The organism is Pseudonocardia sp. EC080619-01 (assembly GCF_001420995.1).
In the GTDB taxonomy this organism is placed as follows: domain Bacteria; phylum Actinomycetota; class Actinomycetes; order Mycobacteriales; family Pseudonocardiaceae; genus Pseudonocardia.
This window is the reverse complement of sequence record NZ_CP012184.1, coordinates 1,725,971-1,782,680: the sequence shown is the minus strand read 5'-3', so window position 1 is coordinate 1,782,680 and position 56,710 is coordinate 1,725,971. Positions and strand designations below refer to the sequence as shown.

Here is a 56,710-nt window from a genome sequence, read left to right as displayed (position 1 = left end):
TGCCCGCCTCGGTGAGGATCCGGTCGACCCCGACCGAGTGCACGCCTTCGGCGTAGAAGATCCGGCTCGCGGTGCCGAGCAGCCGCGAGCGGGGCTCGGACGGTCGGTCGCTGCTGCCGCGTGCCATACGACGGAGGCTAGCAGAAAGAACGTTCGGTCTTGCTTTCGCGGCGGGAGCCTGACACGACTACGTCGTAGAGAGACAGAACGTTCTCCCTTGTGGAGGCGAGGCCTCCGCACCCAGACCTCCGAGGAGCCGCCGTGAGCACCGCCGTCACCACACCCGCCGTCACCGGATCCGCTCCGGCACTACGGCGCCTCTACCTCGTCCGGTTCGCGTTCGCGATCGTCTGGGCGGTCCTGCTGGTCGTGACCGGGCCGGACCTCGGGCCGGTCGTGGCCGTCCTGGTCGTGCTGTACCCGCTGTTCGACGTGGCCTGCGCCGTCGTCGACGCCCGGGCCTCGCGCCCGGCGCCGGCACCCCGGGGGCTGTACCTGAACGTCGCGGTCAGCCTGCTCGCCGCGATCGGGCTGGGCGTCGCCGCGGCGTCGGGCGTTCCCGACGTCCTGCGGGTCTGGGGTGTGTGGGCCGTCGTCGCCGGACTGGTCCAGCTGGTCGTCGGGATCGGCAGGCGTGCGCTCGGCGGGCAGTGGCCGATGGTCCTCAGCGGCGGCATCTCGGTGTTCGCCGGCACCGGGTTCCTGCTCATGGCGGGGGCGGCGGACCCGACGCTCGTGAACGTGGCCGGCTACGCCACGCTCGGCGGCGTCTTCTTCCTCGTGTCGGCGCTGCGGCTCGGCCGCGGCGCGGGGGACCGCTGAGGGGGAGGCGGGGACCGTCAGAGATCGAGCACGAGCCGCGCGGAGCACGCCCGCGAGCAGCAGACCATCATGACCTCGTTCGACGCCCTCTCCTCCGGGGTGAGGAACGAGTCGCGGTGGTCCGGTTCCCCCTCCAGCACGACGGTCTCGCAGGTCCCGCACGTGCCCTCCCGGCACGAGGTGGGGACGTCGACCCCGGCGGCCTCGATCGCCTCGGCGACGGTCTGGTCCGGCGTCACGGTGATGCTGATGTCGGAGAAGTCGAGGACGACCTCGAACGCGGAGTTCTCGCCGTCCAGCGCGCCCTCCTTGGGGCGGAAGCGCTCGAGGTGGAGGGTGCCGGCCTGCCAGGTCGCACACTGCTGTTCGACGGCGTCGAGAAGGACACCGGGGCCGCAGCAGTAGACGTGCGTCCCGGGAGCGGGGGTGCCGAGCAGGCCGTCCAGATCGATGAGGCCCTTCGCGTCCTGCGGCCAGATCGTGACCCGGTCGCCGTGGGCCGCGAGCTCGGACCGGAAGGCCATCGACTCCTCGGCCCGGCCACCGTAGACGAGTCGCCACGGCTTCCCGGCGGCCTCGCAGGCGGAGATCATCGGCAGGATGGGGGTGATCCCGATGCCGCCGGCGATGAACAGGTAGTCGTCGGCGTCGTCGAGGGTGAAGTTGTTGCGCGGGCCCCGGCACAGCACCTCGTCGCCGACGACCAGCTTCTCGTGGACGTGCGCGGAGCCGCCGCGGCTCTCCGGCTCGCGCAGCACGCCGATCCGCCAGCTGCGCAGGTCGGTCGGGTCCCCGCACAGCGAGTACTGCCGCTCCAGGTCCGGCCCGAGCACGAGGTCGATGTGGGCGCCCGGGTCCCAGGCGGGCAGCTTGTCGCCGACGGCGGGCTCCAGGCGGACGGAGACGACGCCGGTGGCCTCGAGCTGGATCTCGGCGACGAGCACGCGCACCTCGGCGGGAGCGCTGCGGGGAGTGTTCGGCATCAGGATCATCCGTTTCGCGGGACGAGCCGACAGCGCGGGCGGGTGCCGGACGGCGCTGTACGGAGCGGGCGGACCAGGGGAGTGCGGGACGGGCCGCCGCCGGGCCGGCGGGTCGCGCCGGCCCGGCGGGCTGGGACCGGGCCGGTCAGGCCCGGCCGGTCGTGGCCTGCGCGCGGGGCCCGCGTGCGGGCCGGCGCCGGCTGGTGTCGACGACGACCATGTCGCCGTCGATCGACACCTCGTACCCCTCCATCACGTAGGGGCCCTTCTGCACACCGCCCTCGGGGTCGACGGTGTCCTCCGGGGACCCGGCGACGACCTCGACGGTGTACTTGCGGACTCGCGCGTTGCGCGGGTCGAAGAACGACTCACCGGTGCGGATGTCGTACTCCCACGCGTGCCACGGGCACCGGATGGACCGGTTGCGCTCGTAGGTGATCGGCGTGTCGGGGGCCTCGGACTCGGAGACCCCGAAGACGGTGCCGAAGCTGCACAGCGCGGCGCCCGCGTGCGGGCACTGGTCGAGCAGGGCGTAGTACTCGCCGTCGACGTTGAACACGCCGACCTTGCGGCTCTCGATCTCGACGATCTTGCGCTCGCCCGGCGCGATGTCGGCGACGTTGGCGACTGCGTACTTGGTCATGGTGTGCTCACCCGTCCAGGCCGAAGAACTTCAGCCCGTTGTCGCGCATGATCTTCTGCTTCATCTCCTCGGGGAAGGAGGCCGGGAAGACCGTCTCCGGGGAGTCGAAGTCGAAGTGGGGGTAGTCGGAGGCGAACACCACGTTGTCCGGGCAGAACTCCTCGATCATCTCGGCGAGGTGGCGCGGGTTCTCCGGCTCGTCGATCGGCTGGGTGGAGGCCCAGATGTGGTCGCGGATGTACTCCGAGGGCTTGCGCTGCAGGTCGGCGACCTCGCTGCGCAGGTTGCTCCAGTGGTAGTCGAGCCGCTCGGCCAGCGGCGCGAAGTGCAGCACGTTGCCTTCGACGAACATGACCTTCAGGTCCGGGAAGCGGTCGAACGTCCCGGTGAGGATCAGGCTGAGCATCTGGGACTGCAGGCTCTGGGTGTGCCCGACGTGGTACTCGGTGTGGTACGAGGTCCAGCCGGTCCCGGTGTTGGCGTGCCCGCCGCCCTGCGAGAGGTGGAACTGGATCGGCAGGCCGTGCGCGACGGCGGCCTCGTAGATCGGCCAGTACCGGCGGCTGCCCAGCGGCTCCAGGGTCTTGCTCAGGCCCAGCAGCGACACGACGCCCGGGTTCGACCCGACCCGCTCGATCTCCTCGACGGCCAGGTCGGCGGCCTCGAAGGCGACCGGCGCGGAGGCCCGCAGCCGCGGCTCGGGGTACACGATGTGCTCGAGCTGCCAGTCGTTGATGGCCTGGGTCAGCACGTGCGCGAGCCGCGGGTCGAGCGCCTGGCTCGCCGGGTTCAGGGTCTGGCCGCCGGGGGCCAGGCACTGGAGCACACCGATGGTGATGTCGTACGGGTCGAGCAGCTGGGACCGGATCAGGTCGAGCGACGAACCGGGGTAGGTCCCGTCGTCGGGCCACGAGTCGTTGCGCATGGCCCCGCCGTACATCTGCGGGTACTCCGTGACCGTGGACAGGCCGTTCGTGGTGCGCACGCCGTACTCGGCGATGTGGCGCCGCCACCGCTCCGGCAGGTAGCCGGCGATGAGGCCTTCCTTGGGGACCGGGTGGATGTCGACGTCGAAGATGCCCGTACCGAGGACGGGCGTGCTCACCGGCGCGGTGGCGGGAGCGTGGTCGATGACCGTCATGGTGATGTCGCCTTTCACTCGTCGGCCGGGACGCTGAGGTTGTAGAGGTCCCAGGCGTTGTGCCGGTAGATGCGCTCGATGAGCTCGGGGTCGGTCGTGCCGTTCGCGATCGCGTGCGGGCCGGTCGTGTGGTGGTGCGGGTAGTCGCTGGAGAACACGAGCATCCGGTCGCTGCCCATGCGCTCGACCGCGGTGTCCAGGCCGCCGGCCTGCTCGGCGCCGTCGGACGGGGCGGTGGTGAACCGGAAGTGGTCGCGGATCAACTCGGACGGCGCGCGGTCCAGCCACGGCATGTCGGGCCGGTAGCTCTTCCAGAGCTTGTCGAACTTCCAGACGAAGGGCGGGAGCCACTTGAACCCGACCTCGCTGACGACGACCTTGGTGTCCGGGTACTTCTGCAGCACGCCCTCGGAGACGATCGAGTTGATCTGGGCCTCCAGGTTGGACTGCTGGCCGACGTACCACTCGAGGTACGAGGTGGGCCAGCCGACCGACGTCGGGGCCTGGCGGAACACGCCTCCGATGTGGATGGTGACCGGCAGCCCGTTGCGGTGCGCGGCCTCCCAGATCGGCCAGTTGATCTGACGGCCGTAGAGCAGCTCGGACTGGCCGAGCAGCAGTACCTGCACGAACCGGTCGTCGCCTGCCCTGTGGTCGATCTCCTCGGCGGCCAGCTCCGGGGTGCCCTGCGGCACGACGATCGAGGCCCGCAGGCGCGAGTCCTGCGCCAGCCACTCGTGGGCGACCCAGTCGTTCAGCGCCCTGGCGTGCGCGGCCTCGCGGCGCGGCTGGTGCATCTGCTGGACGGCGTAGAGGCAGTTGAGGATCGCGTAGTCGGTGCGCCCGTCGGCGAAGACGTCGGCGACGAAGTCCTCGACCCGGGTGGACGCCCGGCCGTTGTCGTCGGTGCGCGCATCCGGCAGCTGCGCGATGTTCGACCCCCGCGGGTGGTAGCTGGGGTCGTAGTACGGCGCGAGTGCGCCGATCAGCTGGTCACCCCAGTACTCGTCGAGGTAGGGGAGGAGATCGCGGGCCGACGGCAGGATCGGGTGGGTGTCGCAGTCGACCACGGCGGCGCGCGTGCCGGCCGCGGGTTCCGCGAGCTTCTGCCTCGGGGTAACGACGGTGTCAACCATGTTCGGGAACGGACCTTTCGGTTCTCGTGCGGACCGTGGCTGGGCCACGAGAGGCTCAGTAGCGTGGATCCAGGATCAAGGATAACCATGGATCCTCAGGTGACTCAAGACACGAGCGCGAACTTCTGATCCTGTCTCCTGGATCCAGGAGCCGATACGGAGTACGTTCGTCCCCGGCCCCGCAGCACCGGGGCCGCACGACCGTCCGACAAGGAGTGAATCGATGACCGCCACCGTCCACTACGACGCCGACGCCGACCTGGGGCTGCTCCAGGGCCGGAAGGTCGCCGTCATCGGGTACGGCAGCCAGGGCCACGCCCACGCGCTCTGCCTGCGGGACTCCGGCGTCGACGTCCGCGTCGGCCTGCCCGAGGGGTCGAGGTCGCGGGCCAAGGCCGAGGAGGAGGGCCTGCGGGTCGTCACCCCGGCCGCGGCCGCCGCCGAGGCCGACGTGGTCTCGATCCAGGCGCCGGACACCGTCCAGCGCACGCTGTACGCGGACGAGATCGCCCCGAACCTCGCGCCCGGCAACATGCTGATCTTCAGCCACGGGTTCAACGTCCGGTACGGCTACATCGCCGCCCCCGAGGGCGTCGACGTCGCGCTGGTCGCGCCGAAGGGGCCCGGCCACCTGGTCCGGCGCCAGTTCGCCGACGGGCACGGGGTCCCCGCGCTGGTCGCGGTCGAGCAGGACGGCAGCGGCTCCGCGAAGCAGCTCGCGCTCGCCTACGCGAAGGCGCTCGGCGCCACCCGGGCCGGGGTCATCGAGACGACCGTCGCCGAGGAGACCGAGACCGACCTGTTCGGTGAGCAGGCCGTGCTGTGCGGCGGCGCCTCGGCGCTGATCCAGGCCGGGTTCGACACCCTCGTCGAGGCCGGCTACCAGCCCGAGATCGCCTACTTCGAGGTCCTGCACGAGATGAAGCTGATCGTCGACCTCGTCTACGAGGGCGGCATCGCGCGTCAGCGCTACTCCTGCAGCGACACCGCCGAGTACGGCGACCTGACCCGCGGCCCGCGGATCGTGAACGACGACACCCGTCGCGAGATGCGCCGGATCCTCACCGAGATCCAGGACGGCACCTTCGCGAAGGAGTGGATCGCGGAGGACGACAACGGCCGCCCGAACTTCCTGCGCCTGCGCGCCGAGGGCAAGGAGCACGGCATCGAGCAGGTCGGTGCCCGGCTGCGCGACATGATGCCGTGGGTCGACCGGAAGATCACCGAGACCGCCTGATCCGCACCCGCCGTCTCCGCCGGTCCGATCGGCCGGCGACGTGGCCTCCCGCCCCCGTCCGGCCACGAGCCGGGACGGGGGCGGCCGCGTGTCCGGGCCGATGTGGCTCGGGGATCCAGGAACCTCGCTGCTGCTAGATTGGCCGCGAAGACGACGAAAGGTGCGTGCGTCCATGGCGAGCACAACCGACGATGCCGACCCGGCCGGGAACCCGCCGTCGCGGGGGTCGGCGCTGGAGCAGCTGCCACCACGCGACACGACGACGCTCGTGCGGACGGTGCGGGACCGGCTCCGGCTGGCGATCGCGCTCGCCGAGATCCCCGAGGGGAAGCTGAACCAGGTCCAGGTCGCCCGCCAGCTCGGCGTGAGCCGGATGCCCATCCGCGCGGCGATCCCCGACCTCGTCGCCGAGGGCCTGCTCGAGTCGCTGCCCGGCGGGGGAGTGGCGGTCCGCCCGCTGACCGAGACCGACGTGCGGCAGGTGTACGAGGTACGCCTCGCGCTGGAGTCGCGCGCGGTCCGCAACGCCGCCGAGCACGGCTCGGACCGGGACCTGCGCCGGATCCGGACGATCGTGGACACCCACGGCGAGGCGTTCGCGTCCTACGACGCGGAGAAGCTGCTCGCCGCCGACCGCGAGTTCCACATGGCGATCCTGTCCGCGTCCCGGAACGAGCACTACCAGCGGGCGATCGTGCCGGTGTGGTCGATCGTGGAGCGGGCGATGGTGAGTGTCCTGCACACCACGACCGTGTTCGACAGCGCGTGGCAGGAGCACGCCGAGATCGCCCGTGCCCTGCAGGCCCGCGACGCCGACGCCGCTGAGGCCGCGGTCCGGCAGCACCTCGGGAACGCGGCCGAGAAGCTGGTGACCTCGCTCGCCGGCACCATCGAGGCGTGAGCTCCGACGACGGCGGGCCCGGGACGGTGTCCCGGGCCCGCCGTCGTCGTGGTCAGCTCCCGCTGCGCCGCCACTGCGCCGCGTGTCCGCCGACGACCATGAGGTCGATCTCGTCGGCCGAGTAGCCGGCCGCGGTGAGGACCTCCTCGGTGTGCTCGCCGAGCATCGGGGCCGGCCTGCGCAGCCAGTCCGGATCGGCGGCGCCCACGTTCACCGACTGCCCGAGGACCCGCATCGCGCCCAGCGCCGAGTGGTCGACGTCGGCCACCATGTCGAGGCCCGCGGTGATCGGGTGCTCGAGCGCCTCGGGGATGGTGAGGACCGGGCCGCACGGGACCCCGGCCGCCCCGACCGAGTCGAGCCACTCCTCGGTGGTCTTCGCCGAGAGGACCTCCTCGATCAGCGTGCGCAGCTCGGCCCGGTTCGCCATCCGGTCGGCGTTGCTGGCGAAGCGGGGATCCTGCTCCCACTCCTGCTTCCCGAGTGCGGAGCAGAGCCGCTGCCACATCTTCTCGTTCCCGCAGGCCAGCGTCATCGCCGAGTCACCGGTCCTGAAAGTGCCCTGCGGGAACATGATCGGGTGGTCGTTGCCGTCCTGGCCGGGGGTGACGCCGAGGCTCAGGTACTTCTGGGCCTGGTAGGACAGCAGCGTCAGCATCGACTGCATGAGCGATCCCTCGACCACGGTGCCCTGCCCGGTGCGTTCGCGCTCGTAGAGCGCGGACAGCACGCCGACCGCGCCGAACACGCCGGTCGCGGAGTCGGCCACCGCGATTCCGACCCGCAGCGGGCCGGTCTCCGGGGTGCCGGTCACGCTCATGAGCCCCGACATGGCCTGCGCGGTCTGGTCGAAACCGGCCAGCTCGGACCCGGGCGGGCGCTGCCCGAACCCGCTGAGCGAGACGTAGACCAGACGCGGGTTCAGTTCCCGCATCGCCGCCGCCCCGACGCCCATCTTCTCCACGGTGCCCGGCTTGAAGTTCTCCACGAACACGTCGGCCTCGGCGATGAGCCTGCGCAGCGCCTCGGCGCCCGCCTCGCTGCGCAGGTCGAGGGCGACGCTGCGCTTGTTGCGGTTCGAGGCCATGTAGTAGACGCTCTCGCCGCCGGTGAACGGTCCCGACTGGCGGGCGGCGTCCCCGTTCGGCAGCGTCTCGACCTTCACGACGTCCGCGCCGAGGTCGGCGAGGAGCATCGTCAGCGTCGGTCCCGACAGGTACCGGGTGAGGTCGACGACGCGGACCCCGTCCAGTGCTCCCATGTCAGTCCTCTCCCTTCCGGCCGAACACCGGTGCCCGGCGCTCGCCGAAGGCCGCGACCCCCTCGCGGAGGTCCGGCCCGTCGTAGGCCTCGACGTGCAGCCGCGACAGCAGGTCGGCGTCGGCGTCGGTGAGCGGACGCCCCGCCATGTCCGTCACGAGCTTGGCGGCGCTGATCGTGACCGGGGCCTGGGTCCGGATCCGTCCGACCAGGCCGGTGACGGTGTCGACCAGCTCGCCCGGCTCGACGAGCCGCTGCACGAGCCCGATCCGGTGGGCGTCGGCCGCACCGACGATGTCCCCGCTGAACAGCAGGTACTTCAGCTCGGCCGGGCCGATCACCCGGGCCACCGCGGAGGTCTCGGTGTAGCCGAGGGTGACCCCCAGCTTGCCGATGGGGATGCCGAACCGGGCCGCCGTCGAGGCGATCCGGACGTCGCACGCGGCGGCGAGCTCGCAGCCGCCGCCGACCGCGAGCCCGTGGATGGACGCGATCACCGGCACCGGCACCGCGGACACCGCCCGCAGCGCCCGGGCGATCGACTCGTTGTAGCCGGTCGCCGCGGCCGCACCGAGGCGGGTCTGCGGGAACTCCTTGATGTCGGCGCCGGCCGCGAGTGCGTCCGGGCCGGCCCCGCGGACGACCACGGCCCGCAGGCCGTCCCGCCCGCCGAGCTCGGTGAACACGGTGCGCAGCCGCTGCCAGGCGGCGAGCGACAGTGCGTTGCGGGCCTCGGGCTTCGACAGCGTCACCACGGCGACGTCGTCGACGTCCTGCACGGCGACCCGGTCGACGACGAGCTCGGCGGGCGGGTCCTCACGCAGGACCCGGCCGAGCTCGCCGGTGAAGGTCTCGTCGGTCATGGCGCGCCTCAGTGGGAGGTGTCGACGGAGACGTGCTTGCGCTCGGTGAAGCTCTCCAGCATGCCCTCGAGCGAGAACTCGCGGCCGATGCCGCTCTGCTTGTAGCCACCGTAGGACTGCCCGAGCACCTGGCCGCCGCCCTGGTTGACCTGCACCCAGCCGGCGTCGATCGCGTGCGCGGTGCGCAGCGCCTTCCCGAGGTCGTGGGTCCAGACGAACGCGGACAGCCCGTAGTGGGTGTCGTTGGCCATGCGGACGACCTCCTCCTCGTCGTCCCACGGGATCACGCACAGCACCGGCCCGAAGATCTCCTCCTGGGCGATCCGCCAGTCGTTCTCGATCCCGACGAACACGGTGGGCTCGATGTAGTAGCCCTCCGACAGCGGGCCCTCCGACGGCGGACGCCCGCCGATCGCGACCCGGGCCTCCCCGCGCTGCAGGCCCTCGTCGATGAAGCTGCAGACCCGGTCGTACTGCTTCTGGTTCACCACGGCGCCCATGTCGGTCGCCTCGTCGAGCGGGTCGCCGACCTTCAGCTTCGACAGGTGCGCGGTGACCTTCTCGACGAACGAGTCGACGATCGAGCGGTGCACGAACAGCCGCGATCCGGCGGTGCAGGACTGCCCCTGGCGCACGAAGCGCATGCCGGTGACGACGCCCTGGACGACCCAGTCCTCGTCGGCGTCCGGGAAGACGATCTGCGGGTTCTTGCCGCCGAGCTCGAGCGAGACGGGAACGATCCGCTCGGCGGCGGCCGCCATGACCCGCTTGCCGACGGCGGTGGACCCGGTGAAGGACAGCTTCCGCACGGCCGGGTGGGTGATCAGGGCCTCGCCGGCCTCGGTGCCGTAGCCGACGACGCAGTTCAGCACGCCTGCCGGGAGGAAGTCGGCGCAGATCTTCACGATCTCCAGGACGGCGAGCGGGGCGTCCTCGGCGGCCTTGAGGACCAGCGAGTTGCCGGCGGCGAGCGCCGCGGCGATCTTCATCGAGGCCAGCTGGACCGGCGCGTTCCACGGGACGATCGCGCCGACGACGCCGATCGGCTCACGGCGGGAGTAGTCGAGGACGTGCGCGTTGAGCGGGATCGTCTCGCCCTTGGTCTCGCTCGCGACCGAGCCGAAGTAGCGGAAGACGTCGACGGCGTACTGGACCTCGCCGCGGGCCTGGGTGCGCAGCGCGTTGCCGTTCTCGTCGGCGATCTGGCGGCCGATCCGCTCGATGTGCGGCTCGATCGCGTCGGCGATCTGCTGCAGCAGCCGGCCGCGCGCCCGCGGCGCGGTGTCGCGCCAGCCCGGGAACGCCCGGCCCGCGGCCTCGACGGCGTCGGCGACGTCCTTCTCGCCGCCGCGCGGCACGCGGGCGATCACCTGGCGGTTGCGCGGGCTGACGACGTCGATCCACTCGTCGTTGCGGGCGGCGACCCAGCCGCCGTCGATGAAGTTGCGGAACTCGGGGGTGGTGCTCATGGGGTGTGCCTTTCCGTGTGCGTGCGGGCTGCTCAGGACCGGACCTCGACGGCCCGGATCACCGCGGAGGAGTCCAGGCCGCCGTCGGTCTCGGCGAACTTCCCGACCTGGTCGAGCGCCCCGCGCCCGACGACGAGCTCGACGCCGGTGTCCGCGGCGGCCGCGGCGGCGAGGCCGAGGTCCTTGGCCAGCAGCCCGGCGGCGAACTTCGGGGCGTAGCCGTTGTCGGCGGCCGAGCCCTCGACCAGGCCGGGGCGCGGGGTGAAGTTGTGCAGCGCCCAGCAGTTGCCCGAGGAGGTGCTGAGGACGTCGAACAGGTTCTGGTTGGAGACGCCGAGCTGCTCGGCGAGCACGAACGCCTCGGCGACGGCGACGAGGCTGGCGCCGACGACCATCTGGTTGCAGGCCTTGACCGCCTGCCCGGCGCCGGCGTCGCCGACGTGGAAGAACTTCGAGCCCATCGCGTCGAGGACCGGGCCCGCCGCGGCGAGCGCGTCGGCGGAGCCGCCGATCATGAAGGTGAGCGTGCCGCCGGTGGCGCCCGCGACGCCGCCGGAGACCGGGGCGTCCAGGACCTGCAGGCCCAGCTCGGTGGCCGCGGCGTGCACGTCGCGGCTGGTGGCGACGTCGATCGAGGACGCGTCGATCACGAGTCCGCCGGGCTTGAGCCGGGTCAGCGGCCCGCCGTCGCCCAGCAGGACGCTGCGGACGTGGTCGCCCTTCGGCAGCATCGTCACCAGCGTGTCGGCGCCCTCGGCGGCCTCGTCGGCCGAGGAGACGACGGTCACGCCGGCGCGGGCGGCCGCGGCCTTCGCCTCCTCGCCGAGGTCGAATCCCTGCACGTCGTACCCGGCCTTGACCAGGTTCGCCGCCATGGGGCCACCCATGTTGCCCAGGCCGACGAATCCGATGACGCTCATTGTCACGCTCCGTTCGTGTCGAGTTCGGGCTCACTATGACCAGGCACAGATGCACACTCAAGACGAACCTGAGCACGATGGCTGTGCAAGAATGCACACGTGAACCTCGACGACCTCCGCTACTTCCTGGAGCTGACCCGGTACGGCCGGCTCACCGTCGCGGCGGAGCGGATGGGGGTCGAGCACACGACGATCCGGCGTCGCATCTCCGCACTGGAGCGGGCGCTCGGCCAGCGCCTGTTCGACAAGACCCCGCGCGGGTGGACGCCCACCGCCGCGGGCCGCCGGCTCCTGCCGTACGCGCAGCGGATCGAGGCCGAGGCCGACGCCGCCCGGGGAGCGGTGACCGACGACGGGCACAGCCCCCGCGGCACCGTGCGGATCGTCGCGACCGACGGCTTCGGTGGTGCGGTGATCGCGCCGGGGCTCAGCCGGCTCCGCCGCGCCCATCCCGGGATCCAGGTCGAGCTGGTCACGAAGAGTCATCTGCTCGACTACGGGGTCGGCGAGTTCGATCTCGCCGTCACGATCCACCGGCCGGAACGGCCGGGTTTCCGGATCGAGCATCTCTGCGACTACGACCTGCGTCTGTACGGCAGTCCGGCCTACCTCGCCGCGCGATCGCGGATCCGGCAACCGCGGGACCTCGCCGACCACGACCTCGTCTGGTTCGTCGCGTCCCTCCTCGACCTCCCCGAGCTCCAGAGCGCGGAGGACATCGCCGCCCAGGCGAACGTGGTCTTCCGTACGACCAACCTGTTCGCGCAGGTCGAGGCCGCGGCGGGAGGCGTCGGGCTGGGGCTCGTGCCCTGCTTCCTCGCCCACGGTGACGATCGGTTGCGGCCCGTCCTGCACGACCAGGTGTCGGCGCGGCGGACGTTCTGGGTGATCACGCCCAACCGGCTGCTGAACACCGAACGGATCGCGATCGTCGCCGAGCACATCGCGGAGACCGCGCGGCTCGCGGGGGACCGGCTGATCCCGCCCGCGACCTCGGGGGACGCAGCGGGCTGAGCCCGCCCGGAGGCCTGCCCGCCGGTAGCTGCCGGGGCCACGCTGTGTTGACAGCCCCGGGGGCCGTGGTTACCGTCCTCACATCCTGGATCCAGGCTTCTGGATCATCACCGAGTCGACGCGACCGCGTGGCCGGCGGCGCTCCCGCCCCGCCGCGTACCGCGTGGTGAAGGAGTTGTGACTAGTGGGGCGCGGAGCCCCGGTGCCCCGCGGAGTCGCGACCGCCCGCACCGGGTGACCGCGCCGACGGACCACCGGCGGACCTCCCGCCGACCGCCGAGTGCATCGAACCGTGGCGCGCCGGCCCTGCCGATCCGGTCGGCAGGGCTCCGGAGGCGTGCCCGCTCGACCTGCCCCGGCCGGAGGGCGGACGCACCGCCGTCGTCATCGTCGTCAACCGTAGGCACTGAGAGGCTTCATCGTGGAAGACCTGGGACTGCTGAGTGTTCTCGCACTGGCCCCTGTCGTCATCGTCGCCATTTTCCTGGTCGGCCTGCGTTGGCCGGCGAAGTACGCGATGCCGCTCGGCTTCGTGGCCGCCGCGCTGATCGGCTCCCTCGTATGGGGAATGGGTCTGCCGGTGGTCGCGGCGTCGGCGGTCGAGGGGATCGTCATCGCCCTCGGCGCGCTGTTCATCGTGTTCGGCGCACTGCTCCTGCTGCAGACGCTCTCCCAGAGCGGCGCCCTGGCCACGATCCGGGCCGGGTTCACCAGCATCAGCCCGGACCGCCGGGTCCAGGCGATCATCATCGGCTGGTTGTTCGGATCCTTCATCGAGGGTGCGTCGGGTTTCGGCACACCCGCCGCGATCGTGGCGCCGCTCCTGCTCGCCCTCGGGTTCCCGGCGCTCGGCGCGGTCCTGGTCGGCATGACCATCCAGTCGACGCCGGTCAGCTTCGGCGCGGTCGGGCTGCCGATCCTCACCGGGGTCAACCAGGGCCTCGCCGGTGATCCGGCGGTCGCGGGCCGCGCCGCCGGGTTCGGCGTCGACCACCTCGGCTACCTGTCCGACATCGGGATCCAGATCGCACTGATCCACGCCGTCGCGGGCACCCTCATCCCGCTGTTCATGGTCTGCCTGCTCACCCGGTTCTTCGGGGCGAACCGCAGCATGGCCGAGGGCCTCGCGATCGCGCCGTTCGCGTTGTACGCGGCCGTCGCCATGATCGTCCCCTACCTGTTGCTGGCGGTCCTGCTCGGACCCGAGTTCCCGTCCCTGCTGGGCGGGCTGATCGGTCTCGCGATCGTCATGTTCACCTCGAGCCGCGGCTTCCTCATGCCGAAGCAGACCTGGGACTTCCCCCCGCGGGCCGGCTGGCTCGACCGCTGGATGGGCGACATCGAGCCCGACACCTCCGTCGCCGCCGGCCGGATCGGCATCTGGACGGCCTGGTCGCCGTACGCGATCGTCGCCGTGCTGCTGGTGCTGAGCCGGACGGTGACGCCGCTCAAGGAGGCGATCCAGTCCGTCGAGATCGGGCTGTCCGACATCTTCGGGACCGGGATCTCGGAGTCCGTCGAGATCCTCTACTCGCCGGGTGCCGTGTTCCTGGTCGCCTGCCTGATCACCTACGGGCTGCACCGGATGAACCGCAGGCAGATCGGGCAGGCGTGGGCCGTCGCCGGACGCCAGCTGGCGGGCACCGCCGCGGCGCTGCTGTTCGCGGTGCCCATGGTCCGGATCCTGATCAACTCCGGTCCGGACCTGAACTCGACCGGCCTGGCCAGCATGCCGATGACCCTCGCCGAGGGCGCGGCCGCCGTCGCGGGCGGCTCGTGGCCCGTCCTCGCGCCGTGGATCGGAGCACTGGGCGCCTTCGTCGCCGGCTCGAACACGATCTCGAACATGACGTTCTCGCTGTTCCAGTTCGCCACCGCGACCAACATCGGCGTCACGCCGGAGACGATCGTCGCGGCCCAGGCCGTCGGCGGCGCGGCCGGCAACATGATCACTGTCCACAACGTCGTCGCCGCGTCGGCGACCGTGGGGCTGCTCGGCCGCGAGGGCGACGTCATCCGGATGACGATCATCCCGATGACCTACTACTGCCTGGTCGGTGGCGGCCTCGCCTTCGTGATCGTCTACGGGGTCGGGCTGAACCTCGGCACGATCGTCCTGGCCGCGGTGGTCGCGGCGCTGGCCGGGCTGGTGATCCGCGCCCGGCGCCGGGCGCCCGAACCCTTCCTGACCTGAGCCGTATCGCCGGCCCGTCGCGCGCGGGTGGACCCACGAGGAGACAGATGTTCCGCAAGGTACTGGTGGCCAACCGGGGCGAGATCGCCATCCGGGCGTTCCGGGCCGCGTTCGAGCTGGGCGTGTCGACGGTGGCGGTGTTCCCCCACGAGGACCGCAACTCGCTGCACCGGGCCAAGGCGGACGAGTCCTACCGGATCGGCGAGCCCGGTCATCCGGTGCGCGCGTACCTGTCGGTGGACGAGGTCGTGCGCGCCGCGACGAAGGCCGGCGCGGACGCCGTGTACCCCGGCTACGGCTTCATGTCCGAGAACCCGGACCTGGCCCGCGCCTGCCGCGAGGAGGGGATCACCTTCGTCGGGCCGCCGACCGAGGTGCTGCACCTGACCGGCAACAAGTCCCGGGCGGTGGCGGCGGCGAAGGCCGCCGGGGTGCCGGTGCTGGCCTCCTCGGAGCCGACGACCGATGTGGACGCCCTCGTCGCCGCCGCGGAGGTGATGGAGTTCCCGGTGTTCGTCAAGGCCGTCGCCGGTGGCGGCGGGCGCGGGATGCGCCAGGTCGCCGAGCCCGGCGCGCTGCGCGAGGCGATCGAGGCGGCGAGCCGCGAGGCCGAGTCGGCGTTCGGTGACGGCACGGTGTTCCTGGAGCAGGCGGTGGTGGACCCGCGGCACATCGAGGTGCAGATCCTCGCCGACGCCGAGGGCAACGTGGTGCACCTGTTCGAGCGGGACTGCTCGGTGCAGCGGCGTCACCAGAAGGTCGTCGAGATCGCCCCGGCGCCGAACCTCGCCCCGCGGGTCCGGGACGCGATCTGCGCGGACGCGGTGCGCTTCGCCCGGGAGATCGGCTACGTGAACGCGGGCACGGTGGAGTTCCTGCTCGACGAGCACGGGCGGCACCACTTCATCGAGATGAACCCGCGGATCCAGGTCGAGCACACGGTGACCGAGCAGGTCACCGACCGGGACCTGGTGATCGCCCAGCTGCGCATCGCCGCCGGCGCGACGCTGCCGGAGCTGAACCTGACCCAGGACCGGGTGACGCTGACCGGTGCCGCCCTGCAGTGCCGGATCACCACCGAGGACCCGGCGAACGGGTTCCGGCCCGACGTCGGCACGATCAGCGCCTACCGCACGCCCGGCGGTCCCGGGGTCCGGCTCGACGGCGGCACCGTCCACACCGGAGCCGAGGTGTCGGCGCACTTCGACTCCATGCTGGTCAAGCTCAGCTGCCACGGTCAGGACTTCGACAGCGCCGTGCGGCGCGCCCGGCGGGCGATCGCCGAGTTCCGGATCCGCGGGGTGTCCACCAACCTCGGCTTCCTCGCCGCCGTGCTCGACGACCCGGACTTCGCCGCCGGAGCGGTGACGACCTCGTTCATCACCGAACGGCCGCAGCTGCTGCGCGCACGACCGTCGGCGGACCGGGGATCGCGGGTGCTGTCCTACCTGGCCGAGACGGCGGTGAACCGGCCGCACGGGCCCCGGCCGCAGGTGGTGGAGCCGGTCGACAAGCTCCCGATCGGGGTCGACCTCGACGCGCCGGTGGCGGACGGGTCGGCGCAGCTGTTGCGGGAGCTGGGTCCGGAGGGGTTCGCGGCCCGGCTGCGGGGGCAGTCCGCGGTGGCGGTCACCGACACCACGTTCCGGGACGCACACCAGTCGCTGCTGGCCACCCGGGTGCGTACCCGCGACCTCGTCGCGGTCGCGCCGTACGTCGCCCGCACGATGCCCGAGCTGCTCTCCCTCGAGTGCTGGGGTGGAGCGACGTACGACGTGGCACTGCGGTTCCTGGCCGAGGACCCGTGGGAGCGGCTCGCCGCGATCAAGGCGGCGGCGCCGAACATCTGCACACAGATGCTGCTGCGGGGGCGGAACACCGTCGGGTACACGCCGTACCCGGTGGAGGTGACCGACGCCTTCGTCGCCGAGGCCGCGGCGACCGGGATGGACATCTTCCGGATCTTCGATGCGCTCAACGACGTCTCCCGGATGCGTCCGGCCATCGACGCCGTCCGCAACACCGGCACCGCGCTGGCCGAGGTCGCGCTCTGCTACACCGCGGATCTGTCCGATCCCGGCGAGAAGCTCTACACCCTCGACTACTACCTGCGCCTCGCCGAGCAGATCGTCGACGCCGGTGCGCACGTGCTGGCGATCAAGGACATGGCCGGGCTGCTGCGCCCGCCCGCAGCGCGGACCCTGGTCGGCGCGCTGCGGGACCGCTTCGATCTGCCGGTGCACCTGCACACCCACGACACCGCGGGCGGCCAGCTCGCGACGCTGGTCGCGGCGATCGACGCCGGCGTGGACGCCGTCGACGGGGCGGTCGCCTCGATGGCCGGCACGACGAGCCAGCCGTCGCTGTCGGCACTGGTCGCCGCCACCGACCACACCGGGCGAGCTACCGGGCTGTCGCTGGCCGCCGTCGGTGACATGGAGCCCTACTGGGAGGCGGTCCGCAAGGTCTACGCGCCGTTCGAGTCCGGGCTCGCGTCACCCACGGGCCGCGTCTACCACCACGAGATCCCCGGCGGGCAGTTGTCGAACCTGCGCCAGCAGGCCATCGCGCTCGGCCTGGGGGACCGGTTCGAGCTGATCGAGGACTGTTACGCGGCGGCGGACCGGATGCTGGGGCGGCTGGTGAAGGTGACGCCGTCGTCGAAGGTCGTGGGCGACCTCGCCCTGCACCTCGTCGGCGCCGGCGTCGACCCCGCCGACTTCGAGGCCGACCCCGCCCGCTTCGACGTCCCCGACTCCGTCGTCGGCCTGCTCCGCGGCGAGCTCGGCACCCCGCCCGCCGGATGGCCCGAGCCGCTGCGCACCCGCGCCCTCGACGGGCGGCGCCCCGGTCACGGCCGCGTCGACCTCACCGAGGGCGACCGCAAGGACCTCGCCATCGACCCCCGGCGCACCCTGAACCGGCTGCTGTTCCCCGGTCCGACCCGCGAGTTCGGCACCCACCGCGAGCAGTACGGCGACACCTCCGTGCTGTCCACGAAGGACTACCTCTACGGGCTCGAACCAGGTCTGGAGCACACCGTCGAGCTGGAGCCCGGCGTCACCCTGCTGATCGAGCTCGGGGCGGTGTCCGAACCGGACGAGCGCGGCTTCCGGACGCTGCTCACGACGCTGAACGGGCAGCTGCGGCCGGTGTCGGTCCGCGACGCGTCGGTCGCGACCGAGGTCAAGGCCGCGGAGAAGGCCGACAAGGGCGACGACGGCCACGTCGCCGCCCCGTTCGCCGGCGTCGTCACCCTGCAGGTCGCCGAGGGCGACACCGTCGACGCCGGCCAGACCGTGGCCACGATCGAGGCGATGAAGATGGAGGCCTCGATCACCACCCAGCGCGCCGGAACCGTGTTCCGGCTCGCGATCGGCGCCGTGGCGCAGGTCGAGGGCGGCGACCTGCTCGTCGCACTGCGATGACCCCGCCCGACCGGGAGGCGGCCGCGCTCTCCGACGTACTCGTCCTGCTCGACGCCTGCACCGTCAGCGTCGCCGCGGTCGTCGCGGTGCTGCTGCTCCGGGGGCGCACCGAGGACCAGCTGGTCACCGCCGCCGCGGGGGTGTTCCTCGCGGCGGTGTCGACGTTCCTCGTGCGGTCCGTCCTCGGGCTCGACGACTCGGTGTTCCGGCAGGGCCTGCCGGTCCTGGCGGTCGTCCTGCTCGCCGCGGGGTTCCGGCTCCGCGGAGCCGGCCGGCGGCGGTCGGATCAGCCGCGGGACAGGCGCGCGTAGCGGGCCCGGTGCTGGTCGGCGGAGCCGAACTCGTACTCGATCGCGGTGAGCCGCTTGAAGTAGTGCCCGACCGCGAGCTCCTGGGTCATCCCCATACCGCCGTGCAGCTGCACCGCGCTCTGCCCCACGAACCGGGCCGCGCGGCCCACCGTCACCTTGGCGGCGGACACGGCCCGCGCCCGCTCGGCCGGCTCCGAACCCAGCCGCAGCGTCGCCAGGTAGGTGGCCGAGACCGCCTGCTCCACCTCCATGTGCATGTCGACCATCCGGTGCTGCAGCGCCTGGAACGACCCGATCGGCTGCCCGAACTGCCGGCGCTCCCGCGCATAGGCGACGGTGTCGGCGAGCACCGTCCGCAGGCATCCGACCGCCTCGGCGCACACCGCGGCGACCGCCTCGTCGAGGGCGGGCGCGAGCAGGTCCCAGCCCCGGTCCTCCGCACCGAGCAGTGCGGTGGCGGGCAGCCGGACGTCGTCGAACACGAGGTCCGCGGCGTGCCGGTCGTCGACGGTCCGGAACGGGTCGATCCGCAGCCCGGCCGGCGGGTCGTCGACGTCGACCGGCACGGCGAACAGCGAGATCCCGTCGAGCCCGCGCCGCCCGCCCGAGGTGCGGGCGCTGACGAGCAGGTGGGTGGCCTGCGGCACCCCGGGTGCGACGACCTTCGTGCCGCTCAGCACCCAGTCCCCGCCCGAGCGGCGGGCCGTGAGCGACACGTCGTGCGCGGTGTGCCCCGATCCCGGCTCGGCCAGCGCCGGTGCGATGCGGACCGAGCCGGCGGCGACACCCTTCAGCACGTCGCTCGCGCCCGCGCGGCCGAACACGCCGCCACCGAGCACGACCGTGTCCACATAGGGCTCGACGACGAGCGCGCGGCCGAGCTGCTCCGCGACGACCATGACCTCGACCGGGCCGCCGCCCGAGCCGCCGGCGTCCTCCGGCAGTGCTGCGCCGAGGATCCCCAGGTCGTCGGCGAACGCCTGCCAGATCGCGGGCTGCCACCCGGCGTCCGACCCGGCGATCTCGCGGCTGCGCGCGAGGTCGTAACGGGCCGCGAGGAACCCGGCGAGCGTGTCGCGGAGCTGCTCCTGCTCCGAGGTCAACTGGAAGTCCATCTAGAGCCCCAAAGCCGCCTTCGCGATGATGTTGCGCTGGATCTCGTTGCTGCCCGCGTAGATCGTCCCGGCCCGGTCGTTGAGGTAGCGCAGCGGCGCGACGGCCTGCCACTCCTCGCCGCTGAGGTAGCCGTCCGCCGGTGGGACGAAGCCCGCGACCGGGCCGCCGGGCCGGGTCGCGTGCGGCTGGTAGGCGCGCCCGCGCGGGCCGGCGGCCTCCAGCAGCAGCTCGGTCAGGGTCTGGCTGAGCTCGGTGCCGAGGATCTTCAGCATCGACGACGCCGTCCCCGGGTTGCCGCCCTCGGCCGCCGTCGAGAGGACCCGGAACTCCAGGATCTCGAAGACGTCGATACGGATGCGGGCGTCGGCCAGCTTCGCCGCGAAGTCCGGTGAGTCGATCAGCGGGCGCCCGTCCGGGCCCGGCTGACCGCTCGCGGCGCGCGCCACCTCCCCGGCCGTCACCTGCAGCCCGGGCGCGACCGCCGCGCCGCCCCGCTCGAACTCGAGCAGGTACTTCGCGACGGTCCAGCCGTCGTCGACCGAGCCGATCACGTTCGACAGCGGCACCCGCACCCCGTCGAAGAACTCCTAGTTCTGGATCTGCTCCCCGGAGGTCATGACCAGCGGCCGGACCTCGATGCCCGGCGAGGTCATGTCGATCAGGAGGAACGTGATGCCCTGCTGCTTCTTCCCGGTCCGGCTCGTCCGGACCAGGCAGAACATCCAGTTCGCCTCGTGGGCGTGGGTGGTCCAGATCTTGCTGCCGGTGCAGACGAGATCGTCGCCGTCGACGACGGCGGACATCGACAGCGAGGCGAGGTCGGAGCCCGCCTCCGGCTCGGAGTACCCCTGGCAGAAGAAGATCTCGCCGCTCAGGATCCGGGGGAGGAAGTACGCCTGCTGCTCGGGCGTCCCGAACTCGACGATCACGTGGGCGACCTGCGAGATCCCCATCGGCGACAACGGCGGCGCTCCGGCGAGGACCGACTCGCGGGAGAAGATGTAGTGCTGGGTCAGGGACCAGTCGCAGCCGCCGTGCTCCACCGGCCATGCCGGGGCGGCCCAGCCGCGCTCGTGGAGGACCGCCTGCCACCGCATGCTCGCCTCGTGGTCGGCGTACACGCTCGTCATCAGCCGGCCGGCCCGGCGCAGGTCCGGGGTGAGTTTCTCGTCGAGGAACGCGCGGACCTCGTCCCGGAAGGCGAGATCGGCCGCTGACCACTGGAGATCCATCTCTGCTGCGCCACTCCCTCGCTCGCCGGTGCCGCCGCAACCTAACATGTATAGGTTGGCCCGCGGGAACGGTGGACAAACGGGTCGCCCCGAGGCGATGCTCCGGCTGTGGAGGTCCGACATCTCCGGTACTTCGTGGCCGTGGCCGAGGAGGCGAGCTTCTCCCGTGCGGCCGAGCGGCTCGGCATGGCCACCTCCCCGCTCAGCAGGCGGGTGCGGGACCTGGAGGGCGAGCTCGGTGTGCGGCTGTTCGTCCGCGACTACCACCGCGTCACGCTGACCGACGCCGGCCGGGCGCTCGTCGACGAGGCGCGCGGGATCGTCGAGCGCCTGGACGCCCTCCCCGGGCTGCTCCCCCCGGTGGCGTCGCGGGGGACGGTCGTCACCGTCGGGACGGCGCCCGAGGTGTCGGCGGACCTCCGCTCCCGGTTCCTCGCCCTGGTCCGCGCCGAGCGCCCGGGGCTCGTCGTGCGGCAGCGGCCCGCCAGCACCGCCCCGCTCGTGCGGGCGGTGCTCAAGGGCGAGGTGGACCTGGCCTTCGTCCACGGCCGCGTCGACGATCCGCGGCTGTCGTCGGCCGTCGTGGAGTCCCAGCCGGTCCGGGTCGTCGTGGCGCAGGGGATCGGCTTCGACGGGCGGGACTCGCTGCGGCTCGCCGAGCTCGCGCACCTGCCCTACACCTCCCTGAAGGCGTCGTCGGCCCCGTTCGTCGCGCACGCGGCGGACACCCTGCTCGCCCGGCACGGTGTCGCGGGCCGGCTGCCGGTGCAGGCCACGCACGCCGAGCTGGTGCCGATGGTCTCGGCGGGCGAGGCCTTCACGATGTGCGGTGCCCGGTTCGGGGCGACCCGCAACGTGTTCCTCCAGGAGCCGGTGCTCCTGCTCCCCTTCGAGGACGACCGCGAGCGGCTGGAGACCCACGCCGTCTGGCGGGCCGACCGGGGCGGTCTCCTGCACGGGCTCCCCGCGCTGTCGCGTCGCCTCCGCACGTGACCGGATCGGTCATCCGCAGGTCGCCGACGTGGTCGTGGACACGCTTCACCTAACGCCAATAGGCTTCGCGCACTCGCGGTGACGGGGCCGGGGGTGTGGTCCCGCTGTGGCCCCGGCCGTTCGATCGAAGGGGTGCCGTCCATGGGCAGGCTCGAGGGCAAGGTCGCTTTCATCACCGGGGCCGCGCGGGGGCAGGGGCGCGCACACGCCGTCCGGCTCGCCGAGGAGGGCGCCGCCATCGTCGCGGTGGACATCTGCGAGCAGATACCCACCGTCTTCTACCCGATGGCGACCAAGGAGGACCTCGACGAGACCGTCGCGCTCGTCGAGGCCGCGGGCGGACGGATCGTGGCCCGGGTCGCCGACGTGCGCGACCGGGCCGCGCTGGAGGCCGCCCACGAGGCGGGCGTCCGGGAGTTCGGACACGTCGACACCGTGCTGCCGAACGCCGGGATCATGCCGGTGATCAACGAGGGCGAGCAGCGACAGGCCTGGTTCGACGGCATCGACACGCTGCTCACCGGGGTCTGGCAGACCATGGAGGTCTGCCTCCCGTCGATGATCGAACGCGACCGTGGCGGGTCGATCCTGATCACCAGCTCCGCGGCGGGCCTGTCCAGCATCGGGCTGAACACCCTGCCCGGGCAGGCGGCCTACTCGGCGGCCAAGCACGGCGTCGTCGGCCTGATGCGGCTCTACGCCTCGCAGCTGGCGAAGCACTCCATCCGGGTCAACACGGTGCATCCCACGGGTGTGGACACGCCGATGGTCGCCAACGCGGCCTACGGCGAGTTCGTCGAGCGGTTCCCCGAGATCGCAGGCAGCCCCAACTACCAGAACCCGATGCCGGTCCCGCTCATCGAGCCCGTCGACGTCAGCAACGCGCTGGTCTACCTGGCCTCCGACGAGGCCCGCTACGTCACCGGCGTGACCTTCCCGGTCGACGCCGGCTACCTCAACCGCTGAAAGGAAGACGTCATGAACGTCCGTGACGAACTGCTGATCGACGGCGAGTGGCGCAAGCCGGCGTCGTCGGTACGGATCCCCGTCGTGTCGCCCTCCTCCGACGAGGTGATCGGCGAGGCCCCCGACGCGAACGCCGACGACGTCGACGCCGCCGTGCGGGCGGCCCGCCGCTCGTTCGACGAGGGCGTGTGGCGGCTGCGGCCGGTCGCCGAGCGGGCCGAGGTGCTCGAGCGCGCGCTCGGCCTGATCGAGCCGAAGCTCGACGAGATCGGCAGGCTGGTGACCGCGGAGATGGGGCTCCCCACCGCCTTCGCCGGGATGCAGATCCCGGGCGCACTGGCCGTCGGGAAGTACTTCCTCGACGTGGCACGCGACAGCCCGCTCTCCGAGGTCCGGCAGACCATGTACGGGCCGGCGGCCGTGGTGAAGGAACCGGTCGGTGTCGTCGCCTCGATCGCGCCGTGGAACGGCCCGTTCAACATGGCCGTCTCGAAGATCTGGCCGGCGCTGGTCAGCGGGTGCAGCGTGGTCTACAAGCCCGCGCCCGAGACCCCGCTCGACGCGTACTACATCGCCGAGGCGCTGGTCGAGGCCGGTGTCCCGGCCGGGGTGTTCAACTACGTCACCGGCGACCGCGACGCCGGGCGTGCCCTCGTCGCGCACCCCGGTGTGGACAAGGTCAGCTTCACCGGGTCGACGGCGGCCGGCCGCCAGATCGGGCAGGAGTGCGGCGGGAGCTTCAAGCGCCTGCAGCTGGAACTCGGCGGGAAGTCCGCGGCGATCGTGCTCGACGACGCCGACCTCACCACGACCATGACCGGCCTCGCGACCGGCTCGTTCTTCAACACCGGCCAGGTCTGCGCCGCCTACAGCCGGGTGCTGGTGCCGAGCGGCCGCTACGACGAGGTCGTCGGCGCCCTCGTGGCCACCGCCGAGTCGTTCGTGGTCGGCGACCCCTTCGACCCGGCGACGACCATGGGCCCGCTGGTGTCGAAGCGCCAGCAGGAGCGGGTGCTCGGCTACGTCGAGGCGGGCAAGGCCGAGGGCGCCTCGGTCGCCACCGGCGGCGGGGTGCCGGCCGGGCTGGAGAAGGGCGCCTTCATCCAGCCCACCGTCTTCACCGGCGTCGAGAACGGGATGCGGATCGCGCAGGAGGAGATCTTCGGCCCGGTCGCGTCGGTCATCCGCTACGAGACCGTCGACGAGGCGATCGCGATCGCGAACGACTCCGAGTACGGGCTGCACGGCGCCGTGTTCACCGCCGACCCGCAGCGGGCGGCCGACGTCGCCCGCCGGGTCCGGACGGGCACCTTCAGCGTCAACTCCTTCACCTACAACACCGAGGCGCCGTTCGGCGGGGTGAAGTGCTCGGGCGTCGGCCGGGACACCGGTGCGGAGGCCGTCGAGTCGTACTACGAGCTGAAGACCGTGAACCTCACCGAGGACATGACCCCGCTGTTCTCCTGACACTCCCCGGGGCGCCGGTCCGCCGGCGCCCCGGACCCGTCCGTCCCACCACGCCCTGGAGGATCCCGTGAGCGGCACCGTCGTCGACGCCCTGACCTGGTGGGTGCGCACGGTCCCGGACCATCCCGCCGTCGACCTCGACGGCGACGTCCTGACCTACGCCGAGCTCGACACCTGGGCCGACGGCGTCGCCGCCGTCCTGCGCGGGCACGGCGTGGCGCGGGGCGACCGGGTCGGGATCGTGGGCACCAACAGCCTCGAGTGGTGTGTCGCGGCGGTCGCCGCCTGGAAGATCGGGGCCGTGGTCTGCGGGTTCAACCAGCGTTTCCTCGCCGCCGAGCTCGGGGCACTGGTGTCGCTGTGCGAGCCCGCGGTCGTGTTCGGCGACGCCGCCCACCTGCCGGTGCTGGAGGAGGTGCGGCGTTCCGGGCCGGAGTTCATCGTCCTCGGGCTCGACGACGCCGTCACGGGCGCCCGCGGTGGGGAGCACGACCCGGCCCCGGCGTTCGGGGCCGAGCCCGACGACCCGACCTCGATCGTCTTCACCAGCGGCACGACGGGCACGCCGAAGGGCGTCGTGTTCACCCACCGCACGATCGCCGGGATCATGCACGAGTGGTCCCTGGGCGAGCGGGTCGGGCCCAACGACCTGCGCGTCCTGCTCGTCCTGCCGATGTTCACCGCGGCGGGCGTCGTGTGGGGGCTCTCCCGGAGCCTCGTGCAGGGCGGGACGATGTACCTGCAGCCGGGCTTCGACCCGCCCCGGGCGCTGGAGGTGCTGCAGGAGGCCCGGATCACCACCTTCACCGGCCCGCCGATCCTCTTCGAGCAGATCTCCCGGGTGCCCGGGTTCGAGCGGGCACGGCTGGACCACCTCACGACCGCGTGGGTCGGCGGTGCGCGGGTCCCGGTGCCGCTGCTGGAGAAGTGGCGCCCGCGCGGGGTCGCGCTCCGCCAGCTCTACGGGCAGACCGAGATCGGCGGCACCGCCACCGCGATGTCCGCGGAGGGGGCGCTGCGGCATCCCGACAAGTGCGGCTGGGGCGGGCCCTTCACCCGCATCCGGGTCCTCGACCCCGACGGGCGGGACTGCGCCGTGGGCGAGGTCGGGGAGATCGTCATGCGCGGGCCGGGCATGTTCCCCGGCTACTGGCGCAACGAGGAGGCCACGAAGCAGGCGCTGCGGGGTGGCTGGCTGCACACCGGCGACCTCGGGACGCTCGACGCCGGGGGCCTGCTCACCTACGTCGACCGGATGGGCGAGATGATCAACTCCGGCGGCCTGAAGATCTCGCCGGCCGAGCTGGAGACGGTGATCGCCCAGGTCCCCGGGGTGATCGAGGTGGCCGTCGTCCCGGTGCCCGACGCGAAGTTCGGCGAGACGTCGGCCGCGGTCGTCCACGTCGACGGGGACCTCGCCCCGGCCGACCTGGTCGCGTACTGCAACGAGCGCCTCGCGGACTACAAGGTGCCCCGCTACGTGATCACCCACGACGGGCCGCTGCCGCGGATGGCGAGCGGGAAGATCGCCAAGCGCGAACTGCGTGCGGTCTACGCCGACGCGCCCGAGCGCTTCCCGAAGGTCCGCTGAGGGCTCACGACCCGGTGCCGTGCTCGTGGGCGGACAGCCACGCCCGGTGCTCCGGCGATGGCGAGGCACGCTCCCGGACGGCGAGGTGCCCGCTGCCCAGCCGCCCGCCGCAGCGCCAGGTCCCGTAGGTCTCGGTGGCGAAGTGCCCACCGTCGTGGGTGGACACCCCCGAGAGGTCCGTCTCGCCGGTGAACTCGTAGCCGTGCCCGGAGCCGGTCCACACCTGCAGCCGGGCGGAGAGCGGGGTGTGCCCGTCCTCCGCGGTCGTGATCCGGTTGGCCACCCGGACGACGCCGTGCCGCACCCCGCCGTCGACGACGTAGCCGTAGTCCCCGCGGCCGCGCCGGTCGCTGGTCATGGCGTAGACGACGGCGAACAGGTCCTCCCCGAAGGTCAGGTGCCCCCAGCGGTAGGTCGCGGCGAGGTCGCCGTAGTCGCGCGGGCCCCAGGAGTGGTCGTGGAAGGCGAACGCGGTGGCGGTGCCGCCGTCCGGGAACGTCGCGGCGACCCGGCCGAAGACCTCGTAGTGCCCGGTGCCCGGCGAGCGGTAGTCCGAGATCGTGTTCCCGCGGGGCGCCAGCGGCTCGGTGAACCCGGTGAAGGCCAGCTCCACCTGCGGCAGGCGGGTCGTGTACTCGCGCAGCGGGACCGTGGTGCTCACGTCCAGCGGGCCGGCCCGGAACTCCGCGGGGTCGTAGTCGTCCATCGGGACGTTGAGCGACTGGTAGCGCTCCAGCACCTCGCCGCCGCGGGCGACCCAGCTCTGCACACACGCACGCCCGCGCGCGGGCTGGAAGTCGACGTGGTGGTACCCGCCGGAGCGGGTGAGCGGGTCGTACCAGGAGGTCAGCCAGGACTCCTGCCAGCCCGGCACATCACTGTCGGGGTGGTGCCGGTGGTGGTCCTCGGGGGTGTAGCTCACGCGGGGTCCTCCAGACGCGAGTCGATCCGGTCCAGCAGCCTGCGGACGCTGCGGGGGTCGTCGTCGCCGGGGACCGGCAGCTCGGCGCGGGCGCGGTCGGCGAACGCCCCGGCCCGCAGCAGCGCGAGCTGGAACAGGGCGAACACCTCGTGCCAGCGCAGGTCCACGACCGGCAGGCCGGTGCCTGCCCGCCAGCGGTCGAGCGTCTCGTCGCGCGTCCCGAGCCCGGGCAGGCGGTCGACGCCGGCGTCGGTGCTGTGGTTGCGGTCGAACATCAGCCACCAGGCGAGGTCGACCGTCGGGCCGCCGAGCGAGACCATCTCCCAGTCCAGCACCGCGGTGCACCGGGTCCCGGCGAACAGCATGTTGCCCAGCCGGGCGTCGCCCCAGGACAGGCCGGCGGGCGCGTCGGCCGGGACGTGCGCGCGCACCCAGTCGCGGACGCCCGCCAGCGGCCCGAGCGGCGCCCGCTCACCGACCCAGTCCGCCATCCGCTCCCAGTACCGGACCAGCGGGGCCGGCCCCGGTTCCAGGAAGTCCACGGTGGACACGTCGGCCCGGTGCAGCCGGCACATCTGGTCGAGCGCGTCCTGCCAGAGCGCCCGGCGCGCGTCCGCGGGCAGGCCGTGCAGCGGACCCGCGGTGTTGTAGTTCGGGTAGTCGGGCGGGACGAACCCGGCCACCCGCTCGGTCACCAGGAACGGGGCACCGAGGACCTCGCCGGTGGGGTCGACGCCGTACACGGCGGGCACCGGCACCGCGGTGTGCGCGGCGACCCACCGCAGCGCCGCCGCCTGCCGCTCCAGGTCGGGATCGAGGTAGGCGGCCGCCTCCGGGACCGTCAGCCGCACGACGATCCCGCGGGTGCCCCGGGTGGTGCGGCACTCGGCCAGGACCGTCTCGTTCGCGGTGCCCGCGCCCTCGGCCGGGCGGGCCCGCTCGACGGCCAGGACGCCGTCGAGGGCACCGTGCGACCGCAGCCAGTCACCCAGCCGCCGTTGCAGGTCGTCGAGGTCGCGGCCGGTGCGGCGGAGCAGGTCGACGGCCACGTCAGCCGGTCCGTTCCGCGACCCGCCGCAGGCCGGCGAGCGACCGGCCGATGTTGTCGCGCTGGAACTCCGCGAACGTGTGGCCGCCGGTCACGATCCGGTCCACGACGGCGGCGACGACGTCCGGCCAGGGGCGCTCGTCGGTCCACGTGAGACGGACCCGGGTGGCGGTGCCGTCCGGTTCGAGCTGGTACCGCCAGGCCGCGTTGCGGATCCGGAGCGACGGGGACCGCAGGCCCCAGTCGCGGGCCGAGAACCCGAAGCGGCGCCCGGGCTCGACCTCGGTGACGACGCAGCGCGTGGTCCACTGCAGCGGCCCGCGGCGGTTGCTGCCGACGAAGGCGTCGCCGACCGCCGGGGTGGAGCCGGCCGGGAGCGTGGCCCCCGTGTTCTCCGGGCTCCACTCCGGGTAGCGGGCCGGGTCGGCGACGAGCCGCCAGAGCGCCTCGGGGGAGGCCTCGACGTGGATCTCGTCGCTGATCGTGCGTGACCGCGGCATGGCCGGTCTCCTCGCGTCGTCGCCGGGGAACGACCGCAGTGTACGAGACAAACGACGAAGTCCGTCATCTGTCCGCTGATCAGTCGATCCGGAACACCAGATCGCTGCGGTCGTGCTCGAACAGCTGTCGGCGCAGGGCCTCCAGGAGCGGCTCGTCGTCGTCGGCGGCGACCGCCTCGACCGCGCCCGCACCCGCCGCACGCAGCCGCCCGACGGCGGTGGCGACGACGGAACCGAGCGCGGCGGACCGCTCGTGTCCAGTGGTCCCGGGGGCGGCGGCGACCGCCGTGATCTCCGCGGGCCCGTCGCCGCAGGCGTGGCGCACCGTCGCCGTCCCCGCGGCGACATCGATCCGGACCGCGTCCCCGGCGGCCGTGCCCTCGTCGGGCGCCGTCGGGGTCCCGGTGTCGGCCGGGGTGGGCTCGTCGGACGGGAGCACCAGGTGGTGCCGCACGGCTGACGTGGCCACGCCGGACCGGCGCGCCAGCCGTTCGGCCGCCGGATGGCTGCCGTGCGCGACCGCGTGCAGCGTGTGCAGGCCGGTGCCGGCCCACCCACCCCCGCCCACGGCGCGGGTCCCGAGCTCCTCACCGACCGCGGTCGCGACGCCGATCGCCCGCCGGCGCGGGTCGACGACCAGGTCGGCGGCCCCGGTGCCGTCCCCGAGGTCCCGGATCGTCAGCACCCCGGCGAGCACGTAGGCGTCGTCGTGGTCGACGTCGTGCCGGTGCAGGCAGGTGTCGATCTCGATCACGGTGGTCGCGCCGGACGACCCGCCGCGGTCCGGCCGGGGCGGCCCGAAGCCCATCTCGGCGTCGTACCGGGCGGCCCGGTCGAGCAGGTCCCGGGCCGCGGCGGACCGCGCCGTCGTCCGCCGCAGCCGGACCAGGTCCGCTCCGAGTGCGCTCGTGGTCATCCCGCGTCCGGCTCGGTGCGGACCAGCCGGTCGAGCTCCCGGCGGAACAGGTGGTTCCCCAGCTCGTTGCGGCCCAGCAGCATCGTCCCGGCGTCCTGGCTGCGCATCGCGGCCTGCGATCCCTCCAGGATGGGGAAGTCCTCGTCGTGGATGATCGAGATCATGATCTTCCAGTTCTTCGCCCAGAGGGTGTCCCACTTCTCCTGATCCATCCCGAGCGCTTCGGTGGTCGGGGCCATGATCCGCATCTCCATCACCGAGTTCTCCGGGTCGGCGCCGTAGGGCCGGAACGTCAGCAGCTCGACGTGCGTGGCGTGCTTGAGCAGCATGCTGTTCGGCGCCATGAAGCAGCTCTCGATCGTGTGCCTGCCGATGTCGGCGCCGGCCGGGTCCTCGTCGCCGATGAAGCGGTCGATGCTCTTGCGCGCGGCGAGGAACCAGAAGTGCCTGCCGAAGTCCTCCAGCGCCAGCTTGTTGGTGTGCAGGACCTTCCCGGCGGTGTTCGGGTGGGCGTACTTGACGTGGTAGTTGTCGAGGAAGCCGTCCTGCATGATCTTCCAGTTGGTCGGCCGGTCGAAGGTCTGCGGTGTGACGCTGACCAGGTCCTCGATCGTGTAGCCGGCCAGGATCGCGTCCATCTCGGGCCCGAGCCAGCTCTCGACGTCGATCTCGCGCTTCGCGTTGTCGATCATCCAGAGGAAGCCGTGGCGCTCCTGCACGGGCAGCTCGACCAGGCCGTGCTTCGAGCGGTCGAAGTCGCCGAAGGTGTCGTCGAGGGTCACCGTGCGCAGCTCGCCGCTGGGGTCGTAGGACCAGCGGTGGTACGGGCAGGAGAAGAGCCGGCAGCGGCCGGACTCCTCCTCGACCAGCTGCGCGCCGCGGTGCCGGCAGGCGTTGACGAAGGCCTTCACGCCGCCGTCGCGCTGACGGATGACGATCGCGTTGTTGCGCGGCAGCCTGCGGGTGAGGAACTCGTTCGGCTTCGCGATCTCGGAGCCGTGCGCGACGATGAAGGGCACCTCGCCGAACACCCGGTCGCGCTCGAGCGCGGCGAGCTCGGTGTCCCGGTACTCCACTGCCTCGGACGGCGCGATCTCGCCGAACTCGTCGGTCGTCTCCTTCTCGACGTGCCGGAGCATGGTGCGGAACGCGCGGTCCCGGCGGTCGGTGGCACTGGTCTCGTCGACGGTCATGTCGGTCCTCCTCGTCGTCGTCCGGGTCGGTTCAGGCGGGCAGCGGCTTGCGGCCGTGCCGCCGGTGGGTGTCCGGGATGTCGGTGTGCCGGGTGCGGATCGCCGCCTTGTCGATCTTCATGCTCGGGGTCCGCGGCAGCGGGTCGTCGACGAGGACGACGTAGCGGGGCATCTTGTAGGAGGCGAGACGGGCCCGGCAGTGCTCCAGCACCGCCTCCTCGGTGACCGGTCCGGCGGTCCGCAGGAGGAGCGCGGGGGTCTCGCCGAACTCGTCGTCGGCGACGCCGATGACGGCGACCTCGACGACGTCCGGCAGGGTGAGCGCCGCGCGCTCGACCTCGGCCGCGTAGACGTTCATCCCGCCACTGATGATCATGTCCTTCAGTCGGCCGACGATCCGCAGCGCACCGTGGTCGTCGACGACGCCGATGTCACCGGTCCGCAGCCACCCGTCGCCGAACGTCTCGGTGGTGCGCGTCTCGTCGTCCCAGTACCCGGCGGCGACCCCCGGCCCGGAGATCCGGATCTCGCCGGGCTCGCCCGCCGGCAGCGGGGCACCGTGCGGGTCGGTGACGGCGACCCGCGTGAGGATGCCGCCCTCGCCGACGGACTCGGGGCTGCGGACCGCCATCTCCACGGTGGGGAAGGTGACGTTCGACAGCGACTCGGTCAGTCCGTAGGCCTGGCGCAGTCCGACGCCCTTGGCCGACCACGCCTCGATCAGCTCGGTGGTGACGGGGTTGCCGCCGGTGAAGGCGACGGTCAGCGACGACAGGTCGGCGTCGGCGAACTCGGACAGGCGCGCCATCTGCTCGTAGAAGATCGTGGTGGCGGCGAAGGTCGTGATCCGCTCGTCGCGGATCAGCCGCAGCGCGGTGCCGGCGTCCCAGCGGGGGAGCAGCACGACGCTGCCGCCGAGGACCAGCGGGCCCAGGAAGCCGTTGAGCAGGCCCGCCGCGAACGAGAACGCGCTGACGTTGAGGGCCCGCCCGCGGAGCAGCTCCGGTGCCTGCAGGGTCCACTCGAAGAACGCGCCCAGCAGGGACTCGTGGGTGTAGACGACGCCCTTCGGGTGTCCCGTCGAGCCGGAGGTCGGAATGATCGAGACCGGCCGGGACGGGTCGCGGGGCAGGTCCGGGAGCTCAGCAGCCGAGGCAGCCGAGGCGGCCGAGCCGACCTCGCCGAGCGTGCGGACCGTGGGCGCGCCCTCGCCGATCCCGTCCAGCACCGGCCGGTGCCCGTCGTCGGCGAGCACCAGGACCGGGTCGATCCGCGCGAACACCTCGGAGAGCTCGAACGCCCCGAGCCGCTCGTTGAGCGGGCAGAGCACGGCGCCGGCGCGGAGCACACCGAGCGCGGCGACGGCCCAGTCCACCGAGAGCGGCCCCAGGACGCCGACCCGGTCACCGGGGCGGACCCCGGCGTCGACCAGGGTGCGGGCGGCCGCGTCCTGTGCCTCGACGAGCGAGCTCCAGGACAGGGCGCGGTCGGGGTCCTGCAGGGCGGGCGCCTCCGGGCGGCGCCTCGACCAGGCGTACAGGGCGTCGAGAACGGTGGTGTTGCGCATCGTCGGGCGTCCTCCGTCGTGGTGGGTGGGGTGGTCGTACGCTCGGCTCAGCGAGCGAGAGGGTGGGGATGGGGCGCAGGCCGCTCATCACGCGGGACGGTGCAGCGCGCGCCGCGCTGGAGATCGTCGACGAGGGCGGGCCGGCGGCGTTGAGCCTGGAGCGGCTCGCCGCGGCCCTGAGCGTCCGCGCGCCCTCGCTCTACAACCACTTCACCGACAAGGCCGAGATCCTCGCCGAGGTCGCGCGGATCATCGTGCTCGACACCCCGCGTGTCCCGGACCCCGAGCCGGGCCGGTGGCAGGAGTGGCTGGTCGAGGAGACGACGCTGTTCCGCCGGTCGCTGCTGCAGCACCCGCGCGCCGTCCCGCTCGTGGTGGAGCACCTCCCGCAGCCGCTGCTCGTACGGCTCTACCAGCAGTACTCGCGCCTGCTCGCGGCTCACGGCGTCCCGGAGCGGATGCATCTCTTCCTCCTCGAGGCGGCACACCGGATGGCGATCGGGTCGGCGATCAGCACGGCGAACGGCCGGGCCGCCCTGCAGAGCCTCGACCCCGGATCCGGGGACGGGCCGCCGGTCGCGCCGGACGAGGAGGACGAGCGACGGTTCGTCGAGATGGTCCGCACCTTCCTCCGCGGGGTCGACCGGGAGATCTGAGGTCTCCCGGTCCCACCAGTGGGGCCCTTGTTCGTCCAAATAAGCTAACAGCTTTAGTAAATGCTGGTCAAGGAGACGTCACGGAGGACTGACTGCGCCGGTCGCCGGCGGCGCGGCCGGTCGGGGAGCGGCGTGCCGGTGGTGCTTCGTTACATATGACGGATAGTGTCCGGTGATCGGCACCACGGCTCGACGCCGCCCACCCGGGCCGTCGGCCGGTCCGGAGTCCAGCACTCGAGGAGACACATGAGCACCACGACCGAGCAGGACCGCACGGCGTCCGGCGACCAGGCCGAGCGCGAGGTGCGCTGTCCGGCGGACGGACGCGTCGTCGGGTCGGTCCCGCGGCACGGGGCGGCCGACGTCGCGGCGGCCGCGCGCGACCTGCGGGCGGCGCAGCCTGCATGGGAGGCGCTCGGGCCGAAGGAGCGCAGCAGGCACCTCCGCCGGTGGCTGGACTGGCTGCTCGACAACGAGCAGCGGGTCATCGGCCTGGTCCAGGCGGAGACCGGCAAGTCGTGGTCGGACTCCGCGGTCGAGATGCAGGTGGCGCTCGACGTCATCAACTACTTCACGGCCAACGCGGAGAAGTTCCTCGCCGACCGCAAGGTCGCGTCGGCGGGCCTGCCCAACAAGGCCCGGAAGCTGCGGGTCCAGGTCCGCCCGTACCAGCTGGTCGGCCTGATCACGCCGTGGAACGGCCCGCTGGCCGGTCCGATGATGGACGTCGTGGGCGCCCTCGTGGCCGGTGCCGCGGTGCTGAGCAAGCCGTCTGAGGTGACCCCGCTGACCTGGGCCGCCGCCGTCGAGGGATGGAACGAGATCGGTGCCCCGCCGGTGCTCGCCTGCCTCACCGGTGACGGCGGGGCGGGCGCCGCGGTCGTCGAGGAGGTGGACATGGTCATGTTCACCGGCTCGGTCCGGACCGGACGGACGATCGCCGCACGCGCCGGCGAGCGGCTCATCCCCTGCAGCCTCGAGCTGGGCGGCAAGGACGCGATGATCGTCCTGGCGGACGCCGACGTCGAGCGGGCCGCGGGCGGCGCCGTCTGGGGCGCGATGATGAACGGCGGCCAGGCCTGCATCTCGGTCGAGCGGGTCTACGTCGAGGCCCCCGTGTACGACGAGTTCGTCGCGAAGGTCGTCGAGAAGATGCGTGCCGTCCGCCAGGGCATGGACGCGCCGGGTGCCTACGCCACCGAGATCGGCTCGATGGTCACCCCCGCCCAGCTGGAGATCGTCGAGCGGCACGTCGCCGACGCCGAGGCCAAGGGTGCGCGGATCCTCGTCGGCGGGAAGCGGGGCGCCGCGGGCGACGCCTACTTCGAGCCGACCGTGCTCGTCGACGTCGACCACTCGATGGCCTGCATGCGCGAGGAGACCTTCGGGCCGACCCTGCCGATCATGAAGGTCGCCGACGAGCACGAGGCGCTGCGGCTCGCGAACGACTCCGACTTCGGCCTGTCGTCCAGCCTCTGGACCCGCGACCGGCGCAAGGCCGACCGGCTGTCCCGGCTGATCGAGGCGGGATCGGTCTCGATCAACAACGCGCTCGTCGCCGTGTTCCAGCTGCCGGTGCCGATGGGCGGCTGGAAGCAGTCGGGGCTCGGGACCCGGTTCGGCGGGGCGAACGGCGTGCTCAAGTACTGCCGCCAGCAGTCGATCGTGTCGGAGCGGATGGCGCTGAAGGCGGAGCCGAACTGGTACCCGATCGTGCCGTCGCGCAGCGAGTTCATGGCGAAGGTCGTGCGGTTCCTCGGCGCCCACGACTGGAAGCGCCGGCTGGGTCGCTGACCGTCCCCCGCCGGGCGGTCCTGTGGCCGTCCGGCGGGTCCGGTGCGACGAGATCGGTGTGGGCGGGCGACCCGGTCGGCGATACACTGGACACATCATGTCTCGTGTTGAACGGCACCGGATCTGCCCGCTCTGCGAGGCGACCTGCGGCCTGCTGATGGAGTTCGACGGCCGGGTCGCACGGTCGGTCCGCCCGAACCCGGACGACCGGTTCAGCCGCGGGCACGCCTGCGCGAAGGGGCTCGGGCTGGCCGACCTGGACAACGACCCCGACCGGCTCTCGGTCCCGCTCGTCCGGCGCGACGGGGAGCTGCGCGAGGCGACCTGGGCGGAGGCGTTCGCCGAGATCGGGCGCCGGCTGCCGCCGCTGGTGGCCGACGACCCGCAGTCGGTCGCCGTCTACACCGGCAACCCCGCGGCCCACCACCTCGACCACACGCTCTACCTGCCCGCCCTGCTCGGGGCGATCGGCTCCCGCAACCTCTACTCGCCGGCGAGCATGGACACCTGGCCGAAGAACCTGGTGACTGCGCTGCTCTACGGCACCGGGATCGGGATGTCGCTGCCGGACATCGACCGGACGGACTTCCTCCTGCTGCTCGGGAGCAACCCGCTGGTCTCCAACGGCAGCACCGTCTGCGCCCCCGGGTTCGGCGCGCGGCTGGACGCGCTGCGGGACCGGGGCGGCACGCTGGTCGTGGTCGACCCCGCCCGTACCCGGACCGCGGAGGTCGCCGACGAGCACCTCGCCGTCCGTCCCGGGACGGACGCGCACCTGCTCATGGCGATGCTCGCGGTGATCGACGCCGAGGGCCTCGTCGACACCGGGGCGGCCGGCACGCTCGTCGACGGCCTCGGCACCGTGCTCGACGCCGCCCGGCCCTTCACCCCGGAACGCGTGGCGGACGTCTGCGGGGTGGCGGCCGGCACGATCCGCGACGTCGCGATCCGTTTCGCGACCGCCCGCTCCGCCGTCGTCCACTCCCGGATCGGCACCTGCACCCAGGAGTTCGGCACGCTGGCGAACTGGCTGGTCGAGGTGCTGAACATCGCCACCGGCCGGCTCGACGTCCCCGGCGGTGCGATGTTCGCGACGCCGCCAGGCGGGGGACCGACGACCTGGCCCGGCAGCATGAAGCAGCCGCCGTTCGGCCGCTGGCACTCGCGCGTGCGCGGGATGCCGGAGATGCTCGGCGAGCTGTCCGTCGCCTGCCTCGCCGAGGAGATCCTCACCCCCGGCCCCGGGCAGGTGCAGGCGCTGGTCACGATCGCCGGCAACCCGGCGCGGAGCATCCCGGGCAGCGCCACGATGGAACGCGCGCTGCGCGAGGTCGGCTTCCTGCTCTGCCTCGACACCTACCTGAACGAGACGACCCGGCACGCCGACGTCGTGCTCCCCGCCCCCGGTCTGTTCGGGCACGGGCACATCGACCTCACGCTCAACCACTTCCAGATCCGCGACGTGGCCCGCTACAGCCCGCCCGCCGTCACCCCCGCGCCCGGCGCGATGCCGGAGTGGCACCAGGTGCTGCGGATCGCCGCGATCGTCCGTGGCACCCCGGACCTGCCGATCGAGGTGATGGACGACGAGGTCGCCGACCAGTCGGCCCGCCGGGCCGCCCGGCTCTGCGGGACCGGCCAGGACGAGGTGCTCGCGGCCGTCGCCCCGCGGACGGGGCCCGAGCGCCTGGTCGACATGCGGGTGCGCAGCGGGCCGTTCGGCGACCGGTTCGGCGCCGATCCCGGGGGCCTGACGCTGGAGCTGCTCGAGCGGACCCCCGACGGCGTCGACCTCGGCCCGCTGGAGCCGCGGCTGCCCGGGGTGCTGCGCACCCCGGACGGCCGGATCGACGTCGCCCCGGCGCTGCTGACCGCCGACGTCCGACGGCTGTGGTCGAGCATCGGGCACGGGCACGCCACCGACCTGCGCCTGATCAACCGGCGCCAGCACCGCGGGATGAACTCCTGGCTGCACAACGCGCTGCCCTACCGGGACGACGGCGCGGGCGGCCTGATGATGCACCCCGACGACGCCGGGCGGCTGGACCTGGTGGACGGCGAGCTGGTCCGGATCAGCGCCGGTCCCGGCGACGTCGTCGCCGAGCTGCGGGTGAGCGCCGCGATCCGGCAGGGGGTGGTGAGCCTGCCGCACGGGTGGGGGCACACCGGGTCCGGGCTGCGGATGCACCGGGCCGAGGCGGCGCCGGGGGCCAACGTCAACCGGCTCGTCGACGACCGGGTGCTCGAACCGCTCACCGGGACCCCGATCTTCAACGGCCTGCGCGTCACGGTGACGCCCGCCGACGTCCCGGTGCCGGAGGGGGCCCGATGACGCACGTGATCACCCGGACCTGCTGCAACGACGCGGCGTGCGTCGACGTCTGCCCGGTCGACTGCATCCACCCCCGGCCGGGTGACCCGGGGTTCACGACGGCGGAGAGCCTCTACATCGATCCGGCCGCCTGCATCGACTGCGGGGCCTGCGCCGACGTGTGCCCGGTCGGCGCGATCGTCGGCGACCACGCGCTCGACGTCGAGGGCCGCACGAGCCTGCGCCTCGCCGAGACCTACCTCGAGGCGTTCCCGCCGGCGCCCGACCGCGCCCCGCGCCCGGCCCCGGCGCCGCGGCACACCGCCGGGCCGCTGCGGGTCGCCGTGGTCGGGACCGGCCCGTCCGCCTACTACGCGGCCCAGGAGCTGCTGGAACGGACCGGTGGCGACGTGTCGCTGACGTTGTTCGACCGGCTCCCGGTCCCGGGCGGGCTGGTCCGCTTCGGCGTGGCACCCGACCACGGCGCGACGAAGGGCTTCGGCGACGGGCTGGAGCGGCTGCTGCGCCGCCCGCAGGTCCGGCTGCACCTCGACGTCGAGATCGGCGAGCACCTGACGACCGGCGAGCTGCTCGCCCGGCACCACGCCGTGGTGTACGCGGTCGGTGCCTCCGGCGAGCGCCGGCTCGGCGTACCGGGGGAGGACCTGGCCGGCAGTCTGCCCGCTCGCGACCTCGTCGCCTGGTACAACGGCCATCCCGACCACGCCGGGCGGGACGTCCCGCTGGACACCGGGCGGGCCGTGGTGATCGGCAACGGGAACGTCGCGCTCGACGTCGCCCGGGTCCTGGTCTCCGGCCGGACCGCGCTCGCCGCCACCGACATCGCGCCGCACGCGCTGGACGCGCTGCGGGACAGCGCGATCCGGGAGGTGCACGTGGTGGGCCGCCGCGACGCGTCGCACGGCGCGTTCAGCACCCCGGAGCTGCTCGCACTGGACCGGATCGACGGGGTCCAGGTGCTCGTCGGTGACGGCGAGGCGGTCACCGGCCCGGTGGACGGGTACGCCGCCGGGCTCAAGTCCGAGGCGGTCGCCCGGTACGCGGGGCGCACGCCGGACCCGGACCGGCGGCGGATCGTGCTGCGCTTCGGCCGCACCCCGCGGGAGATCGTCGACGACGGCGCCGGGGCGGTGGCCGGGGTCCGGTTCGGCACCCCCGACGGCGGGACCGAGCTGCTGGACTGCGGGCTGGTGCTCCGGGCGATCGGGTACCGCGGGACGCCGCTGCGCGGCCTGCCGTTCGACGACGACCGCGCGGCCGTCCCGCACGCCGCGGGCCGCGCGCTGCACGAGCCCGGCGGGGCGCCGCTCACCGGCCACTACGTGACGGGCTGGATCAAGCGCGGCCCCTCCGGCGTCATCGGGACCAACCGCGGGTGCGCGGCCGAGACCGTCGCCGCCCTGCTGGAGGACCACGCGGCCGGCCGGCTCACGGACCCCGGGCCCGGCGCCGAGGCCGACCTCGACCGGCTCCTCGCCGAGCGCAGGCCCGGACGGGTCGGACTGGCCGGCTGGCGGGCGATCGACCGGGCCGAGCGGCTCGGCGGTCGCGCCGCGGGCGCTCCCCGCCGCAAGATCGTCACCCTGGAGTCCCTGCGCACCACCGCCGCACAGACACCCCCCACCCCCTGACCCGCCCACAGCCGCCCCACCCCGGCTCCAGGCCCCGCGGCAGACGCTCACGGAATGCGGCGGCGCTCGCGCGATCGGGCGAGCGTTCTCCGGTTCGGTGCGCGTCTGCGGGGCGCGGCCGTCAGTAGGCGATGAAGAGGATCTCGTCCCGGGAGTACTCGTGGTCCGGGTGCTTCGCGGCGAGGTGCTCCTGGGTCAGGCGGACGAGGTCGTCCTCGTCCTCGCCGTGGATCCGGGCCCCGCACGGGCAGGTCAGGTTGGTCTTCACGGTCGTCCCTCCGGTCGTCCGGTTCCGGCGGCCGCGCCGACCGCCACGTGCTCCATGAAGTCGAGCAGGCTACCGGTGAAGACGTCGTTGTCGTCCCCGGCGACCATGTGCCCGGTGCCGTCGACCTCGACGTACCAGGCGTCCGGCACCAGCTCGAGCAGCTCGCGCGCACCGGCCGGGCTGACCACGTCGGACCCGGCGCCGCGCACCAGCATGGTCGGCACCGCCAGGTCGCGCGCGGCCGCCCGCGCCCGCCGCTCGTTCGCGGACAGCGTCTCCGGCGCGGTCTGCCGCTCGTCGACGAGCCGCGGGTCCCAGTGCCAGTACCAGCGCCCGGCCCGGCGCCGCAGGTTCTTCAGCAGCCCACGCGGATCGCGGGGCCGCGGACGGTGCGGGTTGTAGGCGGCCACCGCGTCGGCGACGGCCTCCAGCGAGGGGAATCCCTCCTGCCCGTCCCGCATGAAGCGGGTGACCGCCGACGTCCCGGCCCGTTCCGTGGTCGGGGTGACGTCGACGAGGACCAGGCCGCGGGCGAGGCCCGGGTCGGTGCCGGAGGCGAGCAGCGAGGTCATCCCGCCGAGCGACGCCCCGATCAGGACCGGGGGCTCGTCGAACGTCCCGGTGACCGACCGGAGGTCCGCGACGTGCGCGTCGAGCGTGTAGTCGCCGTCCGGGGACCACTCGCTGTCCCCGTGACCGCGCAGGTCGAGGGCCAGCACCGTCCAGCCCGCCGCGGCGAGTCGCCGCGCGGTGTGCCGCCACGAGTGGCGGGTCTGGCCGCCGCCGTGCAGCAGCACCACGGCGCCGCGGCGGTCCGGACCGGTGGGCTCCCACCGGTCCGCGGCGAGCCGGACGCCGTCGCCGTCGAGGTGGACGGTGCGGCTGCCGGGCTCGTCCCGGACTCCCGCCGTCACCGGTCGCTCCGCACGGCGGTGGCCGGCTCCGGGGCCGCAGGCCAGTCCGGGACCAGGTGGAGCCGGTCGGCGATGCGGTCGCCGAAGGTGGCGGGCCGCTTCTCCAGGAACGCGGAGACACCCTCGGCCACGTCGCCACCCCGCCCGAGCTCGTCGATCGCGAGCGTCTCGATCCGGTGCGCCTCCCACGGGTCCGCGGCGCCGAGCATGCCCCACAGCAGCTTCCGGGACAGCGCGACCGAGGCGGGCGAGGTGTTCCCGGCGATCTCGGCGGCGAGCGACAGCGCGGTGTCCAGCAGCTCGCCGGTGGGCACGACCTGCGAGACCAGTCCGCCCGCCAGGGCCTCCCCGGCGTCGAACACGCGGCCGGTGCTGACCCACTCCATCGCGCGCGAGATGCCGACGATCCGGGGGAGGAACCAGGTCGACGCGGCCTCGGGCACGAGCCCGCGCCGCGCGAACACGAAGCCGAACCGGGCCGTGTCGCCGGCGATGCGGACGTCGGAGGGCAGCGTCATCGTCGCGCCGACCCCCACCGCGGCCCCGTTGACGGCGGTGATCACCGGCTTGCGGGAGGCGGCGATCCGCAGGGCGACGACACCCCCGAGGTCACGGGCCACGCCGTCGACGGTGCCGTGGTCGGCCCGCGGCGCGCCGGCGGAGTCGCCGGAGAACGTGTCGGTCCCGCGCTCCAGGTCGGCGCCGGCGCAGAAGCCGCGGCCGGCGCCGGTCAGGACGACGGCGCGCACCGCGTCGTCGGCGTCGGCGGTGTCGAAGGCGGCGACCAGCTCGGCCGCCATGGTCGCGGTGAAGGCGTTGAGCCGGTCCGGCCGGTCCAGGGTGATCAGTGCGGTCGCGCCGGTGATCTCGTAGCGGATCTGGGTGCGAGGCGGGGTGTCGGTCGCGGTCATGACCTTCCTCCGGCTTCCGGGGCCCCGGTCGGGGCCAACACGGCCGGACGGCGTTCCCGCGCACCCGGCCATAAATCATAAGACATTAGTTTTAGTATGCCCGGGCGCGTGCCGGACGTGGAAGCACTGCGGCGTGGCATACCGTGAGACATACAACGTTGATTGTCACATATTCTGCCGGATACCGTCCGCTCGCCGGACGCGACGCAGCGCCACCGGGCGCGGAATGGAGACCGGTTCGTGTCGAACGATCTCGCCAACGCCGTCGATCGCAGCACCTTCTTCGTCGGCGGTGACTGGGTCCCGCCCGCGGGGACGGAGCGGGTCGACGTCCTGGAGGCCGCCACCGGTACCGCCTTCGGCAGCGCGGCCCTGGCCGGCCCGGCCGACGTCGACGCCGCCGTGGCCGCCGCGGGCGACGCCCTGCAGGGCCCCTGGGGGGCGACGACCGGCGCCGAGCGCGCGACCGTCATGCGCCGGCTGGCGGCCGCGCTGAAGACCCGCGCCAAGGACACCGCCGCGCTCGTCAGCCGCGAGAACGGGATGCCCCGCTCGCTGTCGATCGGCGCCAACGGGTTCAGCCCGCCGCTGATGCTCGACTACTACGCGGGCCTCGCCGAGGGCCTCGACGCCGACGACGTCCGCTCCGGCATGCTGGCCCGGGTGCGGGTCCGCCGTGGCCCGGTCGGCGTCGTCGCCGCGGTGACGCCGTGGAACTACCCGCAGGCGCTCGCCGCGATGAAGATCGCCCCGGCGCTCGCCGCCGGCTGCACGGTGGTGCTCAAGGCCGCCCCCGAGACCGCGCTCGACGCCTACGTCTGGGCCGACGCCGCCGTGGAGGCGGGGCTCCCGCCGGGCGTGCTGAACATCGTCCCCGGCGGCCGGGAGGCGGGGGCGCACCTCGTCGCGCACCCGGGCGTCGACAAGGTCGCCTTCACCGGGTCCACCGCGGCCGGGCGGGCGATCGGCGAGGTCTGCGGCCGGCTGCTCCGCCCCGTCACCCTCGAGCTCGGCGGCAAGTCGGCCGCCCTGCTCGCCGAGGACGCCGACCTCGACGCGTTCCTCACCGCGCTGCCCGAGGTCTCGCTGGCCAACAACGGCCAGACCTGCCACGCGTGCACCCGCATCCTCGCGCCGCGCGGCCGCTACGACGAGATCGTCGACGCGATCACCGACACCGTCCGGTCCCTGCCGGTCGGTGACCCCCTCGACAAGCAGACCCGGATCGGCCCGCTGGTCAGCGCGGCGCAGCGGGACCGGGTACTCGGCCTGGTCACCGCGGGCCGGGACGCGGGGGGCCGGGTGACCACCGGCGGCGCCGTCCCGGCGGGGCAGGAGCGGGGCTGGTTCGTCGAGCCCACCGTGTTCGCCGGCGTCGACAACGACAGCGCGATCGCCCGCGAGGAGGTCTTCGGCCCCGTGCTGTGCGTCCTGCCCTACGACGACACCGACGACGCGGTCCGGATCGCCAACGACTCGGAGTACGGACTCGGCGGCACCGTGTGGACCACCGACCTCGACCGGGGGCAGGCGATCGCCGACCGGATCCGGTCCGGCACCGTCGGCATCAACCACTACGCGCTCGACGTCCTCGGGCCGTTCGGCGGGGTCAAGGCCAGCGGCCTCGGCCGCGAGCTCGGGCCGGAGGGCCTCGCCCCCTACGTCGACCTCAAGTCCGTCTACCTGACCCCGGAGTCCCGATGACCAGCAGTGCCACCCCGGCCGAGACCCCCGACGAGCCGGCCGCGACCTACGAGCGGCGCGGCCACGTCGGCCTGATCACCCTGAACCGGCCGCGCGCGATGAACGCGGTGAACTCCGCGCTGTCCGTCGCGGCCGGTGACGCGCTCGCCGCCGCCGGCGCCGACGACGAGGTGCGCGTCGTGGTGATCACCGGCGCCGGCCGGGGCTTCTGCGCGGGCGCGGACCTCAAGGAGGTCGCCCGCGGCAACCGGATCGACGACCGGGACCACCCGGAGCGGGGGTTCGCCGGGCTCGCCCGGCACTGGGTGGACAAGCCGACCGTCGCGGCCGTCAACGGCTTCGCGCTCGGCGGTGGCACCGAGATCGTCCTGGCCTGCGACGTCGCCGTGATCGACGAGACCGCCTCCCTGGGGCTGCCCGAGGTGAAGCGCGGCCTGATGGCGGCGGCGGGCGGGGTGATCCGGCTGGCCCGGCAGATCCCGCAGAAGGTCGCGCTGGAGGCCGCGCTGACCGGGGAGCCGATCCCCGCCGACCGCGCGCACGAGCTCGGGCTGGTCAACCGGGTCGCCCCCGAGGGCACCGCCCTCGACGTCGCTCTCGGCCTCGCCGGCGTGATCGCGGAGAACGCCCCGCTGTCGGTGCAGTACAGCAAGCAGGTCGTGCACCACTCCCGCGACGCCGGCTCCGACTGGGACGACCCGGCCTGGACCCTCAGCGACGACGCGATGAAGGTCGTGTTCGCCAGCCGGGACGCCCGGGAGGGCCCGACCGCGTTCGCCGAGAAGCGTGCTCCCCGTTGGGAGGGGCGCTAGATGACGGGTGCGGCGATCGCCGGTCTCGGCACGACCGCGATGGGCAAGATGTACGGCCGGTCCTCGACCTCGCTGGCGGCCGAGGCGGTGCGCGGCGCCGTCGCCGACGCGGGCCTGGCGCTCACCGATCTCGACGGGCTGCTCGTCAGCTCCGGGATCAAGCAGGACGTCGGGGTCGGGCTCGCCGCCGTCCTCGGTCTGCAGGACCTGTCGGTCCTGAACCAGGTGAACGCGTTCGGCGCGACGGCGGGTGTGATGGTCGCCCAGGCCGCGCAGGCCGTCGCCGCGGGCACGGCGACCACCGTCGCGTGCGTGTTCGCGGACAGCCCGCTGAAGCCCAAGGAGTCCGCGGGCTCGACCTACGGCGCCCCGCAGCGCAGCGGCCGGGGCCGGCCCGTGCGCGGCTACGCCGGGTGGTCGGTGGCCTCGGGCGCGACCAACCCGAACATCCTCTACGCGATGTGCGCGCGCCGGCACATGGAGCGCTACGGCACCACCTCCGAGCAGCTCGGCGAGATCGCCGTCGCGCAGCGGTCGTGGGCGACGCGCAACCCGCTGGCCCAGATGCGGGAGCCGATCACCCTCGCCGACCACCAGGAGTCGCGGTGGATCGCCGATCCGCTGCATCTGCTGGACTGCTGCCTGGTGAGCAACGGCGCCGTCGCGGTCGTCGTGACCTCGGCGGAGCGCGCGGCCGGGCTCGCGCGGCCCGCGGTGCACGTGTGGGGCTACGGCCAGGCCCACGCCCCGCGGCGGATGCAGGCGGGCTCCGACTGGGGTCTCGTCACCCCGGCCGCCCGTTCCGGGCCGCAGGCCCTCCGGATGGCCGGCGTCGGGGTCGGCGACGTCGACGTCGCCGAGATCTATGACTGCTACACCTACACGGTGCTCGTGACCCTCGAGGACTACGGGTTCTGCGCCAAGGGTGAGGGCGGTGCGTTCGTCGCCGACGGGCGCCTCGCCCCCGGTGGCACGCTGGCCTGCAACACCGGCGGCGGCCAGCTGTCGTCGTACTACATGTGGGGCTTCACGCCGCTGTCCGAGGCCGTGATCCAGGCGCGGGCCGACGGCGGGGAGCGCCAGGCGCCCCGGAACGACGTCGTGCTGGTCAGCGGCAACGGCGGGATCCTCGAGCACCACTCCACGCTGGTGCTCAGCCCGCACGAGAGGAGCGGACGGTGACCGGCTTCCCCCAGGTCGAGCGGGACGACACGAGCGCCGCGTTCTACGACGCGGCGGCCCGCGAGGAGCTGCTGATGCAGCGCGGCCCGTCCGGCACGGTGCTGCCCCCCGAGGCCAGGACCGACCCGGCGAGCGGATCGGCCGATCTCGAGCCGGTGACCGTCTCCGGCGACGGCGTCCTGGTCAGCTGGGCGGTGGTGCACCGCGCCCCGCTCCCGGCCCTGGCCGACGCCGTGCCCTACGTCAGTGCGGTCGTGGAGCTGGCGGAGGGGCCGTGGATCATCGTGCGCCTGGTCGGCGACACCCGCTCGCTCAGCGCCGGTGACCCGGTGCGGGCACGGTTCGTCCGCTCGGGGGCTCCCGAGGACCCCGGCGAGGTGTTGCCGGTGTTCGAGCCGGTCGCGACCGGTGTGACCAGCTAGCATCGACGGGGTTTTCGACAGGGAGGGGCCGGACGTGGCACGAGGGCGAGGGCCGTTCGCGGGCGGGCCGGAGCAGGCCCGGCGCCAGCTGGTGGTGGCCGCGGAGGAGTGCTTCCTGGACTTCGGTGTGCGGCGTACGACGATGGACGACGTCGCGCGCCGGGCGGGCGTCTCGCGCCCGACCGTCTACCGCTACTTCTCCGACCGGGACGCACTCGTCGTCGAGGTCGTCACGCGCCGGGCACGGATCTTCGGGGTCCGGGCGCGGGAGTACATCTCCGGTCGCCCCGACTTCCCGTCGAAGATCGTCGACGGGCTCGGCTACCTGGTGCGCGGCGGGCGGCGGGACCCGATCCTGAGCGCGTTGCTCCAGCCGGACAACCTGTCCGCCACCAGCGGGATCCTCACCGCGGGGAAGGTCGCCGAGCGGCTGTCCTTCGAGGTGTGGGAGCCGATCCTGATCGCCGCCCAGGAGGCGGGGGAGATGCGGCCCGAGATCGACCCGCAGGAGCTCTGCGGCGTGATGGCCGACCTGGAGCTCATGATGATCGGGCGGCAGGACCTGCTCGACCCGGACGGGCCGGGCGTGCGCGAGCTCGTCGGCGACTTCCTGCTGCCGGCGCTCGCGGCCTGACGCCGGGTGCCCGGCCGCCGGCTCAGCCGGCTGCCGGCACCGGGACCGTGCCGTAGGTGCCGGCGCGGTGCAGGGCCGGCGCGACGAAGGTCTGCATGAGGGAGCGCTGCGCCTCGTCGGTGCTGCCGGGCCGGTTGGTGCGGCTGAGCACCACGAGCTCGATGTAGGTCAGCCAGGTGCAGAACGCCGTCACGTCGAGATCGGCGCGCACCTCGCCCGCGTCCTTCGCGTCCTGCACGATCGGGCCCCAGAGCTCCGCGGACAGGGTCACCGGCAGCCGGGACGCTTCGGGGTGCCCCTGCATGCCCTCCATGAACTCGAGGCTGACCAGCTGCTGGAGCATGGGATCGCGGCTGCCGGCGTCGACCAGGAAGATCATGCCGTCGACGAGCTTGTCGTCGATCCGCGCACGCGTGTCGATGAAGCGGCGGGCCCGCTCCAGCAGGTCCCGGGCGCGGGACAGCAGGACCCCGAGCACGAGGTCGTCGCGGTTCGAGTAGTGCCGGTAGACGGTGGGCCGTGACACCCCCGCCTCGCGCGCGATGTCGTCCATCGTCGTCTTGGTGATACCCAGACGCAGGTAACAGGCCTCTGCGGCGAGCAGGATCGCCGTCGCGGGGTCGGACACCCGTGTCCGGGCGGCCCGGGGCCGACCGCCACCGGAGCTCTTCGACATGGCACCTCTTCTCGAAGCTCGACCGCAGGGTACCCCGCCGCCGGACGCACCGATGATCGATCGTTGGGCCGGACGGCGCAACGGCCGCCATGACACGTGACCCCCGCGCGCGGGCGCCTGCTGCGTGTCCCGCCCGTCCATGGTGCCATGTGATACGAAAAACATGGAGTGTCCGGTGTAGTGATCTCGGGCGCGGAGGTAGCCTCCCTTCTTATCTATATTCTTTAGATTTCCGGGTGAGTGGCCGCGACGACGCGGCCGGGACCGAAGGGGCGCACTGCGTGAGCGGTACGAGCATCCAGCACGACGTCCTCCCGCTGGCAGGGCTGCGGATCATCGACCTGGCCGACGGGGCGGCCGAGGGGTGCGGACGCTACCTCGCCGACCTCGGCGCCGACGTCCTGCGGGTCGAGCCGGCGGGCGGTTCGCCCGGGCGGGCCGACCGGCTCGGGTTCGCACTGCGCAACGCGAACAAGCGCAGCACCGTCCTCGACCTCGGGTCCGGCGCGGGACGGCAGCGGCTGCTGGAGGAGGCCCGCCACGCGGACGTCCTCGTCGAGTCGTTCACCCACGACGAGGCCGCCGCGCTCGGTCTCACCCCGGACGACCTCGCCACCGTCAACCCGGAGCTGGTCGTCGTCTCGGTGACCGGGTTCGGCCGCACCGGGCCGTACCGCGACCGGGTGGCGACCGAGGACGTGCTGGCCGCCGCCGGCGGCGTCCTGTGCCGGTCGGGCCGGCCGGGCGGGACCCCGCTGCTGCCGCCCGCCGGGCTCGTCGACCAGCTCGTCGCCGTGCACGCCGCGTGGGCGACGCTGGTCGCCTACGTGAAGCGGCTGCGGACCGGGGCGGGCGAGCACGTCGACGTGTCCGCGCTCGAGGCCGTCGTGCACGGGTTCGACCCGGCCTTCGGCGCGCAGGGCACGGCCGCGGCCGGCCGCGCCGAGACGTTCCCCCGGGACCGGCCCGACGCGGCCAACTTCTACCCGGTCTTCCCGTGCGCCGACGGGAGCGTGCGGATCTGCCTGCTGGCGGCCCGGCAGTGGCGTGCGATGTTCGCCTGGCTCGGCGAGCCGGAGGAGTTCGCCGATCCGCGGTTCGACGCCATCCCGGCCCGCTTCGCCGCCTCGGACCGCCTCAACCCGCTGATCGCCGAGCTCTTCGCCGGATCGACGCGCGACGAGCTCGTCGCCGAGGGCACCGCCCGCGGCATCCCGGTCGCGGGCATGCTGAGCCCGGACGAGGTGCTCGGGGCGGAGCACTTCCGGGAGACCGGCTCGCTGGTGGAGACCGAGCTCGCCGACGGCCTCCGGGCGATCGTGCCGTCCGGCTACGTGACCGTCGACGGCGTCCGGGCGGGCCTGCGCACCCCGGCCCCGGGCCCGGGGACCGACGCCGGCGGGTTCGGCGAGGCGCCGCCCCGGGACCTCGGCCTGCCCCCGCTACCCGCCGGTGCCGGACCGCTCACCGGGGTCCGGGTGCTCGACCTCGGGATCATCGTCTTCGGTGCCGAGCTGGGCCGGGTGTTCGCGGACCAGGGCGCGGACGTGATCAAGGTCGAGAACAGCGCCTACCCCGACGGGCTGCGCCAGACCCGCAAGGGCGGCGGGATGAACCCCTCGTTCGCCTGGGGGCAGCGCAACAAGCGGGGTCTCGGTCTCGACCTGCGCAGCCCCGAGGGCGGCAGGCTCTTCCGGGAGCTGGTCGCCACGGCGGACGTCGTCCTGGCCAACTTCAAGCCGGGCACGCTCGAGTCGCTCGGCTTCTCCCGGGCCGAGCTCGCCGCCGTCAATCCGCGGATCGTCGTCTCCGACAGCAGCGCGTTCGGCGCACGCGGGCCCTGGCGGAAGCGGATGGGATACGGGCCGCTCGTGCGCGCCTCCTGCGGACTCTCGGCGCTCTGGCGGGACCCCGCGGCGGATCCCGCGGACCCGGCCGCGTTCTGCGACGGGTCGACCGTCTATCCCGACCACGTGGCCGCGCACGTCACCGCGGTCGCGGTGCTCGCCGCGGTGATCGGGCGGGCCCGCACCGGCCGGGGCGGCGCCGTCGACACCGCCCAGGCCGACGCGGCGCTCGTCGCGCTGGGCCCGGTCCTGGCGCGGTCGTCGCTGCGGCCCGGGACGGAGTCGGCGGAGGGGAACGCGCGGCGCGGTGCGGCACCCTCCGGTGTCTTCCCCTGTGCGGGTGACGACGAGTGGTGCGTGATCACTGTCCGTGATGACGAGACCTGGCCTCGGCTCGCGTCCGCGACCGGTCTGCCCGACGATCCGGACCTCCGGACCGCCGAGGGGCGGCTGACGCGGCGCGGGGAGATCGAGGAGGCCCTCGCCCGGTGGACCGCCGGGCACTCCCCGGACAAGGTCGCCGAGATCCTGCAGGGGGTCGGCGTGCCGGCGGCCGGGATGCTGCGGCTGCCCGACGAGCTGACGGATCCGCAGCTCGTCGCCCGCGACGCGTTCCACACGCTCGAGCACGAGCAGCTGTCCGCCGCGGTCCCGACCGGTGCCCGGATCGCCCGGTTCTCCACCGTGCCGGACCCGGAGCTGCGCCCGGCCCCGATGCCCGGGGAGCACACCCGCCGGATCTGTGCCGAGGTGCTCGGCCTGCCGGATCCGGTCGTCGACGAGCTCGTCGAGGCGGGGGTCCTGCAGGTCCACGACCCCGGCTCGGCGAACGGGTGAGGTTCCACCCGACCCGGGGTCGACGTCGTCACCCGCATTAGCTACGTTACCGCGAGACAATATCCGTCGTTTGTCATGTTGCGTGTCACCGGCGACCGAACAGGAGCGACCCATGACCACCACCCAGGCCGACCTCACCCCCGAGCTCGTCGTGGACTTCGACATCTACGACCCGTCCGTCACGATGCCGGTCGATCGGATGCAGGAGAAGGCGGCCGAACTGGCCGCCATCGGGCCGATCGTGTGGTCGACGACCCACGGCGGCCACTGGCTCGTCACGTCGTACGAGCACGTCCACGCGATCCTGCGGGACCCGGAGACCTTCTCCAGCCACCCGAACAACCTGGTCGACGCCGGGCAGGGCAAGTTCCTGCCGATCGAGCTCGACCCGCCGGAGCACACCTCCTACCGGCAGGCGCTGCAGCCGCTGTTCAGCCCCAACCGGATGAAGGTGCTGGAGCCCCGGATCCGCGAGATCGTCATCGAGCTGATCACCTCCTTCCAGGCCGACGGGAAGGTCGAGTTCGTCGAGAAGTTCGCGCACGAGCTGCCGACCCAGGTGTTCCTGGCCCTGATGGGGTGGCCGCTGGAGGACGCGGCGCTGTTCACCGACGCCACCGAGGTCGCGCTGAACGGGCGTCCGGGCGAGACCCCGGAGCAGGCCGCGGAGTCGCGCACGAAGGCCGCCTACGAGATGTTCGGCTACTTCATGAAGGTCATCGCCGAGCGCCGGGCCGCCATCGCGTCCGGTGACGCCGCCGCCGAGGACGTCACCAACGCGATCATCGACACCGAGATCACCGACTCCGAGGGCGTGCAGCGCCCGCTCACCGACGACGAGCTCGCCCGGATGTTCTTCCTGCTGCTCATCGCCGGCCTGCACACCACGCAGGGCTCGCTCGCGTGGATGATGCTGCACCTCTCGCAGAACACCGAGGAGCGCGACAAGCTCATCGACGACCCGGGCGCGGTGCCCGCGGCGGTCGAGGAGATCCTGCGCTACGAGGCCGCGATCGCGATGGGCCGCCGTGCGACGACGGACGCCACGATCGGCGACATCACGGTGCGCGCGGGCGACCAGCTGCTCCTGCTGCTGTGCGCCGCGAACCGCGACGAGGGCGAGTTCGACGAGCCCGGCTCGCTCGACGTCGAGCGCACGCCGAACCGGCACCTCACCTTCGGCTCGGGCCCGCACCGCTGCATCGGGTCCCACCTGGCCCGGCTGATGCTGAAGATCGCGGCGGAGGAGCTGCACCAGCGGATCCCGGACTACCGGCTCGACCCGGAGGACCCGCCCGTCGTCCTGCCGAGCCAGGTCCGCGGGTTCGCGCGACTGTCGCTGCTGTTCACCCCGGTGGGCTGACAGCGGCCGGAGACGTGAGGCCGGACCGGGCGCACCCCCGACCGGAGAGCACCGACGTACCCCGGTCGGGTGGGCTCCCGGGCGCCCGGTCCGGTCTCCGTGTGCGGTCCGGCACGCCGCCGGGCACACGAGACGGACGGGCAGGACCGCACGGCATCGAGGACACGAGGAGAGCGACATGGAACAGCACCTCACGGTGGACCGGAAGGCCTGTGCCGGGCACGGGCTCTGCTACGGAGCGGCACCGGACCTCGTCGACTGCGACGAGCAGGGCGACCCGGTCGTCCTGGCCGACCCGGTCCCGGAGGCACAGGTCGGCGAGGCCCGGCAGGTCGTGGACATGTGCCCGGAGCGGGCACTGGCCCTGGAGCAGACGCAGCCGGTCTGACCGGCGGCGGCACCGGGCGTGGGAAGGAAGGTCATCGAGGTGGGTAGGTCCGATCCGGCATCCGTGCACGACATCGACATGGAGGTCGCGGACCGGGAGACGGTCGCCGACGGCGTCGTGCGGCTGACGCTGCGCGGCGCGGACGGGCGGCCGCTCCCGGAGTGGGAACCGGGTGCACACCTGGACCTGCACCTCGGCGACGACCTGGTCCGGCAGTACTCGCTGTGCGGCGATCCCGGTGACCGCGAGGCGTACCAGGTGGCGGTGCTGCGGGAGCAGCCCGGCCGGGGCGGCTCGGCGCACGTCCACGACGTGCTGGAGACCGGCACCGCGCTGCGGGTCCGCGGGCCGCGGAACAACTTCGCGCTGGCCGAGGCGCAGCGCTACCTCTTCGTCGCGGGCGGGATCGGCATCACGCCCGTCGTCCCGATGATCGCGGCCGCCGAGAAGGCCGGCGCCGAGTGGCGGCTGGTGTACGGCGGCCGCTCCCGCGCCTCGATGGCCTTCGTCGACGAGCTGGTCGAGCGGTACGGCGACCGGGTCGAGGTCGTCCCGCAGGACGAGCGCGGCCTGCTCGACCTCGACGGGCTCCTCGGTACCCCGCAGGACGACCTGCTCGTGTACTGCTGCGGGCCGGAGCCGCTGCTCGCCGCTGTCGAGGAGCGGTGCGCGTCGTGGCCGGGTGGCGCGCTGCACCTGGAGCGCTTCTCCCCGAAGGAGGTCGCCGAGCCCGCCTCGGGCGACTCGTTCGAGGTCGAGTTCGCCGGCTCCGGGGTGACCGTGACCGTGCCACCGGGGGTCAGCATCGTCGACGCCGCCGCCGAGGCCGGCGTCGAGATCGAGACCTCGTGCCGGGAGGGCACCTGCGGGACCTGCGAGTCCGAGGTGATCGAGGGCGTCCCGGAGCACCGGGACTCCCTGCTGACCCCGGACGAGCAGGCGGCGAACGACGTGATGTTCCCCTGCGTCTCGCGGTGCCTGTCCGGACGGCTCGTGATCGATCGCTGAGCGGACGCCGAACTGCACGGTCGGGACTCCCGTGCTAAACCTTAAGGCTATAGAATAAGTCCGACCAGTTCTCGATCCGCGACGTCACCGGTCGCGGGAGCAGGAGGCGGCAGTGTCCACTGACCAGACCGCGGCGAGTGCCCAGCAGACGGACGAGCTCGCCGCCCGCAACGACCGGATCCGGCGCGCTCTCGACCACATCCGCAACGACAGCACGGATGAGTACGACGGCATCGCCTCGTTCACGGCCGAGGAGTTCACCGACCCGGAGATCGCCCGCCGGGAGCGGGACGCGGTGTTCGGCCGGGTCCCCTCGATCGTGTGCCACGGCAGCGAGATCCCGAAGCCGAACGACTTCATGACGCTGCAGATGCCGCGCAACAACGTGATCATCGTGCGGCAGAAGGACCACTCGGTGAAGGCGTTCGTCAACCTCTGCCGGCACCGCGGTGCGCTGCTGGAGGAGCAGGAGAAGGGCCGCTGCCGGCTGTTCTCCTGCGGCTACCACCGGTGGTCCTACGACACCGACGGCTCGCTGCGCGCGATCACCCGCGACAACACCTTCGGCGAGATCGACCGGTCGCAGTACGGGCTGATCGAGCTGCCCGCCGAGGAGCGCCACGGCTTCGTCTGGATGGTCGACGACGCGGACGCCGAGATCGACGTCGCGTCGTGGCTGGGTGCCGAGATGGACGGCATCCTCGCCGGCTACGACATGGACGAGCTCGTCTCGGCACAGGCCGAGGGCTTCGACGAGCCGGTCAACTGGAAGATCATGCAGGACGCGTTCCTGGACGGCTACCACATCCAGTACGCGCACCCGAACACCGCGGCCAAGCACATCCACACCAACGTGATGGCGGCCGAGGACTTCGGGCGGCACGCGCGGTTCATCGCGCCGCGCAAGACGATCGACAAGTACCTCGAGGAGCCCCCGGCCCCGGACGAGGACCTGTCGCCCTACGTCACCGAGACGCACTTCCTGCTGCCGAACAGCACCCTGCTGCGCCAGCCCGACCACTTCGAGCTGCTCACCTTCCGCCCGCACCCGACCGACCCCGGCCGCTGCCGGATGGAGATGCGGCTGGTCGTGCCGAAGGTCGAGGACTCGGGCATGGACTCCGAGCGCTGGACCAAGATCTGGGAGAAGAACTGGAAGATCCTCCTCGCGGTGCTGCACCAGGAGGACTTCCCGCTGCTGCGCAGCTCCCAGCAGGGCATGGGCAGCGCCAACGCCGGCGGCATGCTGCTCGGCCGCAACGAGGTCATCAACCAGATCTTCCACCGCGAGCTCCGGAAGCTGGTCTCGTGATCGATTTCGAGTGGTACCGGCCCGGCGGGCCCGGCTTCGAGCCGGACGTCGAGGCGGAGCTGCGGGAGATGCTGGCCGAGGCGTCGGAGACCGACGCCGAGGCCGGCTTCCCCCGGCTCTCGCTCGACGACCCGATCGAGCCGGGGACGTCGCACCTGCTGGTGTGGCTCCTCCCGGACGAGCGCTCCGGGCGGAACGTCCCGCTGGTGCCGAGCCTCGCCGGGTTCCTCCGGGTCGAGCCGCTGCGGGACGAGGACGCGGGGACCGCCGAGGTCTCCTACCTCGTCCGGCCGGACTACCGGTCCCGCGGCATCACCACGCTGCTGATCGAGAAGATCGGCCTGGAGCTCGGCACCCCCGACGGCTGGCAGGGCACCGGCGTGTCCGGCCTGCGGGTCTGGGCCCGGGCGAACCACCCGGCCGCGCTGCGCATGTCGCTGCGGTTCCGCCGCTACGGGATCCGCACCGTGCTGCGCGAGTGGCAGATGCTCGCACCGGTGCGGATCGGCCGGGACGTCGACCCGGGCGCCGAGCCCGGGCGTCCCGCGGTCCGGCAGGCCGCCGGCGCGGCGGAGCGCGAGGCGGCCGCGGCGCTGTGGACGGCGAGCGGGCGCAGGCACGAGCCCCCGGCGGACACGGTCCTGCTCGTCAGCGGATCCGCGGAGCGGCCCGACGGCGCCGTCTGGGTCGACCCCGAGTCCGGCGAGCCGACGGAGTACGGCACGGCCGGACGCCTCGTCGCCGTCGTCACCCGGGACCCGGACCGGGACCGCGAGGAGGACCCGCTCGTGCGGTCCCTGCTGGTGGCCGGGCTGGAGTACCTGCGTGACGCGGGGCTCCGGGTCGGCGCCACCACGATCGACTCGGAGGACCGGCCGCTCGTGCACGAGGCCCGGACCCTCGGTTTCGTCCACGACCAGACCGACGTCCAGTACACCGTGCACAACCGGACCACCGAACCGTTGCCGGCCGTCCGGTGATGGCCGGAATGGAGCAGAGATGACCGAGGTGCGGTTCCCCGACGTCCCCGCGGACCTGGCCGACGTGGTCGTGCGCCACGGCCGGGCCGTGGCGGCGGGCGAGAACGAGACCGTCCTGGCGGACTTCCGTCCCGACCGGGTCGGCCAGCTCCTGGCGTCCGCCCGGCCGCCGGACCGCATGAACGCCTCCGAGGTCGTGGCGATCGAGCCCGGCCCCGGCCCGCTCTACAGCGCGTACATCCGGTACAGCGGCGCGGGCGGCGACGAGGCCGTGTTCCGGTCGCGGTGGATCGACATCGACGGCACGTGGCTGGTCACCCAGGTCCGCAACGTGCCGGACACCCCGCCCCGGACGCCGTTCGCGGAGCCGACCGACGACGGGTCCGACACCCCGCACTGGGAGGGCCTGCGCCGGGGGGAGCTGCGGATCCAGCACTGCCCCCGGTGCGACGAGTGGATCTGGTCGCCCCAGCCGATCTGCCCGTCGTGCCACCACGACGAGCTGGAGTGGCCGTCGGTGGACCCGGCCGGGACCGTCTACGCGTGGACCCGCACCTGGCAGCCGTTCCACCCCTCGGTCTCCGGGCACCTGCCCTACGTGGTCGTGACCGTGGAGCTGCCCGCGGCGGGGAACCGTCGCGTGGTCGGCGTGCTGCTCGACGGCGACGGCGCCGACGTCCGGATCGGGCAGCAGGTGAAGGCGGAGTTCGACGACGCCGCGGACGCGGCGGACTACCCGCTGCTCCGCTGGCGCCTGTCCTGAGGAACGGAGTGACATGACCACACCCGACCGGTCCTTCCGGGGGGCCACCGCGGTGGTGGGGGCGGCCAACACCCCCTTCCTGAAGCGCGGGACCGCGACGTCGTCGTCGCTGCAGCTGACGCTGCGGGCGATCCTCGACGCGGCCGCCGACGCGGGCCTCGACGCCCACGACATCGACGGCTTCGTCTCCTACGCGAACGACGACAACGAGGGCCTGGCCGTCGGTGCGGCGCTCGGCGTGAAGGAGGTCCGCTGGTCCAGCATGGTCTGGGGTGGCGGTGGCGGCGGGGTGGCCGCTGCGGTGAACGCCGCGGCCGCGGCCGTCGTCGCGGGACAGGCCGAGACGGTCTGCGTCTACCGCGGCATCTCCGAGGCCGACGCGGGCCGGCAGAGCTACAGCAAGGGCCACATCGGGCCCCTCTACGGTGCGCACGGGGTCTTCGCGCCCGCCCAGATCTGCGCCCTGCGGACCCAGCGGATGATCGAGGTCGACGGCGTCCCCCGTGAGGCGCTCGGCGCGCTGGTGGCCGCCGCGTACCACCACGCGCAGAACAACCCGGAGGCCGTGGCGTACGGGAAGCCGCTCGACCCCGAGGTGTACGACGACGCCCGGATCATCTCCGAGCCGCTGCGCCTCTACGACTGCTCCCGCGAGAACGACGCCGCCGGTGCCGTCATCGTCACCAGCGCCGCGCGGGCCCGCGCGCTCCGGCAGGAGCCGGCCTACGTGCTCTCCGGGGTGCAGGGTGCTGGCCCGTCCTGGACCGAGTCGGTCGAGAACGAGAGCCCGTACAGCAGCGCGGGCTTCCACCCGGCGCTGGTCTCCCGGCTGTGGGAGGGCGCGGGGATCAAGCCGGGCGAGGTCGACGTCACCCAGGTCTACGAGAACTTCTCCGGGCCCGCCGTCGCGTCGCTGATCGACGTCGGGCTGGTCCCGCCGGGTGCCGAGGCCGGCCGGGTGATGCGGTTCGAGAACCTGATCGCCCCGGACGGCGGCCTGCCGCTCAACACCGCCGGCGGCAACATCGCGGAGGGGTTCGTGCACGGCTTCGGCCTGATCGTCGAGGCCGTCCGCCAGATCCGCGGGACCTCGCCCAACCCGGTTCCCGGTGCGGCCGTCTCGCTGCTGCTCGGTGGCCCGATGGCCCCGCTGGTCAGCGCCACCGTGTTCGGGGCCGGGTCGACGCTCTAGGTCCCGCTGCCCGTCCGGGGTCCCTCAGGAGGCCTCGGACGGCCGGAGGTCGGCGACGGTCCGGCCGGCCAGACCGTCCGGGGGCGGGGCGTCGGCCGGGACGTACGGCGCCGCCCCGCGCAGGAAGCTGCGGACGGTCTCGGCGAAGACCTCCTCGGTGCTCATCCGGTTCTGCGCGACCGCGTTCGCGAGCGTCGGCTCGGACTCCGGGTCGGCGGTGCCGAAGAGCTCGCCCGCCTCGTCCGGGTCCTTCGCGGCCTCGGCGATCGCGGCGCCGAGCGTCAGCTTGTCCAGCCCGTCGAGGAGCAGGACGCACTGGTCGGCCGGGACGCCCACGGCGGTCAGGAAGCGGGCGCTCTGCTCGTAGGTGCGGATCAGCACGTCGCGGGGCATGAACCGGAGCAGCACCGGTGCGGCGTTGCGGTGCTGCAGCACGGCGTGCCGGAAGTTGAGGCTGAGCGCGACGAACCACTCGATCCAGTTCGGGGTCGTCCGGGAGTCGGGCATCCGGGTCTCCACCACGATGGCGCGGGCGACGCCCCGCAGGATCTCGGCCTTGTCCGCGAAGTGGTGGTAGAGCGACGGCGCGCGCACGTTGAGCGCACGGGCCAGCCGGGGCAGGCTGAAGGCCTCCAGACCTTCCGCGTCGATGATCTCCAGCGACGTCGAGATCACCGAGTCGTACCTGATCAGAGGGCTGGCCGGACGTGGCATACGGTCATTATCACCGTCCCCGCGGCGCTCGCGGGGGTGGCTCGCCGCACAGCCGCGCCCCGTGCAGGGGTCAGGAGCCGCGGGGCGCCGGTTCGACGCGGACGGGGACGGCGTTCATCTGGACGGTGCCCGACAGCGGGTCGAGCACCGAGCCGTCGGTGAGGGTGTTGCTGTTGACCCCCGGCTGCCGCGCCGCGACGTGGAGCCGGGCGTGGTCGTCGTCGTGACCCCAGCCGTGCGGCAGTGAGCACACGCCGTCCGGCACCTCGTCGGTGAGCCGCACCGGGACCCGGATCCGCCCGGCGGCCGAGCCGACCGAGACCGTCCCGCCGTCGTCGATGCCGAGCTCGTGGGCGTCGCCGGGGGAGACGTAGAGCATCGCGCGCTCCGGGCCCCGTGCGAGCCGGTCCACGTTGTGCAGCCAGGAGTTCTTCGACCGCAGGTCACGACGCCCGATCAGCAGCAGCGTCCCGGGCTCGGCCACCGGGGCGTCGACGCCGGCGAGCGCGTCGAGCACCTGCGCCGGTGCGAGCTCGA

52 protein-coding genes (2 of these 52 cut by a window edge) are annotated in these 56,710 nt (G+C 73.1%); 28 read left to right on the top strand and 24 right to left on the bottom strand.

The features are described from left to right. Positions 1-127: the 5' end (the start) of a TetR/AcrR family transcriptional regulator gene (locus tag AD017_RS08180; protein WP_060573829.1), read on the bottom strand. It extends 473 nt beyond the left edge of the window; the window shows 127 of its 600 coding nt (coding positions 1-127); its start codon is at positions 125-127; its stop codon lies off the left edge, out of view. A 134-nt stretch (positions 128-261) separates the two neighbouring features. Between AD017_RS08180 and AD017_RS08175 the strand changes: the two genes are divergently transcribed. Next, positions 262-822: a hypothetical protein gene (locus tag AD017_RS08175; protein WP_060573828.1), complete on the top strand. Its 561-nt coding sequence runs from the start codon at positions 262-264 to the stop codon at positions 820-822. A gap of 17 nt (positions 823-839) precedes the next feature. Here AD017_RS08175 and AD017_RS08170 read toward each other — a convergent pair whose 3' ends face one another. The 4 genes from AD017_RS08170 to AD017_RS08155 form a co-directional block, all read right to left on the bottom strand. Then, positions 840-1,805 carry a PDR/VanB family oxidoreductase gene (locus AD017_RS08170; RefSeq protein ID WP_060576300.1) on the bottom strand — a complete coding sequence of 322 codons (966 nt, stop codon included), beginning with the start codon at positions 1,803-1,805 and terminating at the stop codon, positions 840-842. 145 nt (positions 1,806-1,950) lie between these two features. Beyond that, a complete protein-coding gene (locus AD017_RS08165) occupies positions 1,951-2,448 on the bottom strand; it encodes a Rieske (2Fe-2S) protein (RefSeq protein ID WP_060573827.1) in 498 nt (165 codons plus the stop codon). 7 nt (positions 2,449-2,455) lie between these two features. Further along, a complete protein-coding gene (locus tag AD017_RS08160) occupies positions 2,456-3,589 on the bottom strand; it encodes an amidohydrolase family protein (protein WP_060573826.1) in 1,134 nt (377 codons plus the stop codon). 14 nt (positions 3,590-3,603) lie between these two features. After that, positions 3,604-4,725, bottom strand: coding sequence for an amidohydrolase family protein (locus AD017_RS08155; protein ID WP_060573825.1), 1,122 nt, complete (start codon positions 4,723-4,725; stop codon positions 3,604-3,606). Between the two features lie 223 nt (positions 4,726-4,948). Between AD017_RS08155 and ilvC the strand changes: the two genes are divergently transcribed. Next, the gene (gene ilvC, locus AD017_RS08150) at positions 4,949-5,962 is read left to right on the top strand and encodes a ketol-acid reductoisomerase (protein ID WP_010229152.1); all 1,014 of its coding nucleotides are present in this window, start codon (positions 4,949-4,951) and stop codon (positions 5,960-5,962) included. A gap of 172 nt (positions 5,963-6,134) precedes the next feature. After that, on the top strand, positions 6,135-6,863 hold the full coding sequence (locus AD017_RS08145; protein WP_010229150.1) for a GntR family transcriptional regulator: 729 nt from the start codon (positions 6,135-6,137) through the stop codon (positions 6,861-6,863). A 52-nt stretch (positions 6,864-6,915) separates the two neighbouring features. On the opposite strand, the gene AD017_RS08140 is transcribed toward AD017_RS08145, so the two are convergent. The 4 genes from AD017_RS08140 to mmsB are packed head-to-tail and all read right to left on the bottom strand — an operon-like array spanning position 6,916 to position 11,375. Continuing rightward, the gene (locus AD017_RS08140; protein WP_010229149.1) at positions 6,916-8,124 is read right to left on the bottom strand and encodes a CaiB/BaiF CoA-transferase family protein; all 1,209 of its coding nucleotides are present in this window, start codon (positions 8,122-8,124) and stop codon (positions 6,916-6,918) included. Position 8,125: 1 nt separating this feature from the next. After that, a complete protein-coding gene (locus tag AD017_RS08135; protein ID WP_060573824.1) occupies positions 8,126-8,986 on the bottom strand; it encodes an enoyl-CoA hydratase/isomerase family protein in 861 nt (286 codons plus the stop codon). 8 nt (positions 8,987-8,994) lie between these two features. Continuing rightward, positions 8,995-10,455 (bottom strand): aldehyde dehydrogenase family protein, encoded by a 1,461-nt coding sequence (locus tag AD017_RS08130; RefSeq protein ID WP_060573823.1) that lies wholly within the window; start codon positions 10,453-10,455, stop codon positions 8,995-8,997. Between the two features lie 32 nt (positions 10,456-10,487). Further along, positions 10,488-11,375, bottom strand: a complete 888-nt coding sequence (gene mmsB, locus AD017_RS08125) for a 3-hydroxyisobutyrate dehydrogenase (RefSeq protein WP_060573822.1) — start codon at positions 11,373-11,375, stop codon at positions 10,488-10,490. 99 nt (positions 11,376-11,474) lie between these two features. Here mmsB and AD017_RS08120 point away from each other — a divergent pair, with 99 nt between their 5' ends. From AD017_RS08120 to AD017_RS08105, 4 genes are all read left to right on the top strand, one after another. Further along, positions 11,475-12,389 carry a LysR family transcriptional regulator gene (locus AD017_RS08120; RefSeq protein WP_060573821.1) on the top strand — a complete coding sequence of 305 codons (915 nt, stop codon included), beginning with the start codon at positions 11,475-11,477 and terminating at the stop codon, positions 12,387-12,389. Between the two features lie 421 nt (positions 12,390-12,810). After that, positions 12,811-14,583, top strand: a complete 1,773-nt coding sequence (locus AD017_RS08115; protein ID WP_060573820.1) for an L-lactate permease — start codon at positions 12,811-12,813, stop codon at positions 14,581-14,583. Between the two features lie 47 nt (positions 14,584-14,630). Further along, positions 14,631-18,011 carry a pyruvate carboxylase gene (locus AD017_RS08110; protein ID WP_060573819.1) on the top strand — a complete coding sequence of 1,127 codons (3,381 nt, stop codon included), beginning with the start codon at positions 14,631-14,633 and terminating at the stop codon, positions 18,009-18,011. Continuing rightward, positions 18,008-18,322 (top strand): hypothetical protein, encoded by a 315-nt coding sequence (locus AD017_RS08105; RefSeq protein WP_060573818.1) that lies wholly within the window; start codon positions 18,008-18,010, stop codon positions 18,320-18,322. Before AD017_RS08110 ends, AD017_RS08105 begins: the two co-directional genes overlap by 4 nt. Here the strand turns inward: AD017_RS08105 and AD017_RS08100 are convergent. The 3 genes from AD017_RS08100 to AD017_RS36110 are packed head-to-tail and all read right to left on the bottom strand — an operon-like array spanning position 18,298 to position 20,670. Then, positions 18,298-19,437 (bottom strand): acyl-CoA dehydrogenase family protein, encoded by a 1,140-nt coding sequence (locus AD017_RS08100; protein ID WP_060573817.1) that lies wholly within the window; start codon positions 19,435-19,437, stop codon positions 18,298-18,300. The genes AD017_RS08105 and AD017_RS08100 overlap by 25 nt on opposite strands. Then, complete coding sequence (locus AD017_RS36115) at positions 19,438-20,010, bottom strand: acyl-CoA dehydrogenase family protein (RefSeq protein ID WP_202968841.1); 573 nt, start codon at positions 20,008-20,010, stop codon at positions 19,438-19,440. A 15-nt stretch (positions 20,011-20,025) separates the two neighbouring features. Then, positions 20,026-20,670, bottom strand: a complete 645-nt coding sequence (locus AD017_RS36110; RefSeq protein WP_202968840.1) for an acyl-CoA dehydrogenase family protein — start codon at positions 20,668-20,670, stop codon at positions 20,026-20,028. Between the two features lie 108 nt (positions 20,671-20,778). On the opposite strand from AD017_RS36110, the gene AD017_RS08090 reads away from it, so the two are divergent. From AD017_RS08090 to AD017_RS08075, 4 genes are all read left to right on the top strand, one after another. Beyond that, positions 20,779-21,663 carry a LysR family transcriptional regulator gene (locus AD017_RS08090; RefSeq protein WP_060573816.1) on the top strand — a complete coding sequence of 295 codons (885 nt, stop codon included), beginning with the start codon at positions 20,779-20,781 and terminating at the stop codon, positions 21,661-21,663. A 141-nt stretch (positions 21,664-21,804) separates the two neighbouring features. Further along, the gene (locus AD017_RS08085) at positions 21,805-22,629 is read left to right on the top strand and encodes a mycofactocin-coupled SDR family oxidoreductase (protein WP_060573815.1); all 825 of its coding nucleotides are present in this window, start codon (positions 21,805-21,807) and stop codon (positions 22,627-22,629) included. 12 nt (positions 22,630-22,641) lie between these two features. Then, entirely contained in the window at positions 22,642-24,096 is a 1,455-nt protein-coding gene (locus AD017_RS08080) for an aldehyde dehydrogenase (protein WP_060573814.1), read from the top strand. A 67-nt stretch (positions 24,097-24,163) separates the two neighbouring features. After that, positions 24,164-25,687, top strand: coding sequence for a class I adenylate-forming enzyme family protein (locus tag AD017_RS08075; RefSeq protein WP_060573813.1), 1,524 nt, complete (start codon positions 24,164-24,166; stop codon positions 25,685-25,687). A gap of 4 nt (positions 25,688-25,691) precedes the next feature. Here the strand turns inward: AD017_RS08075 and AD017_RS08070 are convergent, their stop codons facing one another. From AD017_RS08070 to AD017_RS08045, 6 genes are all read right to left on the bottom strand, one after another. Then, positions 25,692-26,609, bottom strand: a complete 918-nt coding sequence (locus AD017_RS08070) for a hypothetical protein (RefSeq protein ID WP_060573812.1) — start codon at positions 26,607-26,609, stop codon at positions 25,692-25,694. After that, complete coding sequence (locus AD017_RS08065; protein ID WP_060573811.1) at positions 26,606-27,658, bottom strand: phosphotransferase family protein; 1,053 nt, start codon at positions 27,656-27,658, stop codon at positions 26,606-26,608. The genes AD017_RS08070 and AD017_RS08065 overlap by 4 nt, the downstream gene beginning before the upstream one ends. A 1-nt stretch (position 27,659) precedes the next feature. Beyond that, on the bottom strand, positions 27,660-28,157 hold the full coding sequence (locus AD017_RS08060; protein WP_060573810.1) for an SRPBCC family protein: 498 nt from the start codon (positions 28,155-28,157) through the stop codon (positions 27,660-27,662). Between the two features lie 79 nt (positions 28,158-28,236). After that, entirely contained in the window at positions 28,237-29,073 is an 837-nt protein-coding gene (locus AD017_RS08055; RefSeq protein WP_060573809.1) for a hypothetical protein, read from the bottom strand. Beyond that, entirely contained in the window at positions 29,070-30,266 is a 1,197-nt protein-coding gene (locus AD017_RS08050; RefSeq protein WP_060573808.1) for an aromatic ring-hydroxylating dioxygenase subunit alpha, read from the bottom strand. The genes AD017_RS08055 and AD017_RS08050 overlap by 4 nt, the downstream gene beginning before the upstream one ends. A gap of 31 nt (positions 30,267-30,297) precedes the next feature. Next, complete coding sequence (locus tag AD017_RS08045) at positions 30,298-31,833, bottom strand: class I adenylate-forming enzyme family protein (RefSeq protein WP_060573807.1); 1,536 nt, start codon at positions 31,831-31,833, stop codon at positions 30,298-30,300. A 68-nt stretch (positions 31,834-31,901) separates the two neighbouring features. Here AD017_RS08045 and AD017_RS08040 point away from each other — a divergent pair, with 68 nt between their 5' ends. The 4 genes from AD017_RS08040 to AD017_RS08025 all read left to right on the top strand — a co-directional run bounded on the left by AD017_RS08040 (position 31,902) and on the right by AD017_RS08025 (position 38,246). Beyond that, entirely contained in the window at positions 31,902-32,489 is a 588-nt protein-coding gene (locus AD017_RS08040; RefSeq protein ID WP_060573806.1) for a TetR/AcrR family transcriptional regulator, read from the top strand. A 246-nt stretch (positions 32,490-32,735) separates the two neighbouring features. After that, on the top strand, positions 32,736-34,283 hold the full coding sequence (locus AD017_RS08035; protein WP_060573805.1) for an aldehyde dehydrogenase family protein: 1,548 nt from the start codon (positions 32,736-32,738) through the stop codon (positions 34,281-34,283). Between the two features lie 97 nt (positions 34,284-34,380). Further along, a complete protein-coding gene (locus AD017_RS08030; RefSeq protein ID WP_060573804.1) occupies positions 34,381-36,615 on the top strand; it encodes a molybdopterin-dependent oxidoreductase in 2,235 nt (744 codons plus the stop codon). Continuing rightward, complete coding sequence (locus tag AD017_RS08025) at positions 36,612-38,246, top strand: 4Fe-4S binding protein (protein ID WP_060573803.1); 1,635 nt, start codon at positions 36,612-36,614, stop codon at positions 38,244-38,246. Before AD017_RS08030 ends, AD017_RS08025 begins: the two co-directional genes overlap by 4 nt. A 121-nt stretch (positions 38,247-38,367) precedes the next feature. Here the strand turns inward: AD017_RS08025 and AD017_RS33280 are convergent, their stop codons facing one another. From AD017_RS33280 to AD017_RS08015, 3 genes are read right to left on the bottom strand one after another with little or no spacing between them, the layout of a single operon-like run. Further along, positions 38,368-38,514, bottom strand: coding sequence for a DUF1059 domain-containing protein (locus AD017_RS33280; RefSeq protein WP_064485457.1), 147 nt, complete (start codon positions 38,512-38,514; stop codon positions 38,368-38,370). Beyond that, positions 38,511-39,428, bottom strand: coding sequence for an alpha/beta fold hydrolase (locus tag AD017_RS08020; RefSeq protein ID WP_060573802.1), 918 nt, complete (start codon positions 39,426-39,428; stop codon positions 38,511-38,513). The genes AD017_RS33280 and AD017_RS08020 overlap by 4 nt, the downstream gene beginning before the upstream one ends. After that, complete coding sequence (locus AD017_RS08015; protein ID WP_060573801.1) at positions 39,425-40,339, bottom strand: enoyl-CoA hydratase-related protein; 915 nt, start codon at positions 40,337-40,339, stop codon at positions 39,425-39,427. The genes AD017_RS08020 and AD017_RS08015 overlap by 4 nt, the downstream gene beginning before the upstream one ends. Before the next feature lie 240 nt (positions 40,340-40,579). Here AD017_RS08015 and AD017_RS08010 point away from each other — a divergent pair, with 240 nt between their 5' ends. Genes AD017_RS08010 through AD017_RS07990 form a run of 5 tightly spaced genes read left to right on the top strand, consistent with a single transcriptional unit; the run spans position 40,580 to position 45,093 of the window. After that, on the top strand, positions 40,580-42,043 hold the full coding sequence (locus AD017_RS08010) for an aldehyde dehydrogenase (RefSeq protein WP_060573800.1): 1,464 nt from the start codon (positions 40,580-40,582) through the stop codon (positions 42,041-42,043). After that, the gene (locus tag AD017_RS08005) at positions 42,040-42,855 is read left to right on the top strand and encodes a crotonase/enoyl-CoA hydratase family protein (protein WP_060573799.1); all 816 of its coding nucleotides are present in this window, start codon (positions 42,040-42,042) and stop codon (positions 42,853-42,855) included. Before AD017_RS08010 ends, AD017_RS08005 begins: the two co-directional genes overlap by 4 nt. After that, positions 42,856-44,037 (top strand): sterol carrier protein, encoded by a 1,182-nt coding sequence (locus AD017_RS08000; RefSeq protein ID WP_060573798.1) that lies wholly within the window; start codon positions 42,856-42,858, stop codon positions 44,035-44,037. After that, entirely contained in the window at positions 44,034-44,459 is a 426-nt protein-coding gene (locus tag AD017_RS07995) for a Zn-ribbon domain-containing OB-fold protein (protein ID WP_060573797.1), read from the top strand. The genes AD017_RS08000 and AD017_RS07995 overlap by 4 nt, the downstream gene beginning before the upstream one ends. A 34-nt stretch (positions 44,460-44,493) precedes the next feature. Next, a complete protein-coding gene (locus tag AD017_RS07990; protein WP_082399123.1) occupies positions 44,494-45,093 on the top strand; it encodes a TetR/AcrR family transcriptional regulator in 600 nt (199 codons plus the stop codon). Positions 45,094-45,115: 22 nt separating this feature from the next. Here AD017_RS07990 and AD017_RS07985 read toward each other — a convergent pair whose 3' ends face one another. Then, entirely contained in the window at positions 45,116-45,769 is a 654-nt protein-coding gene (locus tag AD017_RS07985) for a TetR/AcrR family transcriptional regulator (protein ID WP_060573795.1), read from the bottom strand. A 281-nt stretch (positions 45,770-46,050) separates the two neighbouring features. Here AD017_RS07985 and AD017_RS07980 point away from each other — a divergent pair, with 281 nt between their 5' ends. From AD017_RS07980 to AD017_RS07945, 8 genes are all read left to right on the top strand, one after another. Then, a complete protein-coding gene (locus AD017_RS07980) occupies positions 46,051-48,453 on the top strand; it encodes a CaiB/BaiF CoA-transferase family protein (RefSeq protein WP_227012690.1) in 2,403 nt (800 codons plus the stop codon). 112 nt (positions 48,454-48,565) lie between these two features. Then, a complete protein-coding gene (locus AD017_RS07975; RefSeq protein WP_060573794.1) occupies positions 48,566-49,816 on the top strand; it encodes a cytochrome P450 in 1,251 nt (416 codons plus the stop codon). 178 nt (positions 49,817-49,994) lie between these two features. Then, the gene (locus AD017_RS07970) at positions 49,995-50,204 is read left to right on the top strand and encodes a ferredoxin (protein WP_060573793.1); all 210 of its coding nucleotides are present in this window, start codon (positions 49,995-49,997) and stop codon (positions 50,202-50,204) included. Positions 50,205-50,282: 78 nt separating this feature from the next. Beyond that, positions 50,283-51,212, top strand: a complete 930-nt coding sequence (locus tag AD017_RS07965) for a PDR/VanB family oxidoreductase (protein WP_060576298.1) — start codon at positions 50,283-50,285, stop codon at positions 51,210-51,212. A gap of 112 nt (positions 51,213-51,324) precedes the next feature. After that, entirely contained in the window at positions 51,325-52,524 is a 1,200-nt protein-coding gene (locus tag AD017_RS07960; RefSeq protein ID WP_060573792.1) for an aromatic ring-hydroxylating dioxygenase subunit alpha, read from the top strand. Continuing rightward, positions 52,521-53,504 carry a GNAT family N-acetyltransferase gene (locus AD017_RS07955; protein ID WP_060573791.1) on the top strand — a complete coding sequence of 328 codons (984 nt, stop codon included), beginning with the start codon at positions 52,521-52,523 and terminating at the stop codon, positions 53,502-53,504. Before AD017_RS07960 ends, AD017_RS07955 begins: the two co-directional genes overlap by 4 nt. Before the next feature lie 19 nt (positions 53,505-53,523). Further along, positions 53,524-54,267, top strand: coding sequence for a Zn-ribbon domain-containing OB-fold protein (locus AD017_RS07950; RefSeq protein WP_060573790.1), 744 nt, complete (start codon positions 53,524-53,526; stop codon positions 54,265-54,267). 13 nt (positions 54,268-54,280) lie between these two features. Beyond that, positions 54,281-55,459, top strand: a complete 1,179-nt coding sequence (locus AD017_RS07945; RefSeq protein ID WP_060573789.1) for a transporter — start codon at positions 54,281-54,283, stop codon at positions 55,457-55,459. Between the two features lie 24 nt (positions 55,460-55,483). Here the strand turns inward: AD017_RS07945 and AD017_RS07940 are convergent, their stop codons facing one another. Both AD017_RS07940 and AD017_RS07935 read right to left on the bottom strand, forming a co-directional pair. Further along, positions 55,484-56,134 carry a TetR family transcriptional regulator gene (locus tag AD017_RS07940; protein ID WP_075299816.1) on the bottom strand — a complete coding sequence of 217 codons (651 nt, stop codon included), beginning with the start codon at positions 56,132-56,134 and terminating at the stop codon, positions 55,484-55,486. Positions 56,135-56,243: 109 nt separating this feature from the next. Then, a protein-coding gene (locus AD017_RS07935) for a molybdopterin-dependent oxidoreductase (protein WP_082399119.1) crosses the window boundary here: on the bottom strand, positions 56,244-56,710 show its 3' end. Its footprint extends 1,804 nt past the window's final position; only the last 467 of its 2,271 coding nucleotides appear in the window; its start codon lies beyond the right edge, outside the window; its stop codon occupies positions 56,244-56,246.

Bases quoted from the DNA above. Each gene is read 5' to 3' on its own strand.
- AD017_RS08085 (WP_060573815.1), top strand. From the start codon at position 21,805: ATGGGCAGGCTCGAGGGCAAGGTCGCTTTCATCACCGGGGCCGCGCGG.
- AD017_RS08015 (WP_060573801.1), bottom strand. From the start codon at position 40,339: ATGACCGCGACCGACACCCCGCCTCGCACCCAGATCCGCTACGAGATC.
- AD017_RS08030 (WP_060573804.1), top strand. From the start codon at position 34,381: ATGTCTCGTGTTGAACGGCACCGGATCTGCCCGCTCTGCGAGGCGACC.
- AD017_RS08055 (WP_060573809.1), bottom strand. From the start codon at position 29,073: ATGACCACGAGCGCACTCGGAGCGGACCTGGTCCGGCTGCGGCGGACG.
- mmsB (WP_060573822.1), bottom strand. From the start codon at position 11,375: ATGAGCGTCATCGGATTCGTCGGCCTGGGCAACATGGGTGGCCCCATG.
- AD017_RS08160 (WP_060573826.1), bottom strand. From the start codon at position 3,589: ATGACGGTCATCGACCACGCTCCCGCCACCGCGCCGGTGAGCACGCCC.
- AD017_RS08060 (WP_060573810.1), bottom strand. From the start codon at position 28,157: ATGCCGCGGTCACGCACGATCAGCGACGAGATCCACGTCGAGGCCTCC.
- AD017_RS08040 (WP_060573806.1), top strand. From the start codon at position 31,902: ATGGGGCGCAGGCCGCTCATCACGCGGGACGGTGCAGCGCGCGCCGCG.
- AD017_RS08130 (WP_060573823.1), bottom strand. From the start codon at position 10,455: ATGAGCACCACCCCCGAGTTCCGCAACTTCATCGACGGCGGCTGGGTC.
- AD017_RS08100 (WP_060573817.1), bottom strand. From the start codon at position 19,437: ATGGACTTCCAGTTGACCTCGGAGCAGGAGCAGCTCCGCGACACGCTC.
- AD017_RS07965 (WP_060576298.1), top strand. From the start codon at position 50,283: ATGGAGGTCGCGGACCGGGAGACGGTCGCCGACGGCGTCGTGCGGCTG.
- AD017_RS07985 (WP_060573795.1), bottom strand. From the start codon at position 45,769: ATGTCGAAGAGCTCCGGTGGCGGTCGGCCCCGGGCCGCCCGGACACGG.
- ilvC (WP_010229152.1), top strand. From the start codon at position 4,949: ATGACCGCCACCGTCCACTACGACGCCGACGCCGACCTGGGGCTGCTC.
- AD017_RS08000 (WP_060573798.1), top strand. From the start codon at position 42,856: ATGACGGGTGCGGCGATCGCCGGTCTCGGCACGACCGCGATGGGCAAG.
- AD017_RS08080 (WP_060573814.1), top strand. From the start codon at position 22,642: ATGAACGTCCGTGACGAACTGCTGATCGACGGCGAGTGGCGCAAGCCG.
- AD017_RS36110 (WP_202968840.1), bottom strand. From the start codon at position 20,670: ATGGATCTCCAGTGGTCAGCGGCCGATCTCGCCTTCCGGGACGAGGTC.
- AD017_RS08145 (WP_010229150.1), top strand. From the start codon at position 6,135: ATGGCGAGCACAACCGACGATGCCGACCCGGCCGGGAACCCGCCGTCG.
- AD017_RS08050 (WP_060573808.1), bottom strand. From the start codon at position 30,266: ATGACCGTCGACGAGACCAGTGCCACCGACCGCCGGGACCGCGCGTTC.
- AD017_RS08035 (WP_060573805.1), top strand. From the start codon at position 32,736: ATGAGCACCACGACCGAGCAGGACCGCACGGCGTCCGGCGACCAGGCC.
- AD017_RS08170 (WP_060576300.1), bottom strand. From the start codon at position 1,805: ATGCCGAACACTCCCCGCAGCGCTCCCGCCGAGGTGCGCGTGCTCGTC.
- AD017_RS08165 (WP_060573827.1), bottom strand. From the start codon at position 2,448: ATGACCAAGTACGCAGTCGCCAACGTCGCCGACATCGCGCCGGGCGAG.
- AD017_RS08105 (WP_060573818.1), top strand. From the start codon at position 18,008: ATGACCCCGCCCGACCGGGAGGCGGCCGCGCTCTCCGACGTACTCGTC.
- AD017_RS08140 (WP_010229149.1), bottom strand. From the start codon at position 8,124: ATGGGAGCACTGGACGGGGTCCGCGTCGTCGACCTCACCCGGTACCTG.
- AD017_RS08045 (WP_060573807.1), bottom strand. From the start codon at position 31,833: ATGCGCAACACCACCGTTCTCGACGCCCTGTACGCCTGGTCGAGGCGC.
- AD017_RS07970 (WP_060573793.1), top strand. From the start codon at position 49,995: ATGGAACAGCACCTCACGGTGGACCGGAAGGCCTGTGCCGGGCACGGG.
- AD017_RS07950 (WP_060573790.1), top strand. From the start codon at position 53,524: ATGACCGAGGTGCGGTTCCCCGACGTCCCCGCGGACCTGGCCGACGTG.
- AD017_RS08155 (WP_060573825.1), bottom strand. From the start codon at position 4,725: ATGGTTGACACCGTCGTTACCCCGAGGCAGAAGCTCGCGGAACCCGCG.
- AD017_RS08135 (WP_060573824.1), bottom strand. From the start codon at position 8,986: ATGACCGACGAGACCTTCACCGGCGAGCTCGGCCGGGTCCTGCGTGAG.
- AD017_RS08110 (WP_060573819.1), top strand. From the start codon at position 14,631: ATGTTCCGCAAGGTACTGGTGGCCAACCGGGGCGAGATCGCCATCCGG.
- AD017_RS08005 (WP_060573799.1), top strand. From the start codon at position 42,040: ATGACCAGCAGTGCCACCCCGGCCGAGACCCCCGACGAGCCGGCCGCG.
- AD017_RS07975 (WP_060573794.1), top strand. From the start codon at position 48,566: ATGACCACCACCCAGGCCGACCTCACCCCCGAGCTCGTCGTGGACTTC.
- AD017_RS07945 (WP_060573789.1), top strand. From the start codon at position 54,281: ATGACCACACCCGACCGGTCCTTCCGGGGGGCCACCGCGGTGGTGGGG.
- AD017_RS08025 (WP_060573803.1), top strand. From the start codon at position 36,612: ATGACGCACGTGATCACCCGGACCTGCTGCAACGACGCGGCGTGCGTC.